This window comes from Ktedonobacter robiniae, from assembly GCF_016587375.1.
GTDB lineage: Bacteria > Chloroflexota > Ktedonobacteria > Ktedonobacterales > Ktedonobacteraceae > Ktedonobacter > Ktedonobacter robiniae.
Genome location: NZ_BNJG01000001.1, coordinates 2,651,376 through 2,709,046 on the forward strand (window position 1 = coordinate 2,651,376; position 57,671 = coordinate 2,709,046).

Here is a 57,671-nt window from a genome sequence, read left to right on the forward strand (position 1 = left end):
ACATGGAATGCGCTCTTCGCTCTATATCAAGGATGACGACTACCGCTATTCCTTCCTCTTTGGAAACTTCATCACGCTCACCAATCTGAAAGAGCTTGACTGGCAGCGCCTGGACGAGCAGAAGCTCACGCCGCTCTACGTCTCGGTGCACTGCACCAATCCCGAACTACGGCGCAAAATGGTCGACGGCCCGCGCGCGGGCGAGATCATTGAGCATATCAAGCGTTTGGGCGATATGGGGCTGACCTGTCATACTCAGCTCGTGCTGTGCCCCCCCATTAACGATGGCGAGGAGCTGGAGCGCAGCATTCAGGAGCTGACCGCGCTGCGCCCAATTGTGGAATCCATTTCAGCGGTGCCAGTGGGCCTGACCAAATATAATAATATGATTCAGCCAACCGGCGATCTACCGGCGTTGCGCCCCTACACACGCGAGGAGGCGGAGGTGGTGATTGACCAGGTGGAGGCGCATCAGCGGCGCTTTGCCGCGGAGAATTCCGATGGCGATCCCTTTGTCTTTCTCTCGGATGAGTGGTACTACATTACGGGCCGCGAGTTCCCGCCCAGCGAGCACTATGGCCTCTTCTCACAGATTGAGAATGGCGTTGGCATGACCCGCTTCCTGATAGAGCAGTGGAACCGTACCAGGCGTCGGTTGCCCGTTGAGATGCCCGAGCCGCGTCCCAGGCGTATTACCCTTGTAACCGGTACAATGGCGCAGCCCGTGATCGAGAGCTTCGCGCAGGATATTCGTGAGCAGGTACAAGGCATCGAGGTAAACGTCGTTCCCGTCATCAACCAATTCTTTGGCGCCCAGGTAACGGTCGCTGGCCTGCTATGCGGCCAGGATGTGCTGGAGACGCTTAAGGCTCAGGATGACCTCGGTGACCTGGTCTTGCTATCGCGCGTCATGCTGGACAACGATGGTACGCGCTTCCTGGACGATATCACGGTCGAGGAATTTAAAGCCCAATTGCCCGCACGCGTAGAATTTGTGCGCAATGCTCAGGAGACGGTTGAGGCCATTCGTACGCTAGCTGGTCTGCCCGCCGCGACGCGCGGCCGCCAACTGGTACGCCTACAATCTCGCTTATAGAGGAATGAATAAAGTCGTAAAGGCACGCAACATCATGCACCGCGCTAGCACGGTGCATGATGTTGCGTGCCTTTACGACTTCAGGCTATCAGATCAGAGCCGTCATACTGTGGGCTATTGACACGCCGGGAGACCTCGCGTGCCTGCATCGCCTCGGGGTCACATGGCTTGAGAAGCGGTAGTAAGATATTTGCATCATGCAAGCCTGGATCGAGCCATATCTCGCGTGCATCTGGCGGGAGAATCACTGGCATGCGCTCATGGATTGGCGCGACTAGATCATTGGCATGAGTGGTGATAATCGTACAGGTGCGCAACACTTCCCCATCAGCAGTCTTCCAGCTATCCCACAGGCCCGCGAAGGCGAATGGCTCATGCCCTTTGAGTGTGATGTACATTGGGACCTTGCCGCCATCGACCTTCTGCCACTCATAGAAGCCATCGGCGGGAATAAGGCAGCGCCGTGAGTTGAGGAGGCGCTTAAAGCTTGGCTTCTCCGCCAGCGTCTCGGCGCGGGCATTGATCATGCGTGAACCAATGCTCGCATCTTTCGCCCATGAAGGGATTAGCCCCCAGCGTAGCAGGTCCAGGTGCGGCTCGCCGTCGTTCAAGACAGCCACGACATCCTGGGTTGGCGCGACATTATAACGCGGACCAGCTTGCAGAGATTTAGGCACTGCCACGTTGAACGCACGCGCCACGGCATTGCTATCAATTGTTAGAGTAAAACGACCACACATAAAGTATCCTCTTTCTTTCTCCCAAAGGGAAAGTTCTCTACTTCCTAGTGTATATATCTTAATTCTTTTTGTCTTATTCTTTTTGCGGGCGTTGCAGATGGTGATGAACGGAGAGGGAAGAGATCAACATCGACGAGTGAGAAGAGGATCAGGCCGCCTGGGTAGCGGGAAGAAGTAAGTTTGAAACCGCTTTTTTTTCTTGCGTAATAAAAATCTTTTTTTCTTTTGCAGAGAGGGGAGAGGCGAAACCGTTTTTTTTGTTGGACCTCTCGGCTGGCTTTATATATGTGTGAATTATAGCGTTTTTTTCTTGTGCCTGCTCTGGGTTCTGGCTATTTGTTGAATTATTAGAAAATGAGACTTTTTTTTGAGCGTTTCGCGCCCTGTCAAGAGACGGAATTGCTTTTTTTTGTTGGAGTGGGAGCCATGAGCCATCATGATGCTGGAGCGAGAGTCGAGACGCAGGTTGCGTATGCCTGCCCCTGGCGCTTTTTTTTGTTTGGCGAGTGGTTCTCGCTGAGGCATGCAGGCTTTCAGCAGAGCCATTATGAGCTTGATTAGTTGCTACCTCGTCGTTCTTCAGCAGGGTATAGCCCCATTCACCCAGGACAAGCGGGAGATGGCGTGCCTCGTAGGGCGCGAGGTGCAGTGAACGCGCATAGAGCGGCATCTCTTCTTCCATCCCCTGACAGTATGCCTGCCAGTAGTCTTCCAGATTGAAGTCCTGGGGATAGGTGAAAGGAAGATCCAGTATCTCAATACCTTGAAGGTTTGCTACGCCTAATACTGTCACTTCTGGCCTGTCCGCGAACTCCCCGATCAGGAACCAGGCGCCTGCCTTGGCGACAAGGCCATAGGGGGCCATGATATGTTCGCGATGTGTTCCGTTGGCGATACCGTAGCAGACAAAAAGTTGCTGCTCGTGATAAAGGGCTTCTCGGATCAGGGGCAAATGTTGTTCACCATGCCGCTCGCTGGCGAACCAGGCTTTATGATCCAGGTGAACGCGTTGGCGTGCCTGTTCGGCCTGTTCGCGCCTGGATTCCGGGAGTGCGGTGAGTAGTTTGAGCATGGCTTCATTGAGGGGTTGCTCCAGGCCCAGGTCAGCGACAGACTTGCCATCGAGAGCGGTAAAGAGAGCCTGGATTTCCGCGGGCGCGAGACCAGTCAGGTTGGTCTGGTAGCCACCAAGCAGCTCGCAGCCACCACCGTGTCCGCGCTCGGTATACACCGGGATGCCCGCGATGCCCAGCGCTTCCAGGTCGCGATAGATGGTGCGTTCCGAGACCTCCAGGCGCTCCGCCAAATCTCGCGCCGTCATACGCCCCCTGGTTTGAAGTAGCATCAGGATCGTGAGTAAGCGATCCGCGCGCATAAAAATAGACCTCCATGTGTTTCTACTATGGTTGGTCAAACAGTATAACAAGTATACCATGCAAAATGGCAAGTTTCCATAGTAAGAAGAGTGGTGTGATGTGTAGGCGGAGCCCACACATCACACCACTCTTCTTACTTGTTCTCCCTGCAAAGCGCTTAGAGCGAGCTATTGAGTGTGCAGGGCGTTTGCGTTGAGATGTAGAGATTGGCCCAGTGGTCGCCAACGGGAAGGCCCTGTGCGGTAGGGGAGAGGCCCTCAACGCAGGGTTTGACGACTGTGGGGTTATAGGCCTGGTAGATTGGGAGCCAGGCTACCTCGTCTACCAGAATCTGTTCGGCTTGCTGATATTGTTTAATGCGTTCCGCATTGTCAATGTTACCATCAGCCTGTTGCATCAGGTCAATTGCCTGCTGCTGGCGTGAGGCACTTTTTACCTGGGTGTTCAGGCCAAAGTTTTCGCTATTGTAGGACGAGTTCTTATCGAAGAGCAGGGTTAACCAGTTCTGTGGATCTGGATAGTCCGAGCCCCAGCGAATAAACCACATCTGCATGCCATTGGGATTGCCGTGAGTCTCATCGTTGCGTTTGAGGAGCGAGGGATAATCCATGCCCTCAAGTTTGATAGAGATGCCCAGAACCTCTTGCCACGTCTGCTGGGCCGCTGTAAGCATATTACGATCATCTACAGGCCAGGCCGCATTGTAGTAGAGCGAGATGGTAGGGAAGTTTTTGACACTCAAGCCCTCTTCTTGCAGCCCCTCATTAAACAACTGCTTCGCCTTGGTGCGATCACCTTTAAGCGAGGTAACTCCTGCTGGCCCCGCCAGGTCTGGGTTATAGCTCGGGATGCCGCTGGGAACGATATGATTGGTCGGAATGACATTGTCTTTATAGATGCTATGCGCAATCTGTTCCTTATTCAAAGCCAGCGCCAGGGCCTGTCTCACCTTGATATTATTAAAGGGCTTGCTGTAGTAGTTCATGGTGAGGTAGTAGATGGATTGGGCTGGGACCGCGTGATACTGCTTGTCGGGAAGTTGACGCGCGCTTTCGACATTGGCCGAGGAGACATTCCCCCAGCTAACCTGCCCAGCCTGGTAGGCCCGGTAAACAGTGTCATTGCTCTGATAGAAGGGCATGACGACCTTCTTTAGTTGAACCTTAGAACCGTAGTAGTTCGGGTTAGGAGTAAACTCAAGGCCTCGGCCCTTGATATATTTAGAGTTGATAAAGGGGCCTGCACCTGCTCCCTCGCTTAGATGATCCGTCCATTGATCCCCATATTTGTCGATTACCTTCTTGTTAACCACAAATGAGCTAATATAGGCAAGCGTATAGAGGAAATAGACCGCTCTCTTCTCAGTAACAATCTTTACCGTCGAGGGGTCGGGAGCAAAGAGCCCAACGTTGATCAGTGTGGGAATTTTTCCTGAATTGAAGTCTGCTCCGCCTTTGATCAGATTGAGGTAGATGGGGGCAGTCGTAGATTTGGTTTTGGGGTCGAGCGCGCGATTAATACTGTAGAGTACATCCTGCGCGGTAAGAGGGGAACCATCGCTGAATTTGAGATTTGGTCTTAGTTTAAATGTCCAGGTCAAACCATCATTAGCGACGCTATAGGATTCGGCCAGCTGCTTGATGAGCTTTTGATTCTCGTCAACCTGTACCAGTCCTGTGAAGACCATGCCACTAGCGACCACAGAGGCGTTATCTTCGGCTGTGGCGGGATCAAACGTGGAAATATCTTTTCCTGAGATGGGGTAGACAAAGACTTGTTTATCGTCGGTAGCTTTCTGTGCAGAGCCACTTTGTGAGGTGCCTCCACACGCAGTCATCAGTATGGCGAGTAGACAGACGATAAGCCCTATGGTGCGCAAACAATCCTGGCGCAGCCACCGCGCTTGTTGGAGTCGCATCTTCAAACCTCCTTGTAGTAAACCAAGCTTGCACTATTGTAATAACTACGTTCAGGTTTTGAGCGATTCTCACATCAAATGGCACACAAACGAAAATAAAAAATCAAAATAAAAATAATGCGACAGAATGTGATACAAAACTGATCAATAATGTCTTATCTTGAACGAAAAAGGAGACTTGGGGAATGATTGACATTCCTCAAGTCTCCTGCTTTGTAGTGGAGCCTGGATCTTTAAGATTCGAAGAACTCGAAGACTGAGCGTGCCAGGACCTCAACGCCGACGGGGAGCGCGTCCTCGTCGAGATTGAAGCGTGGGTGGTGATGAGGAAAGTCCGAGCCTTTCTGGACATTGCCGGAGCCAACGATAAAGTAGCAACCAGGCACGGCATCGAGGAAGTGCGCCATGTCGTCGCTACCAGCGATCAAGATCGCTTCGCTTTCGTCGACGTTCTCGCTTCCCACGGCGCCAATAGCCGCCTGGCGCACAATCTTGGTGATTTCGGGATTATTGGTGCAAGGTGGACAGCCCTGGTTGGGCGTGACCTCGCAGGAGCCGCCCATAGCGCTGGCAATTCCCTGTGAAAGCTCGCTGATGCGCTTGAGCAGGTAGTCACGATGCTCCTTGCTATAGGAGCGCATAGTGCCTTCCATGATGGCATATTCCGGGATGATATTAGAGGCTGTCCCGGCTTTTAGCGTGCCAATGGTAATGACCGCGGGACTGAAGGGCGAGGTCTCGCGGCTAATCAGGGTTTGCAGAGCCGTAATGATATGCGCAGAGATGACGATGGGGTCGATTGTGCTTTCAGGCATTGCTGCGTGCCCACCCTTGCCTTTGACCGTAAAATTCAGCGTGTCCGCGCTGGCAAAAACGGTGCCGCTACGCACGCCAACTTTGCCAATGGACATATTGCTAATGAGGTGCAGGCCGATAACGGCATCGACGCCCTGCATTGTCCCCTCATCGACCATGGGTTTCGCGCCACCTATGCGCTCTTCGGCGGGCTGGAAAATAAACTTGACATTGCCCGTCAATTCGGCGCGACGCTTAGTGAGGATATCGGCGACAGCAAGTGCGATGGCGGTGTGCCCATCATGTCCGCAGGCGTGCATCTTGCCATCGGTCTGTGAGCGGTAGTCGACCTCGTTTAGCTCGTGGATAGGGAGGGCGTCGATATCGGCACGAATGGCGATGGTGCGAGCGTTCGCAGGAGCCGCTTCTCCGCGTAGCAGGCCGACGACGCCAGTCTTTGCTACGCCAGTCTGGACCTCAAGGCCCAAAGCTTGCAGGCGTTGCGCCACAATGCTCGAAGTGCGCACCTCCTCAAAGGCCAGTTCGGGATGCTCATGCAGATCGCGGCGCGTCGCGACCAGGTCTGGGATCAACTCATCAATTTCGGCTTTTAACATATCAATGGGGGATACGGACATGTTTCCTCCTTGTTGAATGCTGGCTATACAGGACGCTAGAACATGCTGGAGTTATGAGTGGAAGAGATATTTGGCTGTCTGCCACATACTACTCTAGCATAGTACCACATCAATGTATTTCTCTGGGGTGGGTGTTTGCCTCTAGAAGGCTGTGCTCTGATGGAAGGCTATATAGGCCAATGTGATGTGATTTAGAGCGGATTGGCTGTGGCAATGCAACACTTTCTCGGGTACAGTAGAAGTTATGTATTTGCATTTTCTGTTTTAAGACTGTGGCATCTGATTATTGTATGAAAAAGACGTTTATGTATCTGTTTGGGAAATCTGATGAGCAAAGTACAATTGACACGTTCTGAACCGGTTATTGCTCCTGCAGCGCAGAGCACTGCGCCTGCCTTGAGTTCGCGTGAGCGGCTGGGAGTGGGCCTGGCGCTGGTCGCGCTCTATATTATCTGGGGTTCGACCTATCTTGGAATGCGTATTGCTATTGAGAGCTTTCCGCCCTTTCTCATGGCGGGTATACGCTTTATCTGTGCTGGTCTCCTGTTGTACGCTTTTCTGCGTCTGCGTGGGCATGCTGCGCCTACCGGGAAACAGTGGGGTGGTGCGACCATTATTGGCGTGCTCATGCTGGTATGTAGCAATGGCATGGTCTCATTCGCGGAACAATGGGTGGCGACGGGAATCGTGGCTATTGCCCTGGCGGCGGTTCCACTCTATTCGGCGTTGATCTTTGGCCTTTTGGGGCGCTGGCCCTCACACTTCGAATGGTTGGGGCTGGGGCTGGGCTTTGTCGGCGTCATTATGCTGAACCTGGAGCATGGACTCTGGACCAATCCGCAGGGCGCCCTGGCGCTCTTGATTGCCCCTTTCTGCTGGTCACTGGGTTCCGCGCTCAGTTCACGATTTTCTATGGCTTCAGGTCTGATGGCTAGTGCGACCCAGATGCTAGGTGGAGGCGTGGCTCTTCTGCTGTTAGGTGTGGGGCTGGGTGAGCACATAAGCGGCTGGCCCTCGACTCGTTCGTGGCTGGCGATGCTCTACCTGGTCCTGATTGGCTCACTGGTGGGATATACCGCGTATGGCTATCTCCTGCGCAAGGTCCGGCCCGCCCTGGCGACGAGCTATGCCTATGTCAATCCAATTGTGGCGGTTGGCCTGGGCGCCCTGATGGCTGGTGAGCAGATTACACCCATTGGTATTATTGCCATGCTCATTATTCTTACAGGCGTGGCCCTGGTCTCACTACGCAAGCGTAGATAAGAGGGCGGTTTAGAGTAAAGGGTTGAGTAGCAGGTGGCCTCTGGTCAGCCTGCTACTCAACCCTTTAGTTTACTTACCCTTGTTGAAGCGGAAGTGAGCGATATCGCCGTCCTGGATCTCGTATTCGCGACCCTCCAGGCGCTGAACGCCCTTTTTGGTGGCCGCCGCGAAGGAGCCACACTCCATAAAGTCATTGAAGTGTGTGACCTCGGCGCGGATAAAGCCCTTCTCGATATCGGTATGGATCTTGCCCGCTGCTTCGGGTGCCTTCGCGCCCCGCGTCACAGTCCAGGCGCGTACCTCGTCCTCGCCAGCGGTCAGGAAGGTAATCAGGTTCAGCAGGCGGTAGCCGACCTGGATAACGCGATCCGCGCCAAGCTGGGGCAGACCCAGGGCCTCCAGGTACTCGTTGGACTCCTCCTCGGAGAGCTCAGAGAGCTCGGCCTCAAGCTTCGCCGAGACGGCAACGACCTGCGCGCCCTCTTCTTTGGCGCGTAAAGCTACCTGCGCAATGCCCTTCAACTCCTTCTGTACTGCCTCGGGATCGACGGCCTCGCCCTGCTCGATCTTTGCCAGGATCTCGTTGGCCGAACCAAGCATATCTTCGCTTGTGTTGAGCACATACATGCGTGGCTTGAGTGTTAGTAAGAAGAGTTCGTCGGTGACAACCTTATCCTGTGCGGAGATCTCAACCTCTCTCGCGAGCTTCAGTTCATTGAGGGCTTCCTGCAAGCGCAGGAGGAGATCTAGCTCTTGCTGATATTTCTTATCACCAGACTTGGCGGCCTTCTTTGTGCGCTCGATACGGCGCTCGACGGTTGAGAGGTCAGTCATGACCAGTTCCGCATTCAGGCTATCCAGGTCACGTATGGGATCGATAGTGCTGTACACATGGGGCACATTATCGTTGGCGAAGGTGCGCAGCACGATTGCCAGCGCATCGGCGTTACGAATATGGCCGAGGAATTCCGCGCTCAGCCCTTCCTTCTTCTCTTTGGCTGCTTGCGTAGCCTGGCCCATGCCTGCCACATCGACAAACTCGACCGTCGTATAGGTCTTCTTGCGAGGTTGAAAGATGTCAGAGAGGGAATCTACGCGTGTATCGGGCACCTGGACCACGGCGAGGTTCGCCTGTACGGTGCTGGTCGCGTAACCACTGACGGGTGCCCCAGCTTTCGTCAGGGTGTTAAATAGGGTGGTTTTGCCGCTTTGGGGTAAACCAATAATACCAATTGTGAGTGCCATAAATTATCCTTCTTTACTGCTACATCTGCCACCTGAAGAAGTCTTTGGGGAGATGGGAAAATCGCGCGTTTGTGTCTCTCTATTGTACTATCTTTGGCATGTGAATGGTATATTCCGGATAAAGGATAATAGTGTGAGGTGCAGGCGACCGCCTGCACCTCACACTATTATCCTTTATCCGGAATGTATAGAACCTAGCGGAGGCACATATTCGCGCCACTCTCATCACCGAAGCAATTTCCACTGCGCGTGAGAATGATCACTTTACTGATCGTGGGAAATTGTTTCAGCGTGGTATTGATCTGTGACTGCACACGCGCATCCATGCCGATTCCCGCTGAACTGAGATCTCGGCAGAATTGAACGGTGGCGGTTCCTGTCTCAGGGGTACTGCCTTTGGTGTTGAGCTTAATAGTGAAATCCGCTCCACACGTGGAGGCGCCCTTGAGCATAGAGGTTAGCTCGGTATAGTACCCCTGTGCCTGCTCGCTGGCATTGGGACCCGCGATCAGGTATTGCAGGGAGGCGGTAGCAACGGCCTGGCTTGTAGTGGTCCGGTTAACGGGATAGACCAGGGTCATGCTATCCTGGCCATGCTTCGAGAAGTAGACCTTGACATGATATTCCTTGCCTGGCTGGCTGGTTCCCGTATTGGTGGGCTGCTGACCACCATTATTGGCAGTACTGTCATTGCCATTGGTGGAGCCTGTAGGGCTACTGGCTGGGGTAGCGGTACTCGTTGTGCTGGTCTGGCTGGCGATGTTGCGACCGGTGCCGCTATCGCTAGCGCAGGCGGTAATGAAGGCTGCGAGTACGAAGAGCAGACTAAGCGTGAGTATTGTGAAGAGATGCGAAGAGCACATAGAGTTAGTGGATACAAGGCGTCGTTGCGATTTACCACTCATGTTGGGCACTCCTTTTTGTTCAGCGTTTAACTGTAATTTAAACACGAGAAAAGTGTTACAAGCTTCAAAGGAAACATAACATAGAGAATATAGTATGCATGTTAACTAACAGTACTTCTTTTAAGAGTGCTTTTCTACGAGAAGCGGATCTCCATGTTTCATTTTACACGCCAGTCAAAGAGGAAATGGTACTTCTGGAGGTATGATAGTGCGAATTGTAGCATTTTGTTATGAGGTGTTTCACAATTTGGCAGAGAACTTCATCACATTCAGAGATGTTTTGAACGCCTGATTTTGCTGCATAATCCCATGCCCGCGCACTTGACGATGGGTAGAGCAGGCACTACAATATTCTTGGATCAAAATGTCTTCCCCATATTTCATGGAGGTGTTTTCTACATGCCGTTGTACGAATATTACTGCCCAGACTGCAAGAACAAATTTGAGTTGCTGGTCAGCTATAAGCACGCGGATGATGTCGTGTGTATGAAGTGTCATAGCGAAAAGGTGCGTCGACTTCTTTCTGTATTTGCTGCCCAGCGTGGGGGGCGGAAGATGGTGGAGACGACTATTCTCCCTCTATGGGTGGCTGCGGGTGTGGTGGTGGTAGCTGTGGATGTCATTAAGATCTTATTCCGAAACCCAACGTCACTTACGTGACTAGCGCTTCCCCCATTCGGGGACAAGCGCGCTCAGGGTTTTCGGAGAAGTAGTAAGTATTTTGGCGCAGTAGACATTTCCTATGTATAGCGAACTTGGCAGTATGTCCTGGTAGCGGCCTGGGGGGCGCCTGGTAGCAGGGTCTCTCATGGACTGGCTCTTCTGGTCGCGCGAGGCATCTATAGACAGGTTTATGGCATATGTTGTTTAACAAAGTAAGTTATCGGCGTGGTCTCATCGAAGGAATTATTCTCTTTACTCTTGGTCGTCTTTGCGCGCTCATTAGCCCCCTTGTCTTTCCAGACTGGACCTATGTCGCGGCCCCTATGTTCTTTATGTTTTTAGAGTACGTAGTTCCGCCTATCTGGGCGGCTCGCCGCATGACCTCTACCAGGCGTGAGCGTTTGAGCAAGCGCTTTGTGTTCCTGGGACCTCTGATGGCTGCCTGGTGCCTGGGGATTGATCTGGTGATCTCGCTTGGGCTTGGCCTGGCGGTTAATCCCTTTGGGGGCATCCAACAGGGACCTGCGTTGCTGCGTATGCTGCAAGGCGGTCCAAATCACCTGACCCCTGGTGCTTTTGCCCTGGCTGAAGTGAAGACTGCCCTCACCTTATTAGCCTTCTATACCATTGCTGTCATCTGCACTCGCCTGGCTGGAGGTGGCTTCCTGCGCTTTACTATGCCCGCGGGCGGCAATCGTGTCACCCTCTAGGAACGTATATCACGCTACCTTGTCTTCCGCCTTTCGTTGATGCTGTATATTGTTCTGCATAAGGTGCGGTAAACGCTTTTTTGTTAATCTTCTTAGTCTTCAAACGACTCCTCTTGCCTGCCTATATCGTGCGTGAGAAAGTACAGAAGGCAGAATTCTTGCTTATGGCAGGCCCATTTGTTACAATGTTTCTGAACTGTTATGCTTAGCTTGTCTCCGTTGGCATGGCGAGATGAAAGGTACGGTAAGTAATCCGTGTCAAAAGTGTACGCAATCACGAACCAAAAAGGGGGCGTGGGCAAGACGACAACTGCGATTAATCTTGCCACGTACCTGGCAGCCGCTGGCCGGAAGGTGCTGCTCTTAGATATGGATCCTCAGGCCAATACCACCAGCGGGATTGGCGTCACGGATCGCAAACGCCAACACACGCTCTATGACCTGCTGGTGCAGGAGGATGAGTCAATCACTATTTTTGATGTTATCGTGCCTTCTGATCGACGCGAGCTGGTGGTTGCCCCTTGCACGGTCGATCTGGCCGCGGCCGAGGTGGAACTGGTAGGTGCGCTAGCGCGCGAGCATCGCTTGCGCGACGCCATTCAGCCCATTCGTGATCGTTGCGATTATATCATTATTGATTGCCCACCCTCCCTTGGTCTACTGACGATTAATGCCCTGGTGGCCTCTGATGGTATTTTGATTCCCATCCAATGTGAGTACCTGGCGCTCGAAGGCCTTACCCAATTGCTCAACACCGTGAATATTGTCAAAAATAAGTTGAACCCATCGCTCTTTATTGCCGGGGTGGTGCTGACCATGTTTGACCCACGCACCCGCCTGGCCGGTGACATCGTGCGCGAGGTACGCAATCACTTTCCCAAAGAGGCGTTTCAAACGATCATTAATCGCAATGTCCGCTTGAGTGAAGCTCCCAGCTTCGGTCAGCCAATTCTGGACTACGATCCGACGTCTCCGGGTGCGCTAGCCTATCGTGCGCTCGCTGAGGAGGTAATGGCTCGTGGCTAAACAACGTTTTGGTCTGGGGCGCGGCCTGGATGCCCTGATCTCGGGCGCATCCGATGTGATGGGGCCCCAACAGCAGGCGCCAGCCGCGAATGCCGATGTTGGCGCTCTGCCCCTGGTCTCTCTGGAAAGCATTATCCCCAATCCACGGCAGCCTCGTAAAGTGTTTCGCGATGATGATCCCAAACTCCTCGAACTGAGTGCCTCCATTAAAGAGCATGGACTCTTACAACCCATTGTCGTGGCACGCCTGGACCAGGCTGAAAAGCGCGCCGATACGGGCGATAGCTGGTTTGGTGAGCCGGGCGAGTCTACTTCAGCGGTTGTCTCGAACGATGAGGCGATCGTGCGCTACCAGATCATCGCGGGTGAGCGTCGCTGGCGCGCTTCCAAGATGGCGGGCCTGAAGCAGGTACCCGTCGTCGTCAAAGAGGTAACGCCGCAGCAAATGCTGGAACTGGCCCTCATTGAAAATATCCAGCGCGCCGATCTCAATCCAATTGAAGAGGCGATGGCGTATCAAGAGCTGGTCCAGACCTTTGGTCTGACACAAGAACAGGTGGCGCGCCAGGTGGGGAAGGATCGCTCCACGATCACAAACTCCTTACGTTTACTGCAACTGGCACCCAAGTTGCGTGAGGCCCTGGTCAATCAGCCAGATATCTTCACAGAAGGCCATGCTCGCGCCTTAGCGGGTATTACACGCGAGGAAGACCAGGTGACCGCGATGAACCAGGTAATCGCGCTCCACCTAAATGTGCGCCAGACCGAAGAGCTGGCTTCGCGCATCAAAGCCTCGCAAGATATCGAGGCCGCAGTGAAGAAGATTACGACGACATCGGGTCGCACACCTGAACTGGAGTCGCTCGAATCGCAATTCCGCGATTCCCTGATGGTCAAAGTAGATCTTAAGTGTAACGCCAAAGGCAAAGGCACACTTGTGCTCCATTTTAACGATCAGGATGAGTTGGAGGGCCTCTATTCACGCCTGGTCAAGAAAGAAGATGCAGAGTAGTGGTTGTATGCGTGCGGGCAGCCGTAGACTGCCCGCACGCATACAACCACTACTCTAAGTTGTTAGAGGGGTGAAGATAGTGGAAGATGAGCAGAATCTATTTGAGGAGTTTCGCGGCCAGTTAGTCGCCGCGCGCATTGCTTTTCTCGGGCAACTGGCAAAGTTTAGTCGCGAGGAACTGGCCCTCTCGCCCGGTAAGGTTGAGTGGTCTCCTATCCAGGTCGCCTATCACCTGTATGTAACGGATGGTGAAACTCTGGAGCAGATGCGGCGTGTGCAGAGCGAGGAGAATCCGCTTCTCTCCTTCGCTGAAATCGAGGGGCCAGCCCAGGTTGGAGCGAATACTGAGCTACCAGCGACCCTCGAAGCGATCATGGCTGGTATGGCCGCGCGTCGCGAAGAACTCTTTCAGTTCCTTGCGGAGCTTTCCCCTTCAGGCTGGGAGCGAGTATATCGCCACCCTCGCGAGGGCCAGCTCAACTTTCCCCAGCTCGTTCAACTCCTGGTTGAGCATGACCAGCGCCATGCTCAGCATCTGGCACGCATAAAACTCGCCCGCGAACAACGCCCCCATGAAATTTAGAGAAGAAAATGTGCTGCTCTCTCAGGCTGCCAGCGGCAGCCTGAGAGAGCAGCACATTTTCTTCGGCATAATTATATTAAAATCTCTACAAAAACGTAATTCTCAAACAGGTTTTGGTAGGTTTCTCCTTGTCAGGACACGCAAAGCACGCTATTATATGAAGAGATTTCGCAGAGGGCATCAGGCCCTGCAATAGAAGATGCAGAATCAGGCCCACCGGGCTGATCGATACAAGGATTAATGGAAGCAATGCAGCACTATACAGCTACTTCTACCGCGAAGACGCCCCCTCCTCACACGGGCGTGGCGCGTTTTCTGGACGCGTGTTATCATCGTCAACCCGACGCGACGCCGGTCTGGTTTATGCGCCAGGCGGGGCGTTGTCTCGCGGAATATCGCGCCCTACGCCAGAAATATGACATGCTCACAATGGTCAAGACTCCTGAGTTGAGCACGGAAGTCACCTTGATGCCGGTCAAAACCTTTGGCGTGGATGCGGCGATTATCTATTCTGATATTTTGACGCCACTTGAGGCGATGGGCGTCTCATTTGAGATCCGCCACGAAGTTGGACCGCTCATTCACCACCCTATTCGCAATCAGCAGGATGTTGAAAATATTCGCATCCCAAATGGACCAGAGATCGCGCCCTATATGATGCAGGCGATCCAGATGGTGCGCCGCGAGGTTGAGGGAAAGCAGGCGGTGATCGGTTTCGCGGGTGCCCCCTTTACCATGGCGTGTTACCTGATCGAGGGACGCCCCTCGCGCGATTATCGTAATGCCAAGGCCATGATGTATAGCCAGCCTGAGTTGTGGCACGCGCTGATGGAGAAATTAACAACGGTCACCCAGAGCTATCTTGGTGAGCAGGTGCAGGCGGGCGTCGATGCCGTACAACTCTTCGATAGCTGGGTTGGCGCGCTTAGCCCCAGCGTCTACGAGCGCTATGTACAGCCGTATGTACGCCGCATCTTTGACAGTGTCAAGCAGACAGGTATCCCCGCGATCCACTTTGGTACTGGCACAAGTGCCTTGCTGGAGTCGATGACTGCGGCGGGCGGAGACATTATTGGCCTGGATTCGCATGTGGAGCTTGATGAAGGTTGGGAGCGCGTTGGCTTTGAGCACGGCGTACAGGGAAATCTGGACTCCATCCTGCTTCTAACCGAGTGGCCGGTGATTGAGAGTGCCATGCGCGATGTCTTGAAACGCGCGGCCAATCGCCCGGGGCACATCTTTAACCTGGGGCATGGCGTATTGCCTCCCACCAATCCAGATCTATTGCGCCAGCTGGTCGAGGCCGTTCACGCCGAGACGCAGAGGTAGTAGGGAGGAGCAGAGCTACTATGTCAGCAGAGAAGAAGAACCTCTCAACCGTGTCAGAGCATACCGGTCTGGCACGCTTTATGGCCGCCTGTGAGCACCGCCAGCCCGATGCGACGCCGGTCTGGTTTATGCGCCAGGCTGGCAGCACCTTTGGCGCGTACCGCAAGATGCTGGAGAAATATGATGTCCTCACCATCGCCAAAACGCCCGAACTAAGCTCACAGGTCGCGCTCTTCCCCATCCAGGAGTTGGGTGTGGATGCCGCCGTACTCTTCGCGGACATCATGCTACCTATCGAAGAGATGGGCGTTGAACTGCACCTGGAGCCGGAGGTTGGCCCCATCATTCACCATCCTATCCGCGATATACAGGCCGTCGAGGCCTTGCGTACACCTGCCCGAGACGAGGTGACGCCCTTCGTCATGAATGGAATTCGCCTGATTCGCCGTGAGCTTGAAGGCAAACAGGCGGTGATTGGTATCGCAGGCGCCCCCTTTACCCTGGCGTGCTACCTGATCGAGGGACGCCCCTCGCGTGATTACCGCCACGCCAAGGCCATGATGTATAGCCGCCCCGATCTATGGCACGCGCTGATGGAGAAGATCTCCACGGTGATTGCCAACTACCTCGTGGCGCAGGTGCAGGCAGGCGCGAATGTGGTGCAGGTCTTTGATAGCTGGGTTGGCTCGCTTAGTCCCAGTGCGTATCGCACCTTTGTCCTGCCCTATACGCAGCGTGTCTTTCAGGCCGTCAAAGCGACTGGCGCGCCCGCCATTCACTTTGGTACAGGCACGGCCTCCCTGCTCAATGTTATGACTGAGGCAGGTGGCGATGTAATGAGCATTGACTGGCGTATGGATCTGGATACTGCCTGGGAGCGGATCGGCTATGAGCGCGGTATTCAAGGAAATCTCGATCCCGCGTTGATGTTAACCTCCTGGCCTGTCATTGAAGAGAATATGCGCGATGTCCTACGCCGCGCGGCGAATCGCCCAGGGCACATCTTCAACTTTGGGCACGCCATGCCCATCGGCTCGCAAGCTGACCTGTTGCGCCGCCTGGTAGAAGCAGTCCACGAACAAACCCAGAGGTAAAGATAGAGAGAAAGATAAAGGATAGAGATCATGGCAGAGAAACATATTGGCGTTCTATTGATGACCTATGGCTCCCCATCGACGCTCGATGAGGTGCCTGAATATATGCTCAATGTGCGTGGTGGACGCGAGCCTGAGCCGGACCTGGTGGTGGAGTTTCGCCGCCGCTATGATTTGATTGGTGGCTCGCCCCTGGTGCGCATCACGCGCGAGCAGGCCGCGGCCCTGCAAGGGGAGCTGAATAAGGATGGCGGCGATACGCACTATCGTGTGGATGCCGGAATGCGCTTCTCCCATCCATTTATCTCCGAGGTTCTGCCCGAGGTTGCCAGCAACGCCGACAAACTTGTTGGCATCGTGATGTCGCCCCAGTTCTCGCCCATTATTATGGGTGGCTATGTGCGTACTCTCAACGAGGCCGCGGCCCAGCTTGGTCGACCAGAGATGCCAGTGCGCGTGGCTGGCGATTGGCACTTGCAGCCCCTATTTATCCAGGCGCTTGCTGAACGTGTACGCCAGGCTCTCGAAGAGAAGTTCGCGCCCGAGGAGCGTGACCAGGTGCCAGTGCTACTGACAGCCCATAGCATGCCGAAGCGCGTCATCGAGAATGAGCCCGACTACATCAACAACCTCAAGGAGACCGCCGCCGCGGTCGCGAAAGAGGTTGGGCTGGCCGATGATCGTTGGATGTTCTGCTATCAGAGTGCGGGCCATACCCCCGAGGAGTGGCTCAAGCCCGATTTTGCCGACATCATGCCCGAACTGGAGGCGGCTGGTCGCAAGCATGTGCTGATCGCGCCGGTGCAGTTCCTGGCCGATCACCTGGAGATCCTATATGATATCGAGGTGGGTGCACGTGAGCAGGCCGAGGAGCATAACATCCACTTCGCGCGCATCGAGTCGCTCAACACCTCGCCACTCTTTATCAAAGCCCTGGCCCAGGTAGTACGCGAAACACTATAAGTCACAAATACAAAGAAGCGGTGGCGTCGGCGACGCCACCGCTTCTTTGTATTTGTGACTATAAACCTGCGCGAAGTTCCTGGAGGGTTGCCAGGCGCTCGCGAGCGATTGAGCTGCCGGGATTGATCTTGGCCAGGTTGCGGTAAACGCGGCTGGCCTGTTCATACTCGCCAACGGCCTGGTAGGTCTGACCAAGCATATCGTAGGCGTCGAAGTTGTTGCGATCAATCGTAATCAACTGCTGTAGTGCGGCCACAGCCTCTTTGACCTGCTGGGTCTCGAAGTAGTGGCGAGCAATAACAGCCTGGTACCTGGCCGCTTCCTGAGGATGCCCGACGCGGAAGCAGAAGCCAACCACCTCACGCAGCAGATCCATCGAGTTGGGGTCCAGCTCCGCGGCGCGGCAGAAGGCAGCCAGGGCCTCCTCGCTATCACCCGTCTCGTCATAGATATTGCCGATGCGCTGAAGTGTCGCGGCGGCCTCGGCGGTGTTATTGCGGCGCAGGTTAGCATCAACTAGCAGGCGCAATTCCGCGATACCCTCGTCGAGCAGGCCACGATTGATGTAGATGTCGGCCAATTCTTCGTGGGCCTGTGGCTCCTGGGGGGCGAGGTGAACTAGTTCGTTGAGCACCTTGAGCGCATTGTCGACCTGACGACTCTGGCGGTAGTGGCGAACGAGATCCATATACTCACGAACGGCGGTCGAAGGATCCGGGCGGCGTGCTGAGATCTCCGCCAGAGTTGAAGCGACCTCGTCGTTGCCGGCGCGCACTTGCTTGACCTGGCGCATGATATTCTCGGCCTGATCCTGGCGCCCACTACGTCTGTAGGCCTGGGCCAGCAAGAGCGAGATTTCGACCTCGGGTGCCTTGTGCTCTTCACCCTCTTCGCGTGGACGTGCGGCCCATGTGGTGGGGTCCAGCAAGGCAGGAGCACGGCGCACAGCTTGTAGCGCCTGCTCGAACTGCTGAATAGCCGCCTCTGGCTTGCCCTGGCGCAGATAGCAGTGAGCGCTACCAACGCGTGCCAGCACCTCTACCGCGCTATCGCGGCTAGCCAGTGCATAGGAGTCGAGCGCCTGGTCAAAGTTTCCGCACTGCTGGTAGACCTGGCCGAGAGAGTAATGCACATCGGCGTTGTTGGGATAGATATCGGCGGTCTGTGTGTACTCGCGGATAACCGTGTCCGCGTGCTTCTGCCCCTCGCCGCGCAACTGCCAGCGGATGCGATTGAGCACCTCAAGCGTGTTGGCGCGGATGGCACCAATATTGGTGACCTGGGCGATATGCCAGCGCACCAGGGCCGTGATATTGCGTGGATCAACCTGGAGGACGCGCTGGTACTCCGCTACCGCCTGCTGACTACGGCCTAGCTTTTGCAGGGCCAGGGCGTAGTTGAGGCGCGTTGGTACGTTGGTTGGGCTCTCCTGAAGGGCCTGCTCAAGCTCGGTCAGCGCACGATCCATATAGCCCAGGCGCAGGTAGGATTCCGCGGCAAGGGTGCGCTCGCGCAAGAGATCCTCTTTATTGCCCTGAGAGGAGAGCAGATTGATCAGGCGCATGCGATAGGTCAGGTTATTTGGCTCAAGTTGGAGGATGCGGCGATAGGTCGCGATAGCATCCTCAATGCGCCCGTTTACGATGTAGGTATCGACCAGGATGGCATACTTGGTAATGGCCTGCTCAATCTTGTTCTGGCGGACGTAGATCTCGCAGAGCACCTGGTGAACGTCCAGGTACTGGGGAGCCATATCGATGACCTTCAGGCACTCCTCAGTCGCGGGCGTTAGTAAGCCGTGGTTGATGTAGTTTTGGATATCGCGCATGGAGCGCACAACCTGCGAGCGTACGCTCTCGGGAAGCGTGGCCGTGCTGGCAAGAACCGCCTCGGCCGCCTGCATATTGCCCTGGTTTCCCGCCATCTGGCTCAGCAACTCTTCGGTTGACTGCTTGCGCTCGGGGGTGACGGCGCGATACTCCTGCGAGGGAGTGCTGCCGGGCAGCATCAGGTTCATCTGCTCGAGAGGAACGGGTGCTCCACTGGTGGTCAGCGGAGGTGTTCCCAGCGCCTGTAACATCTGTTGTGCGGTAGGGATAGCGGGCGCGGCAGGCTGCTGGACAGGCGGAACCGCTTGCATTGGCTGTGAGGCCGATGCCGGAGCAGGAATCGGCGCCACTGGCTGAATGGGTGCCGATAGTTCCTGCTGGAGCGCAGCCAATTGTTCAGCGGCTGAGGGCTGAACATGGCTGGGTGCCAGCGGCTGCGACGCAGGCTGCTGTTGTTGCAGTTGGGCCAGCGGTTGTGACGCGGGCTGCTGCTGAGGCAGGGCCAGGTTGTCAGCCGCAGGAGCCGGCTTAGGATCATCTGTGAGCCAGGATGTCGAGGTTGGCGCTTGTGCGACCGGCTGCTGTGGCAGCGGCTGTGATGCCGGCTGTGGTGGCTGCTCGTTCTCACCAATGATGCCAGTCAGCCAGTCGGGAAGCTCGCCGACCACGCTCTGACCTTGAGGCTGAGGCGCGGGCTGCGGAGCCTGTGGCTGTTGGGGTGCCTGAGGGGCCTGCGGAGTGTTAAGCGCATTATTGATATTCGCGGTATTAAACATCATCGTCGAGGCTTCAGAGATGGTCTGTGCATGTTGCTGCTGTGGTGCCTGCTGCGCGGGTGGCGGTGTGACCGGCCGCGTTGGCAAAGGCGCGTTCTGGGCCTGTTGGAGCATGAACTCCACCTGCGCGACCTTGTCGTTCCAGCCCCGGCTGCGTAAGAAACCCAGCAAGGCGTTATAGACCGTCATGGCCTGTTCTTGCTCGCCCAGCAAACGGTGGGCTTCTGCTGCCTCTTGACAGAGCTGAACCAGCTGGTCAGATTCCTCAACGGTTAGTGCATCGAGGTTGACGCGGTCGACTGCCTCGTCAAAGTGGATGGTGGCTGTACGCAAATCGCCACGCGCACGGTAACACTGACCGAGTGCGTAATAGCAAGAGAGCGCATAATCTGGATCGTTAAGGAGCAACTGGAACTGGTTGATTGCGTCATCCCAGCGCTGTTGCTCTTGATAAAGCCAGCCAAGAAAATAGCGGGCGTCTGGCCTATCGAAGCCGCTCTCCAGAATCTGCTCACAGAGGTCGATAGCATCATTGAAACGACCCTGGTCTTGAAAAATCTGGGCCTGCTTCAAGACCTCTGTGACCTGGTTAGCTGTAATACGATTGCGAGGCGCGCCTACAGGTCTATTGAGTACCTGGGATGAGTCTGGACCCACCCCACCGAAGTTGCCCATGCTACCCATGTTACCCATGATGCCAGTGTTACCTCCGCTGATATTATCCGATGAAACAGTATCGGCTAGAAAATTATCGGAAAAAGGTGTTTGAGCTTTTTGTGCTGCTTGCTGTGCCTGTGCAGAGCCGGGGGAAGCGGCCTGGGTCTCTGGAAAGACCTGGTTCCCCGGGGGACCTGCCGCCGCTGGCGGTCCATTCATGATATTTGTCATGGTATTTGTAATCTGGGCCAGTAGCTGCTTCGCTTGAAGGTTCGACCCATCGGCTCTTAAGACTTCTTCGCATTGTGTACGTGCGGCGGCCAGATCCTGCTGCTCTATATAGCCTTGCGCGGCAGCCAGGCGTTGCTGAAGCATGGCCGCGATATCTTTTTTTTCAAAGTAGTAGCTTGCCAGGCGCTCGTGAGGCTCGGGACTTCTGGGAGAAAGCTGAACCGCTTTTTGCCAGGCCGCTTCGGCGCGCGCGCCCTGGCCAGCTTGAGAATAGAGATCTGCCAGGTGTAAATAAGCTTGATACGCATCCTGGCGTCTGTTGAGTATGCCATAGAGTTCCGCGGTCTTGCTTAAAGCAATGACATTGCTTGGATCGCGCTGGAGCGCGAAGGCGTATTCTTCGAGTGCCTTTTGCCACTGCTTCATCTGCATATAGCAGAAACCCGCCCCACTACGCGCGGTCACATCTTCTGGGAACTCTTTGAGTGCCTGCTGATATTCATATAATGCTGTCTCCCACTGGCTATCCCAGCGATAGCGGTCGGCAGCATTGACGGCTGTACTAAAGACTTGTCGGTTCCCAGGCATAAAATCAACTTTCTCAATCGAGAGAACTACATATCAATGGCTATCGCGCATGCATCTCTGAGGCTAGGAAGGCGATTCAATGAGTCTAGCTTAGCCTAGTCAGAAGTTAGCGTACTACAAATATCCCACCTGGACACTTGTTTTGGTACTAAAGTACTTGAGACAGAACCAGGGAAGAAAACGTGCGTTCGCTTGAATGCTTCACAAGGCCAAAAAAGCTCTGTAGGCGGTTCTACACCATCTTATAGGGGGATCAGAGCGCGTTTAGATATCGGCGCTCTACCATGTGGTAGGAGACTATGCCTCCGACAACTCTCTCGTGTTTGCCTATCCCCTGGCTAGAGACGCGAAGCCTTCTTACTTACCTCGTGCCTGGGAGGAGGAAGCCTCTGTTGTAGACGCCACTTTTCCCAGGCTCATTGAAGTAAACGTTGCTTGTGTCTCTCTTTTGCATGGTTGCCTCGACGGTTGGCATGCTTCTGGGACTTCCTGCCTATACGGAAGCTTAAGAGATTAGCTGCGGTAATTTATGAACTGGAGGGGAACGGGAAGATCTTTCTCTTTCAGGAGCGCAATGACAGCCTGGAGCTCATCGCGGCTCTTGGCTGAAACGCGAATAGCCTCGCCCTGAATCTGTGGCTTGACCTTGGGATATTTATCGCGAATGGTTTTGGTAATACTTTTCGCGAGATCTTGCGCAATTCCCTGTTGCAGTTCAATAACCTGGCGTACTCGCCCTGAGGCCGCGTCTTCCTCTTTACCTGGCTTGAAGATCTTCAATGATAGGCCGCGACGGACCGCCTTCGACTCGAGGATATCGCGCACACCCTTGAGCGTGAGTGTGCTTTCGGTGTTGATGACAATGGTATCTTTCGTCTGTGTAATCTCAGTTTTCGTGTCTTTGAGATCGAAACGCGTCTGCACTTCACGACGTGCCTGGTCGATCGCGTTTACGAGCTCCTGCTCATCATACTCTGAGACTATATCAAATGAACATTCTGCCGCCATAAAATCCTCTCCCTCGGTTGATGCTAGCTATCCCCATGTGCAAGTTATTTCGGGTAAGTGGTGTGGTGCGCAGGCTATCACCGCGCACCACACCACTTATTCTACATCGATGTATGACACATGTTTCAGGGGCATTGTAAACCATTTTGCCGATCATTGCCACTTTATCCCCCAAGTGGGACACTATGAAGCTCAGTGAATTATGGCAGCGCACTATAAAGCGCGAAAAGGCGAGGAGACGTCCTGGCCTCTCTCACTTCTCGAATTCATTCAATATACTAAAGAATGCTATCTCACTTTTTCAAAAGTTGCTACTAGTACTTTCTGCCTCTGCATTTTCTGGGTTGCCTCTACTTATTGTAAACCTCTATCCTGACCAATGAGATAAGAGCAAAGCGGGATTTCATGGGGTGAAACCTCTTAAATGTTTGCTTTGTATTGTAGCGATTCCTTAACCGATGTGTGAGGCATCTTTACTTCTTCACACTCTTGTGTTTAACGGAGAGTAATGCTAGAGTCCATTCAGGGAGGAGTGGCGGATTATTGATGATGAATGCGACACGCAAGCCTAGTGTGAAAGGTAATCGGGCCATATCATGGCGAAGTATATACGACCTAAGTTACTTCCCCATCACGAGGGTGATTCCGCGCTCTCTTCAATTACTATTTCGCAGTTCTGGCATGGGGGCGAGATGGCCACTGAGGAGCAGGCGCGCAACTTTGAGCTGTTACGGCTCGCGTTTTTTGTGTTAAAGCTTCGCAAACTAGAGGCTACAGTCGCTGAGAGTGAGCGCGACGCCGACTTCGCGTTTCGCTGCAACCTGCTCCGGCATGCGATCTTTCACCAGGTCGTGACGCTGACCCGCCTACAAGCCCGTGAGCAGGCGCTACAAATCATTACCGCTTGCCAGCACAATTAGCCCGCCCGCTTGATTGACAGTGCTCAATGCTACCAGATCACCCTTGGGGAATGAATTAGATCAGTAATTGAGCTATTGTTGTCGCTTGATCCTGGGTGAGGTGCCCGGTGACACGGATGCCGATACCTTTTTCTGTCCAGGCCAGGCTGGCCAGGTTATTTATCTGCGCGAAGGTCGCGTTGGTGGATCGAAGCTTGAGGCTCTGCCCCGCTGTCCCCTCCAGGTTCGCCAGGGGCGCTCCTTCTGCTATGGTGAAGATCTGGCTGCCCTGCATATAGTTCAGCAGGTAAATGGCATTCTTCGGCGTGCCAAGCGTCGTAACACCATTTAAAATGTACTCGCTATGGTCCCCCGAGATGGCCAGCAGGCGATAGCCAGCCTTCTTCTGGGCCTGAGCCAGGGAGAGCAGGTCGCTATTGCTACTGCTTGCCGTGGGCAGCGCCTCCTCTTTGACTCCCGCGGGGACAACAAAGGTAAATTTTCCTGAATCGACAGGGGTGTTCAGCTCGAAGGCATCAAAATGCATGCTCACCGGCCCCAGGCTGGCGAGCGTTAGATCCATGCGTAACGGCTGCTCGCTGCTTTTATCGAGATAGACCTCGCCCTGGTAACTTAAGCTCCCCGTATTCGATCCACCCTGATCACCACTCTCCTGGGGCACCACATGCACCTGGTAGGCCGCCTTGCCATCGACGCTGGTTTTATCGCTGACAAGTGTACCAGCACTGCTGCCAAATACAGAAAGCAGCGTATTGAGCAGCAACTGAACCTGGCCGCGACCAGGAACAGCCAGGATAGAGCTACTCTGCTGGGCGGGACCTACATAGACAACCTTCTGTGAGGGATCATACTGCCACATCTTTTTACCATCACTCACCGTGAGGCTCCCCGCGACCGCCTGTGGAAGCGTTGAGGTGAGCGTCTCATTCCGGTTCTTGCCTCCCTGTGCGCTCCACTGCTCCAGCCTGATTGTACCCGTGGCTGCGCGTCCCTGAAGTGTAAGGGTGAATCTGCCATGCAGGGTTTTCGCGCTATTGAGACGCTGCGCAATGCGGTCAAGCAGTTGCTGTCCCGGCGAACCAGTCAGGGCCAGGTTGCTTATACCAGGATAGGTTCCTGTATGGATCATAGCGTCTGTAGGGGTTGGCTGACAGGCGCTCAGTGACAGGGCTAGCATGACCAGCAGGACAGCAGGTAGGCTGAGTATAGAGCGATGGCGGTTCATAATTGGTGTGCTCCCAATAGATATCTAATATATATCTACGGCCTTCTACGGATGCGTGCATTATGGCAGCAAAGATATGCTCTCTCATTATATATAGCACGGTTTAGCGGAGTATGCCAGGGTGAGAGGGCGCTGTGCTACTGAACAGTGACTTCGAAGCTGGTGTCTTGCGCGGGAGAGCCGGGTACTTCAAGATGCACACGTAGCAACCAGGACCCACTCATGGAGAATTGCAGGCGCATGCTATAGACGCCATTGCCCTGGCGCTGTGCCTCGGCCTGTGTCGTCTGCATATTCATCTCCTCCATGTCTCCGCTAATGAAGAGATGCGCGTTTGTCACGAGTTGCTGCTTGCCTGTACGTACGATCTGAAACGCGAGGGTGGCTGGATGGGTCGTTACAGGGGGATTGGGATCGACCTGGAGCGTGATCGTGTAGGCCCCCACTTGTTTGCTCTGAACATGGGCGGTGGGCGCCTTTTGAGACTCAACATTACTGACAAACGCGCCAAACCAGGCCACGAGAAGGAGAAAGCCGATTCCCACGGCGAGAATCAGCATATTTCTGCGTAAGTATGGCTTCATGCTTTTTTACCTGCGCCGGGTACTTTGACGTACACCTGGTTATCTTGAATGCGAGTTTCCAGGCGAGGGAGCGCCGCCAGGTAGAGCACGGGGCCTCGCATAGGGTCCCCATACTTGCTAAAGAGGCCGCCATGACAGGGGCAGGCGAAGCAACGTCCATCGCTATCCCATTGTAGCAGGCATCCCATATGGGGACAAGTCGCCATTAGGGCTACAATCTTGCCTGCTTCTTGCCCATCGTCCTGGTCATAGCGCACAATATAGCCCGCGAAAGCCTCAGTTTGGAAGCGTTGTGCTTCTTCTTTTAGTTGGTCGAGGTGCGCGATGGGTTCCCAGTGTGAGAGGATGTTATCGGGGACGATCTTGGTGGCATATCCCTGACCTTTTTGATGCGGCGGCTGATTATTGCTGGCTTGCCTGGTAAGTATGGAGCCGAATGTGGCTCCTGCGGCAAGGGAGGCTGCAGCCACCGCGCTATTCGTCAGAAGCGAGCGACGTGAGAGTTCCCGCTTAGGGTGAGACGTAGATAAATGAGGCGTTTCGCCGGTTGCGGTTGGCGTGGGCCGTGGTGAGGTGGCCTTGTCTAGATCTAAAGTTTTTTGATCATGCTTCGTTTGGGTTGTGAGGGATGAGAGGAGTTCTTGCTGCAAGCGCTCTACAAAGAAGGGACAGGGCGCTATATCTTTGGCTGCGGCGGCGCGTAAGCATGAATACATGCGTAGCACGGGAAGTTGCCCAGGAGGGAGCCGGGGTGGCTGTGTTGGGCATTCCATGCGTAAAGCCTCGATATAGCGTTCTAGCTCGGCGTATTCTACAAGAAGGTCCTGGTCCTCGTCCGACATAATCCTTGTTCCTGGTGTCGTTCTACTGTTCTACTGTTCTACAAGTATTTTTTCAAGTTCGGCTGCGCGCCTGAGTGCGCGGAACTGAAGCACTTTCACGTTGGCTTCAGTTAGATCCATCTTCCTGGCTGTCTCTTTAATCGAGAGATTTAAGAGGAAACGGTAAATGAGTACATCGCGGTAGTGGTCGGGAAGGGCCTGTAAGATGCGTTGTACGTACTCTGTGGCCTGAAGGGAGGAGGCTGATGATGTTTGCGTCTCCTCATCCTCATCCTCATCTATAGGTCCCTCCCAGCCCGCCTCTAACAATGCTTCTAGTGAACTGGTAGGAACGCGATAATGGATACGCCAGTAGTCTGCCAGGGTGGTCTGCGCGATGCGAAACAGCCAATTCTGCATGCTTTGAGGCGAGCGTTCTTGATCCAGCCCATGTACGGCTTTCATGAATGTTTGTGAGGTTAGGTCCTCCGCCTCTTCTCGATTGCCTACCTTACTGTACATATATCGGTAAATCAAGCCGATATTGTCCTCATAAAAATGTTGCAGCACTACATTGGCAATCCGTACGCCAGGCTGCGATGCACCCTCTTCTCGCTGGTCCATAGCGAATGCCCTGTTCTGCTGGAAAAGGCCATGAGCGTTGCTGGCGAGCTTGCATGTCCGAGCTATAGTGCCTGGTTGCTTGCTCCTGGTATCCGCGCTTTGCTTTGTGCTTGAGATCTGCCTGGGAAGTATTCTATCGGGCTGGTTGGCTTCAGGCCAGTAGTATGAATCAGGGTGCGCGGTATCTACCTTACCTGGCGAGCATCTACCATACTGTAGATCTGTAGGTTTTATATGGTACCTATCCAGATGGAGTATGCTTGGCCGCATGGGCTTACCAGGCGTGTTTGAGCTTCTTGCCAGTTTAGTACACATGGCTGGTTGTCGTGTATAACTACGTTTAAGGTTACAGGTCTATAATTGCTTGTGCTTCTGGCTAACATCCTGTGTTGCTTCTACTGTAAGTATATATGCTCTTCCCAAGCCTGCCAGGCAAGTAAGGGGTTTGCGCCTGCGGCACTCAGAGGGAAGAAAGCACGATAGTGGTTTTGTTCCTAAACTTAGGTAGAAAATGTACAGCAAATAGGGTGGGTACCTGATGGCCGTTGGACCAGGTTTGCTATAGTATAAACGTACGTATTTTTCTAAAGGACCTCCATCTATAGAGCCTTAATTGGCCAATAATTGCATCTTCTAGATGGGGATCTGGTTGTGTAACCAGGGTAGAGGAGCACCATTTTTATGTTTAATATCGCACCACAGGTGGTGTCTATTGCTGAGGCTTGCCTGGGGGGGTTACAAGGTCGATCCGCGTTGTTGATTGGTCCCGAAGAGCGACGAAACCCCTATTCATATCTCTTGCGCGATGCTCAGATGAGACAGGTATATCAGGAAGATACGTCACTGCATATTGTGTCTCTCCTCCCCGCCGTTGATCTCTTGATCAGTGTGCCTACCCTGGATAATGGAGGATCTGCTATTCAGCTGAGTGCCGCGAAACTGGCGACAGCCTGCACCGGGCGCCGCAGCCCTCTCTTTATCTTTGATCTCTCGCCCACGCCTTCAGTAGAAGAGATGGCTGGACTATTGCCAGCGGTCTGCCTCTACACTCCCGAAGATTTGCGCCGAATAATAATTAAAAACGAAATGAAGGCGTCTTGATCCATATGATACACTCAAGTCGTCTTATATATGGAAGGTTTTGATCGGCTTGAACTCTTGGTAAAGGGACAATAATGGAAGTTATAAAAATATCGCCTCGTGGTTACTGCTATGGTGTTGTAGACGCCTTAAATATCGCGCGTAAAGCGGCCAAGGATGCCTCTCTTCCCCGGCCTATTCATATAATTGGACAGATTATTCATAATCGCCATGCCATTGAAGAGCTTTCAAGCATGGGCGTGATCACGGTTGATGGCCCTGATCGCCTCTCGATTCTGGAGAATATCCAGCAGGGGACCGCGATCTTTACCGCGCATGGCGTTTCGCCTGAGGTGAAGCGGCGCGCCCAGGAGCGTGGCCTCTACTGCATCGACGCGACCTGCCCTGATGTCACGGTGACACATGACCTGGTTAAGGACCTGGTCACCAAGGGCTATTATGTGATCTATATCGGCAAGAAGGGCCATCCCGAGCCTGAAGGGGTCATAGGTGAGGTTCCCGGCCATATTAGCTTGGTGGAAACCGAGGCTGATGTCGATGTCCTGGCATTGAGCGAGGACCAGCTACAGAAGCTGGCCGTCTCGACTCAGACTACGCTCTCGCTCTGGGATACCCATCGCGTCATCCAGCATATTAGGACCAAATATCCTCAGACCGAGGTCTATGTCGATATCTGTCGCGCGACCCAGACGCGCCAGGAAGCGGTCGCTGATCAGGCCAGGGGCGCGGATCTGACCGTGGTTGTGGGTGATCCACGCAGCAATAATACCAATCGCCTGGTCCAGGTCTCTGAGGAGAAAGCCGGCGTACCCGCAGTGCGTATCGAGGATCTCTCCCAGCTCGACCTCAGCTTACTTAAGGGCAAGCATAAGATTGCGGTAACAGCGGGTGCCTCGACACCTAGCCAGATTACGCGTGCCGTGATTCGTTTCCTGGAAGAGTATCAGCCTGATCAGATCGAAGAACCAAGCAACGTTTAGAGTAATAGGGGATGAACTGGGTCCCGGCAAACCGCAGGCTTGCCGGGACCCAGTTCATCCCCTATTACTCTTTATGCTTCAAAGACCTCAAAGAAGTGCTCGAAGAAGTATTGCGTATTCACATTTGTAGCAAGCTGATGGCGTGCCTCCTGCCCGTCAGGCTGCCAGTAGGTCTTGCCTAATAGCTCTTCGTCTTTGAGTTCTATATTAATCGTGCCAGGCGTGAAGGTTGCGACCTGTTCATCAAAAATTGTAGCTGCAGCCAGAGGACTGTAAAACGTAATCGTTTCCTTATGCTGGAACCAGACCTCCGCGAAATCGAGAACCGGGTGCAGGTGAGGTAGGTGACAACGCGCGCGGAATTCCCCGGCAGGTGTACTGATTTGTTCGGAGATGTCAAAGCCAACACTACGATGAATGGGCACATTGGCCCGGTAAACAATGGCGGCGGCATAGGGATCATTGAGCACATTCCATTCACGTCCAGGAAGCGTGTATTGGCCACATGCCAGAATAAGGCCCTTGAGGAGTTGGGGGATATCTGGTTGAGTAGCGAAGAGGAGCGCGATATTTGTCAATGGTCCGGTTCCAAGCAGCATCACCTCGCCCGGGTAGGCGCGAATGGCATGATTGAGAAAGGCGATGGCCTGTCCATGAGGAAAGTCGACATCGTGTTTCCAGTTGGCGAGCGCCATGGCCTGAGGAGCATGGGCCTGTCGTAGTGGTGTCATCAAAGGTTGCTCAACCCCGGGATAGATGGGGATATCCTTATCCACGGCATTGCAGAGACTACTGGCGAGCATGGCGCGTAGATACGGTTCTCCTGTGACTGTGGTAATACCCAGGAGATCACACGCTGGCTGCGCGAGGAGGTAAGCGAGGCACACCGCATCATCAATATTGCTGCCAATATCTGTATCGAGGATGACATGGGTCCTGGATGTTGTAGGTGAAGACATAGTACCTGGCTGCCTCCTTCGCTCGCTAGTTGATATTCTACTTTATTATAGCCATGTAGAAATAAGCTGTTTCTGCCCCTTCGCGCCTGCGGCGCTCAGGGGTAAGGGGTATATGGTGGATGGCTGGCGTAGCCAGCCATCCACCATATACCCCTTACCCCTGAAGGCTAGCGTAGCGAGTGGAGAATGTGTGTTGGCTCGCTCAAAATCTGTGAACTTCCTCTCCTATGTCTCACCTCAAGGCAAATTGTGATGTGTATCATACTCAACCATTCATTCTCCGGGTATGCTTCTTGACAAGAGAGACAAGAGAAACCTGTCAACAAGATCTCTCGCAACATCTGCTGTTTAATGAATAAGTTTAAATGTGCCGATATAAAAAATAAAAAGTATATGTGAGAAAACGGCTATGAAAAAGATGATCATGACGACCCTCCTGCTGATCGTAGGGCTTGGCGCCTGGGCCTCCTATATAATCACCTATCCCAACTCTGCGCATAGGGCCTCGGCGCAGGCTGCGGCAACCACTCCGACACCAACGCCTATCAAAGATGAGACGAAGCCTATTCCGCCCGCGGTGAAAGCGAGCGTCTTCTCTCAGGGAAGCGATGCGGTCAACGAAATCGCATTGACCTTTGACGATGGTCCGAGCGCGGCCTATACCGCGCAGGTGCTCGATATTCTGCAAAAATATGGGGTCAAAGCCACCTTTTTCTGTATTGGCCAGCAGGTGCAGGCGACTCCAGACCTGGTAAATCAGGAGTTGCAGAACGGTAACGTGGTGGGAAATCACACCTGGAGCCATCCCGACCTCACAACCCTATCCGCGCAGGATATATATACGCAATTGCATATGACCTCTGACGCGATAAAGAGCGCTACTGGTACCTCGCCAGTACTGTTCCGCCCTCCCTATGGGGCCATTAATGACACAGTAAAGCAGCAGGCCAATGCGTTGCATATGACACCAGTGTTGTGGTCCATTGATACCGAGGACTGGCAAATGCCGGGCGTGGATGCGATTGTGAACACTGCATTGAATAATGCTGGCAATGGGAGCATCATCCTTATGCATGATGGCGGTGGAGACCGCTCGCAGACCATCGCGGCTCTCCCTCGCATTATCACCGGCCTGCAACAGCGCGGCTTTAAGCTCGTCACGGTCCCAGAACTCATGGCGGACGCCAACTAGAAAAGAGTAGCCATTTTCTCTAAGAGTAAGGGGTGTGTGCGTGGAAAATTGGGCTTTGCCCAATTTTCCACGCACACACCCCTTACTCTTACAAGCTCGCGTAGCGAGCCGAAGCAGATGCCACCTGACAATCACTCGATTGGCATGGCGATAGGAGTTTTTGGTATAATTCTTAGCTGAACAACTAGCAGGCTGCCTGGCGCCTTGTCGCTATTCTCCCTGTACCGACACTGGCACATTGCCGATAGAATGTGTGTATACTCTTATACTTGGGGGCAGATATCTATTGGTGGAAGATTAGTAGGGAAGGTGTTTGTAGGCTATATCCGGTGGAATATATCGTGTCAAGACGTTTTATGAGGTGAAGGCAGCTGCCCTATATATTCAAAACTGACAGTGCTTCTTTGATGTGAAGATAAAGAAGTATCTATAAAAGCAGAGGGACAAAGAGGACATATAAATGCGTGAAATCACCATTTTCAGTGGAAGTGCTCATGTCGAGCTGGCTCGTGAAATTTGTCATCATCTAGAGGTGCCGCTATCGCCAACGACGATTCGGCGTTTTGGTAATGACTGTTTGCATGTCCAGCTGAACGCGAACTGCCGTGAAAGCGATGTATTTTTGATCCAGCCTCTTGTGCCACCGGTGCAGGATCATCTGATGGAACTACTGCTGATGCTTGACGCGGCGCGTGGTGCGTCCGCGGCTCGCACAACGGCTGTTATCCCGTATTATGCCTATGCGCGCTCCGACAAGAAGGATGCCTCGCGTATCTCTATTGCTGGCCGCCTGGTTGCGGACCTGCTGGCGACTGCTGGCGCCAACCGGGTGCTGGTCATGACGCTGCATGCGTCCCAGGTACATGGCTTCTTTAGCGTACCAACAGATCACCTCAATGCTTTGAATGTCCTGGCCCAGCACTTCCGCAATCGCGACCTGAGCAATACGGTAGTCGTTTCGCCCGACCTGGGCAACGCCAAGGCGGCCTCGCATTTCGCGCGCCTGTTGAAGGTGCCTGTCGCAGCCGGTAGTAAACGCCGCGTCGATGACAACAAGGTGATTATTGATACCATCGTGGGCGATGTCGAGGGACGAGACGTGATTGTTATCGACGACGAGATCGCCAATGGTGGTACGATTATCGAGATTCTGGATCGCCTGCGCGAGCGCAATGTACGCCGTATCTCGGTCGCCTGTACGCATGGTGTCTTTAGCGGCAAGGCTATCGAGCGCCTGGGGAGCCAGGAGGATATCGATGAGATCGTCGCGACCAACACCGTGCCCATTCCCGAGGAGAAGTATCTCCCCAACATGACCGTCATCTCCATGGCACCCCTGCTATCGGAGACCATCCGCCGCATCCACAATGGCGAATCGGTCAGCAGCCTCTTCGCCGACGCATAGTTATATGTAGGGGGCGTGGTAGAGATAGACCTGCGGTCTATCTCTACCACGCCCCCTCTCTTACATCGGATAGTGCTTTTGTGATATACTCAGCTTATGCGCAAGCGTCGATATGGTTTTTGTGTGTTTGCGCCCCACTCTAGACAGAAAGGAGGCACGCCAGTGTATCAGGCGAAACAAATGTTTGCTCTGCCTATCGAGACCGGGCTGTGTGACTCCTACCTCTTCCTTCTCGCGCTATAGCGCCATTATGATGGTTGCACGGGAGCGGTATGTGTAAGTTCCTGGCCTGTCCCCCGATCAGGTTGATTACCTCTTTTTAACCGTATAAGTAATGTTGTGCTTGTGACACGGCATATACAGCAGCATGCTGTAAAAATTGAGAAGAATAGAACAGGAACACTGCAACATGAAAAATTTTGCGATTCAGAAAACAGACTATCTCCACGCGCAGGGGGCGCCGCTTTACTATGAGATCGCCGGGCCAGAGCAGCCCGTTAGCGATATTCCCATATTATTCATTCATGCTGGGGTCGCCGACTGCCGGATGTGGGATGAGCAGTTCGCGGCCTTCGCGCCTGACTACCAGCTTATTCGCTATGATATCCGTGGTTTTGGCAAGTCCGCTTACCCTGCCAAACGTTTTGCGAACCACGAGGATCCCTCGCTGCTGTTGGGCTATCTAAATATTACTAAAGCCCATGTGGTGGCGTGCTCCTATGGTGGAAAAGTTGCCATCGACTTCGCCCTGACCAATCCAGACTCAGTGGCCTCGCTGACCCTGGTCGCGCCAAGCGTGGGCGGCCTTAAGTCAGATGAGGAGGTTGAGCGTTTCTCTGAGCAAGAGGAGGCTCTGCTGGAGCAAGGCGATGTCGCAGGAGCGACCGAGCTGAATATGCGCATATGGGTGGATGGTCCCAGGCGCTTTCCTCAAGAGGTTGACTCCACTGTACGTCAGCGAGTGTACGAAATGCAGTACCAGGCCTTTGGCATCGAGATACCCGAGGGCGCGGATTTGATTAATCTTGACCCTCCCGCCTGCGAGCGCCTGAGCGAGATTATCACTCCAACACTGGCCATTGTGGGAGACCTGGATCTGCCTTCGCGCTTTGACATTGTCTCTCAGTTGACTGAGGCTATGCCAAACGTCCAGACGTTGACCCTGGAGGGTGGTGCGCACATGGTCACAATGGAACAGCCTCAAGCCTTTAACCAGGCTCTACGCGCTTTTCTTCAGACCGTGAAATAGTAGCTTATCTCCAGAAAATGCTGAAGGCGAGGTCCACGGACCTCGCCTTCAGCATTTTTTTCTCTTTTATGCCTGTACGGGTGTTTTCTCTTCTGGCTTCTGGGGTTCGCGCTCTTTAGCGGACTCAGCGGCGGCCTTCTTGAACTGCCGCTCGTCGCGCCAGTGCTTGAAGTCGAGCAGGGCGCGGTAGGCCTGGTAGACGATGGGATTGTAGATAAGGTCCTGCGTGGGGAAGAAGCGGATGGGATAGCCGCCGAAGCCACGCTTAAACTGGTAGACGCCCCACAGCTCCTGGCCCTCCTCAAGCACATCTGGAATGCCACGGAAATTGTAGTACTTCGCCCCTTTAGATTTGGCCCACTGCATGCTGGTCCATTGCAGCAGGTGATTGGGCATCAGGTTGCGTTGCTCGTTGGAGGAGGCACCATACATGTACCAGCTCCACTCGCCCAGGACGCTGATGATGGTGCCCGCGATGGGCTTGCCCTCGTACTCGGCCAGGAAGAGGGCCACGCGGTCTCCCTCTTTGTAGAGGTCAAGGTACTGGCGATAAAATTCCTTGCTGTTGATGAAGAAGCTATCGCGCTCGCTGGTGACCTCGTAGATGCTGTAGAACTTCTCCAGGTCCGCCTCGGTCTCGCCACGGCGGACGGTAATGCCTTTGCGACCAGCCAGGCGAATGTTGTAGCGCCACTTCTCCTTCATACCGGAGAGAATGCCCTTTTCATCGGGGCTGATGTCGAGCACCCACTCATGGCGGATATGCATATGATGGGGATTGGTGCGAAAACCGAAACGTTGCATGGCGGTCTGCCATTCGCGGTTATCTGTATCCACACTTGGCTCGACCTTGAGCATGAAGGCACCACGCTTGCGTGCCTCGGCTCGCACAAAGTTGAGCAGGACGGTCATCGCGGGTGACTGGGGATCAGTGATGACGGGACCGCGTGGGGAGTAGAGATAGACCTGTCTGATCACGGGCGCGCGTGATACGAGTACCATCATCCCTGCGCATAACTTGCCCGAGTCATCAAGCACGCCAACACGCAAGACTTCCTGTACCCCGAGCAAGGGGAGTTCTCCCCACTCATAGGATTGAGTGATGTTGCAGCAGGGGGACGAGGCAATAAAGTCGTTCCACTGCTGGCGATCTGTAATGATGCGGGCTTCCATGGGTCATTATATCCTTTTATATTCTAACGGATCCAACATGCCTTCTCGCGCCTGCGGCGCTCATATGTTATGTATGTTGTGTGGTAGGGTGGGGCTTTGCCTCGCCCTACCACACAACATACATAACAGAAAGATGAGCTTGCGAGTCTTTACTTATGATACAGGAGAACTGGTTTCCTCTGGGGTGTCGGCGATGGGAGAGCTGCCTGCTTCTTGCGGCTTCTTTCCATTCTTGCCTGCCTGCTGTTTCTGCTTTGCCTTCGCGGGTTGAGGCTGCTCTTTGGGCGTTGCTGGAATCTGTTCCGCTGGTTTGGCCTCTTCGTCCTTGCGCTGAGCCTGGCCCCGGGCGGAGCGCTCTAGCTCGACCTTCTGGCGTTCCTGGTGACGTTTGGCGCGACGGTACTCGACTAACCTGCTCCAGAGCGTATAGATCAGTGGGCGGTAGACGTAGTCCTGCGTTGGCATGTTCAGGCGCGAGAAGCCGCCAAAGCCTTTCTTATATTCATAGACGCCCCACATCTCTTCGCCCGGCTCAAGTATCTCGGGAATGGTGCGGAAGTCAAAATAGCTGCACCCACGCGCCTGCGCCCACTGGAAGCAGGTATATTGCAGGAGATAGGCTGGCTTCAGGTTGCGCTTCTCGTTGGAGGTCGCACCAAACATATCCCAGCACCAATCGCCAAAGCGGATAAGCATCTTGGCCGCGATAGCCGTACCCTCGTGTTCAGCGATATAGAGCACCGCGTCGCCCTTGCTAGCGAAGTGGCGATAGATCTCCTTGTGGTAGTCCAGGCTATGGATAAAGAAGGCATCGCGCTCGCTAGTAACCTTGAGAAGCTCATAGTAGGCCTCAAAGTCGGCGTCGCTACTGGCTTCACGGATAATCACACCTTTACGGCCCGCGGCGCGCACATTCTGACGCCAGGTCATTTTAAAGTTGGCCAGCAACTCCTCGGCGCTCGGACGAATATCCAGCACCCAGCTCCGGCGACCATGGACTGCGATGGGGTTGGTGCGGAAGCCAATCTTGCTATAGGCGGCCAGCCAGGTGTGTTCATTGGGATCGTCGTCGGCGATATTGGGTTCGATGCGCAGGATGACCGCGCGCTCTTTACGGGCGACTTTGTGGGCATGCTCGATGAGCGCGGATAGTGCGGGTGAATCGGGACTCTCTACCGTGGGGCCGCGCGCACTGTAGAGCCAGCTAAGTTTAAGACCGGGAATACGCGCGGGCAGGGGAACGGGATTGACCGTGAGCAGCATGACTCCGGTCAAACGCCCATCCTCCAGGGCACCCAGGCGATAGATGCGGCCACCAAGGTATTTATTTAGCTCACCCCACTCATAGGACTGCAAGAGGTGTCCACGAGGCTGGCTGGTGAGAAAATTATTCCATTGTTCCCGGTCATTGATTTCCTGGATGGTAAGAGTCATAGTTTTTCCTATGAAGAATAGTGGGACCAACAGTTTTACAGCAGATGCGAGCAGGTTGAGTTCGTGTTGCTATATGTAGACACGGGCAGTTGAGTTTGTGCTCTGAGACGGCGCTGCTAACCCCCATTCGGGGGCAAGCGCACGCGTCTACATATAATGGTACGGTATCGTGCTCACTATTGAGCGTCTTCCTGTTCGTACTTCTCCAGAAACTCGCTTCTCAGCAGGCTATATACACGCACATCGTGGTACTTGCCGAAGCGGAAGATGACCTGGCGCATCGTGCCCTCGTGCTTGAAGCCAGCCTTCTCGTCCGCGCGCCAGCCACCAATGTTCTCCTCCATATCCTGTGTCTGGATACGGTTCAGGTTGAGTTCGAGGAAGCCATAGCGCAGCATCATTTTGGTGCCCTCGGTGCCATAACCCTTGCCCCAGGCCGAGCGATCCAGAATGATGTAGAACTCCGCGGACTGGTTCAGAGTATTGATATCTTTTAGTCCGACCAGGCCGATCAAGCTGTTATCACTTTTGAGGGCCACGCCAAAGATAATATGCCCAAAGGTTTTGTAGAGGTTCTCGATGCGCTCTTTGGCCCGTGCATCACTGGTGGGATAGATAGAGAACCAGCGGCGCACATCGGCGTCGTTGAGCCAGGTAGAGTAGAGGTGATTATCCTGAGCAGGCTCCAGTGGCCTGAGATAGAGTCGTTCGCCAATGACGAATGGATTCTGCATTCGTGAGAGTTCGTCTGCCATTTTTTTATCTACTAGGCCTGCGGAGACCCCTGTGCGTGAGCCAGGAGAGGAAGCAGGCCCTCCTTTCTTGGGAGAGAGGGGAGGACCCTCCCCTGCTGATATTGATAGCCATCACATCGATGCACCGTACGACAAAAGCGGGCTGCGATGCCCTGGATCGTGCCCTTGGGGGTAGAGAGATCAAAATAGCCGTTGTTGCGCACGGCCACTTTGCCCACATATGTTCCTCTTTTTGTCCCAGAGGTGACAATCGCTTTGACCATATCGCCTGTCTGAAACCCTCGCACGCGCTTGGCTTGTTTGGGACCCGTTCGCGGAAACCCATGACGACTCATCCGGCACATTTGCCGTGATCCATGCCCTGTCGCGGTTATCAGCAGTGGCACGGTTTCTTTGTAGGCAAGGATCTCAGGCGTACTCTGGCCCACACAGGCTGCATCGAGCCAGTGCGTTTTGGGGAGACCTCTCTTCGTCCGATTATACTTGGTCAAGCCTCCACTTCCACACTCAACAGGCATACCCGTGGCTTTGAGCCGTTCATACAATGCCCAGCGCGTCGCATTCACTGCGCTGGCATCCTTGAGAGGACGCTTGACCTGGGCTAGAATCCGCTTGAGCACCTCAGGCTTCTTGGCGAGAAACACCCGAATATCTTGTGTCCCTTTAGCTCGATTACAGGGTTCACAGGCCAACGTCAAGTTGCTCTCGCGGTTGGTCCCATCCTTGGCTTGTGCTTGAATATGCTCGATTTGCAAGGGAACACCCCGTGTGCCACAATAGGCACAGGTGCGCTCCCATTTTTCCAGCAAATACTCCCTAATCTCGTAGTCTTGCAGTATCCCTTGCTGGTATTCAATCCCGCTTATCCCTGGGTTCTCTATCCATTGTACATCAAACTTCACGAGCTCCATACTCAGAGCTGCAATGGGAGCGTAACGACACAAACGAACCACCCAGGTCAGGATAGTGGCTAGACGACTTTCCAAGGATGGGGGCAACCATCCCGGCTTTCGTCTGCGGTTGAGAAAGCGTGGCTTGCGATAGCGCGTCTTGTGTTGGCGACGACTTCGACGCACTACACGACGACGATCCAAGCTGGCTTTAATAGCCTGCCCACGATGTGCAAGTTCAGCGGCAAAGACCACCTTGCCAGTGGCATCATTGACCAGAGCGATGCCCGTAGTTTTGCTCCCAGGATCGAGCTTGAGGCGCAAGGGCTGCACTTCTGGCTGCTCAATCACCCGCTTGAGAATAATGGTGAACGGATAGATTCTATACACAGAGGCTTTCCCCTGTCTGAGCAGGAGCCTGGCCCGTGCTGGATGGACGGGATTTAAGGGCTTATAATCACTATCGATGACACATGCGTTGCTCAAGTTGAGCCTCCTGTTTCCAGGGTAATGGTTGCCTCGTCAAGGTTATGGAACGGTTTCTTGCACAGCACACGGGCTTCACCCTCTACACCTATTTAATGCTGTACCGGAGCGGTTGGAGCTGGCATGCACCCCAACGTCCCTATGTATTCGTTCCTAACGGAGTCCCTCTTCCGAAGAGTCAGGATAAAGACTGGTCAGGTTCAGGCTTGCTTGCACAAGCCTCTGCCGAAAGACAGGGGTCCCTGATCCTCCAAAACATACTGCTTCGAGGGCAGTATAGCATAGGGGCGGAAATCGGTGCAATTAAACAGGCAGATATATAGCTCTTTTGAGTTAGGAATAGAGGGGAATGAGGATGAGGTAGGTTGGTAGCCGAAGGCTACCAACCTACCTCATCCTCATTCCCCTCTATTCCTTGAAATTACCCGCGATTGGAGTAGCGTAGGGCGCGGCCCCCGATTAAGGGAATTCTAAAGCGGGTGCCAAAGAGGGCACTGATAATCGCGATGACGCCCAGAATGATAAATGCCAGAAAGACCCAACCAGTAACTGTATGTAAAAATTCCAGGATCTTGATAACTAAATCACGAGCCTCATGATATCTCTCATAATAGAGACCCTGTTGAATCCAGTTATCGAGCAGCGAGAGCACGATTAGGATGACGTAGAGCTGGAAGCCTTGTACGACGTGGAAACGTGGCAAGGCCTTGCTGCGCTCGGTAAAGAAATAATATATCCAGGCGGCAATGCAAACAAAAGGCACATAGGCCAGTGCGGCCAGGCCCCGGCCCTCTGAGGGAACGGGCCGCATGTTGGCCCCTGGCGCGGGCTGCTGGTAGGCTTGCTGCTGCTGAGGTGTGGTAGCGTAAGGCTCGTGGGCCTTCGGAGGTGCGGGCTGGCGGCGCTCGGTTGGCCCTGGCGCGGAATAGGTCTCCTGCGGAGCGGGCCTGTAGCCTCTATCAGGTGTCTGGGGATAGGCGTTGTCGTTTCTGCGTATGTTACCAGGTTGATTATTTGGGCTGCTTGCGTAGCCAGGTCTATAGCTCCCAGCCTGATTGTTGTGGTCACCTGTCTGCAAGGGGCGGCGTGCCTCAAGTTCGTTCTCTCGCTGAGGCGCGGCCGGTGGCATATAGGCATTACGTGCCTGGGGCTGTTGGTGTTGATTATTCTGGTCGAAGGCGTTATAGGCAGATACAGGCCCCGAATGTGGATTGAATGCATCGTTATATGGTGGCGTGAGCTGCGGACGAGGTGGCGTAGCCAGCGGCGTGTTTTGACCAGCCTGAAGCGCGGTCCCCTGCTCATAGCGCAGGCCAGCGAGGCCTGGCTCACTGCTATTTATGGCTGGGGCGGCTTGCAGACGCGCATTAGGATTCTTGAGCGCCTCCATGAAGGTACGGACATCCGCGAAGCGCTGCGTGCGCTCCTTGCCCAGTGCGCGAAATATGACGTTTTCAACATATTCAGGAACGGCGGGATTTAGTTCACGTAGGCGCTGCGGATATTGCTGCATCTGCATCTGCATGACGACGTAGTTAGTCGTGCCCGCGAAGGCTTTGCGGCCCGAGAGCAGTTCGTAGGCGATACAGGCCAGGGCATACTGGTCGGTCTCAACGCTTACCATGCCTGTGAATTGCTCGGGCGCCATGTAGGTGGGCGTGCCGATCTCGCGTGTCTGCTTGACCGTCGCCGAGGTAAGAACTGTTGAGATGCCAAAGTCGGCCAGCAGGGCCTCATCTCTAGCGTTAAAGAGAATATTCTCTGGCTTCAAGTCACGGTGAATGACATGCTGGTCGTGTGCATGCTGAAGACCAGCCGCGATCTGTGCAAGGATTGCCAGTGTTGTCTCCAGGCTCAGGGGGTTGCCGTTCTGACGCGCAATGCGCTCGCGTAACGTGCCATTGGGGGCATATTCAGCGATGATATAAGGCTGCTCATTCTCAATGCCGACATCATAGATGGGGAGAATGTGAGGATGTTTGAGCCGCTCCAGGATTTGGGCCTCGCGAATAAAGCCTTCGCGTTCCTGTGGCTCTGAGAGATACACGCCCTGCAATAGCTTAATAACAGCGCGCCGCTCGGTGAGGTATTCATGTTGCGCGAGATAGACGCTACCGAAGCCTCCACGTGCTATCTCTTTCTCGATACGATAGTTGCCAAACTTTCGACCTGAAAGGGCGTAGGGTTCTTGCGCCATCGAAGATACCACCTGCTTTTCGGCTAGAGAGACTATAAAGACCATGCTATACCAGCTAAGGCATACAGAAGTGACTATAGCATGCACATACAGACGTGTCAATTAGCGAGATCACAATTTCTATCCCCTCTTGCCAAATAAGCGTACGTGGTGTAAGGTGAGAAGTATAAAATGCATCTCTGCTAAGAAGTGGTGATTGTGTGCAGAGTGTGTCATGGCGTTATGTTGGGTGGTTAGTGATGGGAGCGTTTGTATGACGATTAGTACTCCTCCGCCTGCGCGAGAAACCTCTCGCGCAACTCCTCAGAAGCAAGATGTTGCTGGCTTGCCTCCGCGAGCAGGAGCCAGCCGACCCGGGCGCCTGGTGAAGGCGATCCTACGTGTGCCCTTGAAGTGGTGCTACTACGCTTTGCGTTTCTGCCAGCGCTACCGGTTGTTTGTGGGCCTGGCGCTGCTCCTGCTTATCGCCAGTGTGGTAGCCACAGTAAGGCTTACGACCCAGGAGTGGCCCTTGGGAATTGGTAACGATCCCTTTCATATACAGACGCAGCCCAGAGATGGGCGCGATGCCAGCGCCCAGATTAAAGGCTGGCTCTACGCATTGCGTAAGGGCGATGCGACGGCCTTGCAACTCAGCAGCGCCACGCTCTCCTCGCCTACGGATGCCAGCACGCTCTCGCAGTATATCGAGAGTCTGAGCGCGACCGATACGCGGCAGTGGGGCGAGATCATGGTCTTAAGCGTGCAGCCCCGAGAGGATACCTCGCTTGATTATTTTATCTCGGTCGAGATCATCACGAGTGGACCCGAGGGGAAGCATAAGGCGCTGGCCTATTTCTATTTTGTGATGGCCCCGGGGCAGGGCGGCGAGCGTCTCCTGCGCGCCGATTACCTGTTTATGCGCGCGATGAGCTAAATAGCGCATTGGTACATTGTAGGGTCCATGCTGGCATGGACTCTTTCCGCTGAGGGTGCAGATCTTGTGGGGACAAGTCCATGCCAGCATGGACCCTACACGCAGGTGGTATGGGAAGTTGGAAAGGGAGAGCGATAACGTGTTAGCAAAGGATAGACGGAAAGTGGCTGAGCGTAAACTGGAGAGTGACCTGGACAGGTCGATTGATGTGGGGCTAGACCAATTTGGACGCTTTGTAAAGTATCGCTGGCTCTGGCTGGCACTGGCGACCCTGGTCGGTTGGTATTTTCTGACCACCGTTCTGCCGCAATTGACGCCGCCCAGCCCTGGCTCGATCTTGCTCTATGCCCTCCAGATTATGTTTGCCATCTTTTATGTCCTCATACAATTTGTGGCTATTTTCTGGTTTATGGGGCGGCCACGTCTCTACTGGGTGATGCCGGGCGAGACCGGACTAGGCTTTAAGGACTATAAAGGCAATCCCGATGTCCTGGAGGAGGCACGGCGCATCGTGCGTATTCTGACTGGTATTAAGGCCTACCAGGAGATGGGCGGGCAGCCTGTGCGTGGTCTCCTGCTTTCGGGACCACCCGGAACGGGCAAAAGCTACCTGGCCCAGTGTATCAGTACCGAAGCTGGCGTCCCATTTGCCTATGCCAGTGCGGCCAGTTTTCGTGGCATGTTCTGGGGCATGGATGTGCTGATGGTCAAGAACCTCTACCGCAAGGCGCGGCGCTATGCGCGCGAGTATGGCGCCTGCGTTATCTTTATTGACGAGTTCGATGCTATTGGTATGTCGCGTACGGGCGGCGGTGAGCAGAATGGCCAGTCGCGGAATATGGGCATGGGTGGTATGGGTGGCATGTTTGGTGGTGGCAATGGTGGTCTGAATGAACTCTTGATGCAGATGGACCCGCCTCCCATTGATAATGGCTGGATCAAGAAGGTCTTGCGTGTGTTGGGGCTCTTCCAGGGGCGTGCCCAGGTCGAACCTGTGCTTACCATTGGCGCGACCAACGTGCCGCAGGCGCTGGACGCCGCCCTTCTGCGCCCGGGACGCTTCGATCGTCAGATTCGCGTGCTACCGCCCACGGATAGATATCGCGGCGAGGTCATCGAATATTATCTCAACAAGGTGAGCCATGATCCCGCCATCTCTCTGCCTGCGCTGGTACAGCGTATGTTTGAGTATACGCCAGTCGCGATCAAGCATATCATCAATGAGGCTGTGATTCTGGCCCACTTCGATGGTCGCGATCTGGTCACATATAAAGATATCGCCGCCGCTCAGGATAAGCATGAGTTTGGCATCCGCCAGTTGAGCGACCTGACGCCCATTGAACGGCGTCGCCTGGCGTATCACGAGGCCGGGCATACCGTTGCCTGCTACTACTTGATGGAGCGTGAGTTTCCCTCGTATGTGACCCTGCATCGTCATGATGGTGAACAGGGGGCCGAGGCCTTCGCCGCCTGGCGCAATAAAGAGACGGTCAAGACGCGTAACAAGCAGGAGGTGCTGGCGCTGTTGCAGGTCTACCTGGCCTCGCGTGCAGCCGAGGAGCTTTTTCTGGATATGAACCTGGACGGGGTAAGCGGAGACTTGTCTCAGGCCACAACGCTGGCGGGCCTCTATGTTGGCGCCTATGGCATGGATGGGACCTTTCTCTCGCGCCTGAACAGTTTGGAAATCGCTGTTCCTCGCCTGGCGGAGCGTGTTGAGGAGGTGTTGCAGCAGCAATATCGCGAGGTTTTGCAGCTGTTCCGTGAGCACAGCGAGGCTGTGATTGCGCTCGCCGAGGCCCTCAGCGAGCGCGATGAACTCCTTGCCGATGAAATCAAGACCATTATCGATGAGGCCGACGCAAGCCAGGTCCTGGCCGAGGTCACTGGCGCCCTGCAGACTATATAAATCAGATGGTGAGGCCTAGACTGGCAGCCCAGGGGCTACCAGTCTAGGCCTCACCATCTTTAGTACTTCTTGATTATTCAGTTCATTTTTGATAGTGTTACAGTGGCATCATTCGATATTATTGTTCAACGTATAGCAAGATCGTGCTGGTCTTTTTCTGATGAATACTAACCTGCTTTCTGCGCGCCATTCCTCCTCACGCCTTCAGCGCTATACGGGGGTTCTGGTTTCTTCGCGCCTTATTTTTGCTCTGGCCACTCTGGCTATTTTTGTTCTGGCTCTGCTGCTCCGCTTATACCGCATCGATATTCCTATCGATCTGGATAGTTATGATGAAGGCGTCTACTGGCAGACGCTGCGCGCGTTAAGCTCAGGTCACGCCCTCTATCAGCAGACCTTTTACTCTCAACCACCCTTCTTTGTTCTCTCTATTTTTCCGACGTATCTCGCTCTGGGTCAGAGCCTGTGGGCAGCGCGTTTCGGTGTCGTTCTTATCTCGCTGCTCGGTGTGCTGGGCTGCTATTGTATTGGGTATGCGCTCGCGGGACGCCTGGGAGCGCTGGTGGCCGCGCTCCTGATGACCCTTGATCCGCTCTATCTCTCACAATCACAGAAACTCCAGGCAGAGGCCCCTTCGGTCGCCTTTATGACTCTTGCAGTCGGATTGGCCTGGCTCTGGTGGCGGCATCCTGGCGGAAAACGCGGAAATGCCCTGGCCGTCCTCTGTGGTATCGTACTTGTGCTTGGTGTTCTGTGCAAGCTGCTGGCTGTGGCGGCTCTCGTGCCAATTGGTATTCTTCTACTTATGTATCTCTATCGGGAGCTGCGTCAGCCGCGCGAGAAGCGCTGGCCTCTGTTTATGCCCCTCTTGCTAGCCCTGGGCGCCTCCATCCTGGCCTTCCTGGTAATTATACTGCCCTATCTTGGAGCCTTTGCGCAGCTGTGGGATGGTGTCGTGACCTTTCACCTGGTCGCGGGGAAGGTGCTTGCGTATTCAGCGAAGGGGAATATCCATATGTTGCTTACCATCCGCAGCTATCCCCTGCTCTATGCCGCGCTTGGCGCCGCGTTATTCGCCTGCGTGCGCCGCGATTGGCGTATTATCGCGCCCCTGGCCTGGTTCCTTGTCTCTGCTGTGTTGCTCTGGCGCCAGGTGCCGCTCTTTGCCCATCACCTGGTGTACCTGGTACCCCCGATGATTGCCATGGTAGCAGTAGGCCTGGCTCCCCTGTTGGATCGTTTGCAACGGACCGAGGTCAGATTAGCACGCCTGGCTCGCTGGACGGTCGCGCTTACTCTGCTTATTGTGCTCTTCACGACCGCTAGTAACATCCTCCAGGTGCGACATAATTTCAAAGCCCTGCCAGTCGGCATGCATGCTCAGGACCAGCGTGTTGTCGCAGATATGCAAACGCTCACGAAGCCTGGCAGCCTCGTTGTAACGGATGCGCAATTCCTGGCGGGCCTGGCGGATCGTAGCACCCCTGCCTCCTTGGTTGATACCTCGGGGGTGCGTATTATGACAGGCTATGTTACAGAAGAGCAGTTGATTCAAGTGGCCAGCCGTCCCGAGGTCCAGGCTGTGCTGTTCTATACTGGACGTCTCCATTTTTCGCAGGTCGCCGGTTTCCATACCTGGGTGCGACAACATTACACCCTCGCGCGTACATATAGTAATGGGCAAGAACTCTGGCTCAAGAGCTGAAGATAGAGGAGAAGAAACTATGCCACAAAAGAAGAAAACCTTCAGCACCATGGAGATTGTGCTGGTCTGCACGCTGGTTGGTTCACTTATCCTCTCGCTGCTCCAGGCGCGCAAAGATGAGAAGCAGCGAGAGGGGGCTAATTTTTAGTACATTCTCACACAAAATGTGCGGCAGTTCCTAGGAACTGCTGCGGATTGAAACTAGCTGGCTTGCGTAAGCAGCAGGGGGCGCGAGGTCTCGATGACCTCTTCATAGCCGCGTATCACGCATTCCATGGACTCGTACCAGCTATAGCGATTGGCTTGCTGATGCGCGGCCTCGCCCATCTCCAGGCGCGTCGCCTCCTGCTGGACCAGGCGCTGTAAGTGGTCGCGATAGGTTGTGATGTGCTTATCTGCTGAGAGCGCTTCTGCCTCCAGGAGTAGTCCTGTGCTTTCATGCTGCACCAGGTCGCGCACTCCCTCCGCGCGTAGGCCTACCACGGGCAGTCCTGAGGCCATGGCTTCCAATACGACCTGCCCAAAGGTCTCCGTATACGAAGGAAAGGCGAAGAGGTCCGCCGTCGCATAGGCCCGCGCCAGTTCCTCGCCACGCAGGTAGCCCGTGAACGTCACGGGCAGGCCCTGCAACTCCTGGCGAATTTCGTCATGAGCTGGCCCATGACCAACGATGACCAGGTGGCAGCGTGTATGATCCATCTGGCGATAGGCCTGGATCAGCAGTTGGAGATTTTTTTCCCAGGAGACGCGTCCCACGTAGAGCAAGACTACTTTCTGTTCAGGCTGCTCACGGCTTTGCAGCCAGCTCGCTCGTAATTCCGCGTCACGTTGCTCGGGACGGAAGAGGGTTGTATCGACGCCGCGAGGCCAGAGGCGCAGGTGCTCAAAGCCTTGCTGGCGTAGCATCTGTGCCGTGGAGGGTGAGGGACAGAAGGTTAATTCGCACTGATTATGGATAAAGCGATTGTAGTGCCACATGGGCTGTGTAAAGAACGAGAAGCCAAAGTGGGTACAGTAGGCGGCCAGATTGGTATGGTAGGAAGAGACGAGTGGTTTATTGAGGAGGCGGGCCGCTGCCAGACCGGTTGCTCCCAGGACAACGGGATCGACGATATGCATGATATCTGGTTGAAACTCATAGAGACGGCGTATGAAGAGGGGGCGAAAGAAATTAAACTTGAGCTCCGGGTAAAAGGGGAGCGGGAGTCCCGCCGTGCCGATAACCTCGGCCCCAGCGTATTGTTCCATGCCGCTTTCAGGGCCTAGCAAGAGGGCTTGATGTCCCGTCGCCTGCACATGTTCCAGAAGGCGGGCAAGCGTGCGGGTAACACCATCGAGTTTGGGCAGGAAATTCTCTGTAATAATCGCTATGCGCATAGGACACCATTCACCTATCGTGGAGAGTGCGGCGGACAATGATCCAGGGTGCTGACTGCCTTCGCGAAAATCCCGAGGGCAACCTTCCACTGCAAGCGTAATCTATACTGGTTAGTGGAGGGTTAAGCGATGTTTACAGTTGTGTAATGTGTTGACTAACAGGGAGTTAAGACCGATGTACCAAAATGTCCTATCCTAAGCAAAAAGGTAGGCATAATCGTGATGTTTTTTCCCAACAATACGTTATACTTGGTAGATATCAATGAGCGTGTCTTTATGTATCAAAGAAGTGTATGAACCAGAAACAAGGTTGAAAGTGGTGTGGGGCCTCTTAAGGAGCATCTGCGGTATGACGTTGTTAGGGTGAGAGAAAGCGAGAGAGGGCATGCGAGTAAGGTTCTAATTAGATAAAGCAATTGTTAAGGAAGCAGGTAAGCGCAGTGAAACGGCAATTTGTTAATATGAAACCTTCGAGCGGGCAACACCCCCTACCTGAACAAAAAATTGCCCCGCGCCCAGGTTCAGAGGGACCGAGGACTGAACCCGTTGTTCCTCGTAATACAGGGTCTCCTCCTGGTCAGATTATATCTAATGGACCTGGTACACCACAGCCACAGGCTGGCCCTAAAAGTGGGCAGTTTATGCCTCGTGGACTCTCCCTTCCTGGTGTCTCGCCTCGTGCTACCAGACCCCTGGCCGGCAATAATCAGGGTTCGAGCTTTGACACTGTACCTGTTTCACCTCAGCAGTCGGGCATTGGCGCCCCCCTGTTCCAGGAAAAAGAACCAAACTCAACGCCTTTTCGCAATCCGGGCGCGAATAATGACCCAATATCTGATCGATTCGCCAATCCTCAGTATCCTGCTATCCCTGCTTCTGAACCAACTCTGCGCTATCCTGGCAATGGTGCTCCTGTGCAACAGCCACCTATGGGTCAGCCATCGCCATTCTCCCAGGCGCCTCTGCCTGGACAGGGTAATAATGCCTTTGGCCCCAATAGTTCGTCATTTGCAAATCCAATGATGAGCGCGCCTCCGCAGACGCCACGTCCGCAGACCGGGAGCCTTGGTCCGGTCTCTATGGGCGCACCAGGGAGTATGCCCAGTATGTCTGGTATCCAGGCGCCACCCCTTATCCCACAGGGAACGCCACCCAGAGGTCCAGGCAATCTTCCCCGGACGCCGATGCCACCTCAACCACCAGGAGGTTTCAGGCGCACGCAAAAGCGGCGTTTCCCCATATGGGCGCGGGTGCTAGTCGCGGTTATGACGGTACTTATCATCTCGACAGGCGGCCTTTACTGGTGGTACCAGGCCAACTTCGGGAGTGCTGTGAGCCAGATTACCGGGCATAAGGCAACGAGCTTCAATAGCAAGGGCAAAGAGGATAGCTCGCAAAGCGCCACGTCCAATGGAGATATCCTTAGTGGTAAGCGCATTAATATTCTGTTGCTGGGTAGCGACAATGATGGTAAGGGCAACAACGGTGTCAATGGTTCACCCCTCGCCCAGACCGATATTGTCGTGACTATCGACCCATCGACACACTATGTAGGTATGCTTTCCATCCCACGTGATATGCGTGTCTTTATCCCCGGTAACAGCCCGGGCAAGATGGACTACGCCTTCTCCTATGGTTATCAGAGTAATGTCTCGAAGGACCATTATGCCGATGCCGCGGGCCTGGCCATTGCCACAGTCCAAGAAAATTTCAATATTCCTATTGATTACTATGCCTGGGTCGGCCTGGATGGTTTTATTAAGGTCATTGAGACTGCGGGCGGTGTGGATGTAGATGCCTTGCACCCGATGGTCGACGATGTCTATCCCAATGATATCAGTACCAAGGATATCTATGGCTTTAAGCGCCTCTATATCGCGCCCGGTCCTCAGCATATGAGTGGCGTCCAGGCGCTTGAGTATGTACGCACGCGCCATTCGGACCTGGGCGGTGACTTTGGCCGCTCTGTGCGTCAGCAGCAGGTGCTTACTGCGCTCAAAGGAAAGCTCCAGAGCACTGATACAGTGAATAAGTTGCCTGAATATGCCAAAGACCTGGTTGGCTACCTAAAGACAGATATGCAGGTCACCGATGTGATCAAAATGGCCAACTTCGCGCGTAATATCAATACAGCGAATATCAACAAACTTATTCTTAGTCCACCCTATTCTGGTCCGCTGTCACTTCCCGATCCTAAAACCGGCAAAAACACGAATACCGGCGACTTTGTCCCCTATTGTTCTAAGATCTTGCCGGATCTGCAAAAGATGTTTGGTGATACTGCGAGCTGTAAGTCTGTCCTATCCCTGTATGGCAACGCGGCGACGCCTAGCCAGCAGGATACGCAGTTGGCGCAGAACAATCCATCGCATGTGAACGCGGATGTGCCCAATGCCACGGCCTCCACACAACAGATGGTTTCATCGGGCGCGATGAGCGTTCCCCAGCTAAATGATCCCTTTGGTGTGCGCAGCCTGCTGGACCTGATGATGATGGTAACCTTTGAGACCGTCAAAGTAGAGTGAGATGGAATGTGGCAATGAAGAGAAATATACAGGTTAGATGTAGACAGTATAGCGTGCTGGCGCTTCTGGTATTGCTTGCATTTAGTTTGCAAGGTTGTTTAGGCATTGGTAATGACAAGAGCAATACCTTTGATACCAAGCAGACGACGAAAGATGGGACCTCGATTGGCATCAATAAGACCGACCAGGCAGTGTTTAGTGGGAAGTTTTACTTTACGATTGATCGCAACCTGTACGAGCTTGATAGCCAGCGCAATCTCAAGCAGCTGACCCAGGGTCTGGATGTACGCGATCCCGCGATATCGCCTGATGGTAAGCAGCTTATCTTTGTGATTCGGCGTGGCGACTACTCTGATATTGCAACTATGCCCGCTGAAGGTGGTAAGATCAAGGTCATTCGTAGCGGCCAGGGAAGCTACTACAATATAGATGGCTTTGTGAAATCGCGGGCCAACTGGATCGGGCAGCCTTCCTTCTCGGCAGATGGAAAGTCTATTCTTTTTGCCAGTGACTTTGGTAAAGAGAACTGGTACCAGGCTACGGGTCAGAATGCCCCCCTATTGGACCCTCAGGTGTTTACCGTGCCAGTCTCTGATCCTGGAACCGATACGCCCCAATATGTAGCTTATAGCGATTACGGGGCTGGTGGTGACCGGGACGTGGCTTTCCGCCCGAACACACCAAAAGAAATCATCTATACACACTACACCTATGACCCTAAAAACTCTTCTAATTTGCTGACTCAGATTTACCTGGCTGACTCGACTCTGATTGCTAACAATCCATATAAGTATCGTCCAGGAGTAGCCAAAAGCCAGCCCGATACCGGTGTCGCGCTCACGCCTGAGGATTCGAACGTACGCAACTATCAACCCATCTTCTCGCCCACGGGTGATTCTATCGCCTACACTCGTAGCGAGAACACAAGTGATCAGTTAAGCATCTATGTCCAGAAGGTTCCTAAAGGGATCACTGCCACGCCCGGCGATGCCGCGGATCAACAGGGGACCACACCATACAAGTCGGCTCAGTTGATCGTGAAGGGCCAGTATGTGTGTCAGCCTGTCTGGTCGCCTGATGGCAAGTCCCTGGCGTATATAACCTACACCAATGGTGCCTTTGATCTCTGGCTGGCGCACTTGAACGTGGATACGAAAGGCAACTACAAGCTTACTGGTAATCCCATTCAGTTGACTGACACCAACAACAGAATCAACGCCGACTCTCGCCCCATCTGGGTGAAGTAGATTTGGCGGTATATGTGTGCATGGGAAGTGGGCATTTGCCCGCTCTCCATGCACATATACACCTCCTACTCCTAAAAACTCGACGACATAACGCATTGATGATATACTACCCTCTGAACGTGCAGATTTAAACTTTATTTTTGTCTTACTTTCACCTGACCCAGGTCGCTTGAGGTAGGTACGTTGAACCAATTCGAAGGCACTTTAATTGCTGGACGGTACGAAATTCGCGAGCATATCGCTACTGGCGGTATGGCCAGCGTCTTCAAAACCTGGGATCATCGCGTAGAACGTATCGTGGCGGCCAAAGTTTTGCGCTCACTTGATAAGAGTGATGCGCGAGCTGTGGAACGTTTCCGCCGAGAGGCACGCGCCGCCGCTGCGCTCGCGCACCCCAACGCCGTAACTATTTATGACTTTGTAGAAGAAGCGGGCCAGTATTTCCTGGTCATGGAATATATTCATGGCCCGACATTAAAGCAATTAATTGGGCAGCGTCGGCAGCTACAGGCGCGCGAGGCGATAGAGATTGCCTCCCAGGTATGCGCCGTGCTCCAGGTTGCGCATGCGCGAGGCTTTATTCATCGCGATATTAAGCCGCAGAATATTATGCTTGCCCGTAGCGGTAACGCAGGCGGTGGTCTGAGCGATGGCGGAGCATGGGTAAAGCTTACAGACTTTGGTATCGTGCGTGTGGCTGAGGATGCCGGACTGACGAATAGTGGTATTGTGTTGGGAACCGCCGATTATCTTTCTCCAGAGCAGGCTCGCGGCGAGACATTGACCGCTTCGTCTGACCTCTATTCTCTCGGCGTTGTAATGTTTGAGATGCTTGCTGGGAGACCACCTTTTGTGGGTCCAACCGCCGTCTCCATTGCCATGCAACATGCCTCGGCGCAGCCTCCGCCTTTGCGTCCCTTCAATCCAAATGTTCCTCCCGCTGTTGAGCAGGTGGTGATGCGAACGTTACAGAAGGAGCCGGAGGACCGCTTTACATCCGCAGCCGAGATGCAGCAAACCTTGCGCCAGTGCGCGCGTGAGATCAGCAAAGCGAGGCCCGCAACCACGCCTGCTGCGCAGATGTATCCCCCCCAATATAATCCGGGCATCGATGGGCAGGGGCGAGTACCACCCTCAGGGCGTGGACCTTACTAGGAGTTAGCGCCTGTTTGCATAAGGAGAGGCAGGAGACTTTTCTCATCTTTTAGGATAGAGGATGTCTCCTGCACATTTTCGTCTGTGTGACTTACCTAAATAGCATACACACCTTTCCCAAGTGAGCGCCGCAGGTGCGAGAATTTAAGCAAAGGGTCGCACATACAATTAATAAAAATATCAGGAGTGGAGAACAACATTTATGGAACGTGAGAAGATTCAGACTGCTAATGCTCCGGCCGCTATTGGCCCTTATAGCCAGGCCATTCGTTATGGACAGTTTATCTACACCTCCGGGCAGATTCCCCTGGACCCAACCAGTGGTGAGATTGTCGGTGCAGATGTAACCGCTCAGACGCACCAGGTGTTACAGAATCTGCGCGCAGTGCTAGAGGCTGCGGGTTCCTCCCTCCAGAAGGTCGTCAAGACAACCGTTTTCCTGACAACCATGGATCACTTTCAAGCCATGAATGCCGTTTACGCGACTTACTTCACCGGTGACATCCTCCCTGCTCGTTCGGCGATTGCAGTCGCTGACTTACCACGCAAATCCTTGGTCGAGATTGAATGCGTTGCTTTGGCCGAGGACTAGTTTAAGCAACTAGTACGAGAGCTGCTATGCCCTACTGGAGTACATGGTGAACACTGCTACGATTTGGCGCTCGACGCTTGAGCGGTTGCTGCAACACGAGTCGCTGGACCCTGTCACGCGTCAGTGGTTGCAAGAGGCTCATCTACTTGCCTCTCAGACTACTGAAGGTGGCGCGCATGAGGAGACGGAATCGCTTTATCTCTCGCTGCAAGTGCATAATGACCTTGCTCGTGATGTCCTGACCTCGCACTGGCTAGAAGTAATGGAAGAGGCCTTACAAGAGGTAACGGGGCGGACCATTGTGCTTGAAGTGACTCATGAGCCAGGCGAGGAGTCCTTGCCAGCTCAGGAAGAGGTCGCGACACCGCACCTGGCCGCATCGACATCGGGGGCGCAGAATGGATATAACTTCTACGATCGCAGTATTAACCGCAGTATTCCCCATAAAGCAGCGCGCACACCTGAAGCGCCGTCGTATGAGCAAAACGCAGCATCTTATCAGTCATTCCAGGCTGGTGTGGCTTCTCAACAGGAGCAATGGGAGAATGAGCAGCGGTCAGGCATATTGACAAATAATCGCCTTAATCCTCGGTATAGCTTCGATACCTTTATTGTAGGTAGCAGTAATCGACTGGCTCATGCCGCCTCACTGGCGGTTGCCGAGGCTCCCGGTGAGTCGTATAACCCGCTCTTCCTCTATGGAGGTGTCGGACTGGGAAAGACTCACCTGCTACATGCTATTGGTCAGCAGGGGGTGCAGACAGGGCTGGCGGTCCTCTATGTCTCCTCCGAGCAGTTTACCAATGAGATCATTAACGCCATTCGTTACCGTACGACCGAGGAGTTTCGTGCCAAGTATCGCTCGGTTGATATTCTGCTCGTTGACGATATCCAGTTTATCGCTGGCAAGGAGTCGACCGAGGAGGAGTTCTTTCACACCTTTAACAGCCTGCATGAGATGAGCAAGCAGATTGTGATCTGTAGTGATCGCCCGCCCAAGGCCATTGCCAGCCTGGAAGAGCGTCTGCGTTCGCGCTTTGAGTGGGGCTTGGTGGCAGATATCCAGCCGCCAGATCTAGAGACACGTATGGCGATTCTGCGCGTCAAGGCGGATGCCTTGCACTACCGAGTCCCTGACGAGATCATCTCGTATATTGCGGGTCGTGTGCAGACGAACATTCGTGAGCTAGAGGGCTGCCTCAATCGCTTGATGGCTTATCAGCAGTTGCATCGCGTAGATTTAACGCTAGACGTGGCACGTGCCGCCATGTCCTCGTTGGGGGCGGATCACCGTGAAACGCACCTGGATGGGCGTCAAATCGCGCAGGCCGTCGCTGATTACTACCGTGTCTCCTTTGAAGCGATGTGTAGCAAACAGCGCGATAAGCATATCGTGGTTCCGCGCCAGGTCGCGATGTATTTAATTCGCCAGGAGACTCAGATCTCACTGTTTGAAATTGGCCAGCTCTTCGGTAAGCGTGACCATAGCACAGTGCTCCACGCCTGCGAAAAGATTGAGCGCAACCTCAAACAGAATCCCACCCTGCGCCAGGATGTCTCCACCATCCGCGAGCAGCTCTTACGCGATTAGAGGAGGTGGATATGCAGGCGTTGGCGGCCAAGTGTCGCCAACGCCTGCATATCCACATATTACTCTATACTCCCCCATTCTTCCTACCAACTCTCGTTTTTTCTGCGTTGGCCGATTTTTTATTTTTGTCTAGTCCCGTTTTTAGACGATATAATAGAAGCATATAATAACATGCATGTATTTGGAGAAGTATGTTACCATCATATACAACCTATCTGATTGACCTGGATGGCGTCGTTTACCGTGGGGATACCCTGGTGCCGGGCGCGAAGGAGTTTGTGGACTGGCTTGAACTGACAGGGAAGAAATACCTCTTTCTGACCAATAACTCGTTTGCCAGTGAGCAGCAGGTCCTGGATAAGCTTATTGGTCTGGGCATTGATACAAGCCTTGAGCATGTGCTTGGGGCTGGCCAGGCCGCGGTTAAACAGATCGCACGCCGTTTCCCTAATGGGACCATTCACCTGATTGGTGAGCGTCCTCTGTATGATATCGCGCATGAGCATAATTTAAAGCTTGCCGACACCCAGGAAGAGCATGTCGATGCTGTTCTGGTCGGGCTAGATCGCCAGTTTACCTATGAGAAGCTGACTGCGGCAGTGCATGCTGTCCGTAACGGTGCGGCCTTTGTCGCCATTAATCGCGATCCCTTGCTGCCAGTTGCCGATGGCTTTATCGCCGGTACTGGTACGATGGTGGCCGCCATCGAGGCGGGCAGTTCCGTGACGCCCGAGGTCATAGGCAAACCTCAGCCGGGTCTACTGGTGGAGGCCATGCAGACGCTTGGTAGCCAGCCAGAGGAGACGGTCATGGTTGGTGATGGCCTGGAGGTCGATATCCTGGCGGGTAAGTCGGCGGGAACACACACACTGCTCGTCCTCTCTGGTCGTGCCAGCCGTGAGACGCTTGAGCGCTCGACGATTCAGCCCGATCATGTCTATGAAAATCTAGCCTCCGTCCTTCAGGACGTCCAGGAGTAATTTGTAGTGAAGTAACGAATAAGCGGATTGGGCCGGCTCTACCGGCCCAATCCGCTTATTCGTTACTTCACTACAAAGCAAAAAGATTACTGCTGGGAGGAAGCAGCTTTGAGGGCTTGAATGCGGGCCGCCTCGCGCTCTTCCTCTTCCTGGCGCTGAGCCTCAATGACCTGGTGTGAGGGAGCAAGCTTTTTGAAGAGCAGATAGCCTGCATAGAAAGCGATGGGCCAGAGCAGGACAGTGAGTACGATGCCACCCATGCTGTCCCAGTGCAGGTACGCGGTATGTGTGGCTGCCCCATACACATCGCGCAGGATGCAGAACAGGGGGATGCCAAAGAGGAGCAGTTTGGCGAACCAGGCTTTAGGTCCCTTCTCAAAGCGCCAGATGAGCAGATAGACGATTGAGCCATAGACCAGGCCAGTGCTGATATAGTATGTCACAGGGAAGTGCGTCACCAGGTGATAGAACGCCTGGGGATCGATATTCCAGGGGAAGCGCTGGCTTGGTTTGGGAGCGGTAAACACGTAGTGCCAGAAATTGGCATAGGCGGCAATTACGTCAAAGAGTACATTGACCAGTGCCAGGACCAGGCCGCCAAGAAGCGAGGCTATGAGGACAGCTCTCGACGGGCGAATAAAGAGAATTGCTGCCAAAAAGACAACAATAACAAACGAGAGCACGAGAATCGTGAAGTCTAAGAGTTCCATGCGAGAGCTTACCTCTACTATATGATCTACTGAATTAGCAATGCTTTACCTAGTACCATAGTGCGTTTTGTGTGTCTCGTCAAGAGCAACAAGGCGAATCCTCGGCAAAAGTCATCTATGACTATTCCTCGCTTTCGCCCAGGGCTTTTTTGCGGCGTGCCTTCTGGAGAACCGCCAGCCATTTGGGGTCCTGGGGAGGCAGTTCTGGCTCCTGTAAGAGTTGAGTGCTGGCCTTCTCAATCCAGGCCAGCTCGCCCTCAATCTTTGATTCCATGTATGAGAAGACCAGCATGCCATATTCATCAATAAAGGTGACGCCGTCGCTTTGTAGGCTGCGCAAGTAGGTGAGCAGCTCCTCTGATTCCTCGCGGCGCGCCTGTAGATGCTCTCGCAGGGTGTGGCGCTCCGCGCCAGCGATGCCCCAGAAGAGGATCTTCACCAGGAGTTCGTCGCGCATGGGGAGAGGATAGGCCGCCTCTTCGTCCATAAGCCAGCGCTGGAGTTCTTGCCAACCCTTGGCCGTCAATTCATAGAGCTTGCGTTTACGCCCATCTTTATCCTCTTGCTCCATACGTACAAAGCCTTCGTCCTGAAGTGCGCGTACACGGGGATAGATACTGCCAAAGCTCAGCGCCGAAAGGAGACCAATGCTGCCCTTCTCAATCTCGGCGCGCATATCATAGCCCGTACTGGGCGCCAGGCCGATGATACCCAGCACAATATGATCAACTGACATAAAGCCACTTATCCTCTTCCGGTAGGGACCAGCTTTAGCGCGTCCAAATACCATTCATGGCAGTGTGGCGTAAGCCTGTTTTTGCCAGGAATGTGCGACCCATTATGCGAAATGTTGCCTGCGAATATTTGGAGCTGCGCCCACAGGCGATCAATCGCCTTCGGACGCGCTAAAGCTGGTCCCTACCAGGTTTTGTGCGTTTCCCAATTTCCCAGCAGAAGCAATTTAAGAAGGCCAGTGCCAGGGAAATATATCTTGTAGATACATTACTCCTCCTCTCTGGTTTTTTCAAGTTCTGCCTAATGTCTACTATTTCTATCCCAAAAACGTCCTATAGATAGGGCATAAGTATCAGCGGTTACTTGCCCTATGTTATACTCAACATAGAGACACGTAAGCTCCGTTAAAGGTGCGTAAGCTTCCAAATATCCAATATCGCTTACGCAAGCAGGTACATGTGCGACTTTTGATTCTCTTCTTCGTTTATGTAGGTAGATAAGTCGTGCATAGGCTTACGGAAAAATATGACTATTGGACTGGATTGAGTAGCGCATGGACCAGGCTGAGGAGGAGGCCTGGTTGACGAGGAGGAGGCTGTTCGGAGCATCAGCGGGGAGCCTCCAGGGCCGATCACAGCCCTGAGAAGTGGGTCGACAAAACCGGGTGGTAACGCCGGGGACAATATACTCACAGTGAGCAAGCAAGAGTACATTGCCAGGAGTCTTTTTTCAGAATTTGTTGCTCCTGGCCCGGGGTTTTGTGCGCTTTTTCCAGCTTAGTGCCTTTCGAAGACCTGAGCGCGCTAGCGCTAGCCGCGAGAGCGGGCGCTGCGCCCCCGAAAGGGGATTGGTTTTCGCATAAGGACTCAAGCAGGAGAAGTGAAGGGAGATTATGCCCTTCTTCCCGCCTGGTCGCGCATGCCTATTAACCCCACGTGCTCTGCGACATGAAGAAAGGATACCTTCCTCCATGTGTGGTATCATTGGCTACGTCGGGCCTGAGAGCACCGATGTTACGACTATATTGCTTGAAGGACTCAGTAAACTCGAATATCGCGGTTACGATTCCGCCGGTATCGCTGTTCTTACCACGGCAGGCAAGCTTGAATTGCATCGCCGTGTTGGCAAGATCGCCAACCTTGTAGCATCCGTCTCCAACGGTTCGCGTCCAGGTGAGGGCACGCTTGGCATTGGCCATACGCGCTGGGCCACTCATGGACGCCCTAATGATAGTAATGCTCATCCCCATACAGATTGCTCTGGCACACTCTCGCTCGTCCACAACGGCATCATCGAAAACTATGCCGACCTGCGCCAGGAGCTCAGCGCCAGTGGTCACACTTTCCAATCCGAGACCGATACCGAGGTACTGGTCCACCTGGTAGAGCAGGCCTACCTCGGCGAGGCCAACCATGACCTGGTCCAGGCCGTGCGCCTCGCGCTCAAGCGCGTCGAAGGGACCTATGCCATCGCTGTGGTCAGCCGTGAGCAGCCCGACCTGCTGGTAGGTGCGCGCCACAATGGTGGTCCTCTGATCGTTGGCTTGGGCGAGAACGAGAACTTCCTCGCCTCTGACATTCCCGCCCTGCTCAAGCATACACGCAACATCATTGTGCTAGAAGAGGGCGAGGTCGCCGAGCTGCGCCCCCATGGCGTCACTATCACCGATCAGGCGGGCAGTGTTGTACTGCGCAAGCCCCTCACCGTCGAATGGGATATCGAGGCGGCTGAGAAGGGTGGCTACCCTCACTTCGCCATCAAGGAGATCAACGAGCAGCCTGAGTCCCTG

At 54.1% G+C, this 57,671-nt stretch carries 48 protein-coding genes (2 of these 48 cut by a window edge); 27 read left to right on the plus strand and 21 right to left on the minus strand.

Features of this window, described 5'->3' with window-relative positions; genetic code table 11:
- On the plus strand, nt 1-1,096 hold the 3' portion of the coding sequence (locus tag JMJ04_RS11170) for a DUF512 domain-containing protein (protein ID WP_201370564.1). 335 nt of this gene lie to the left of the window's left edge; the window shows 1,096 of its 1,431 coding nt (coding positions 336-1,431); its start codon lies beyond the left edge, outside the window; the stop codon is at nt 1,094-1,096.
- Nucleotides 1,097-1,176: 80 nt separating this feature from the next.
- Here JMJ04_RS11170 and JMJ04_RS11175 read toward each other — a convergent pair whose 3' ends face one another.
- The 4 genes from JMJ04_RS11175 to JMJ04_RS11190 form a co-directional block, all read right to left on the minus strand.
- Nucleotides 1,177-1,836 (minus strand): SOS response-associated peptidase, encoded by a 660-nt coding sequence (locus tag JMJ04_RS11175; protein WP_201370565.1) that lies wholly within the window; start codon nt 1,834-1,836, stop codon nt 1,177-1,179.
- 148 nt (nt 1,837-1,984) lie between these two features.
- Nucleotides 1,985-3,211 carry a helix-turn-helix transcriptional regulator gene (locus JMJ04_RS11180; RefSeq protein WP_201370566.1) on the minus strand — a complete coding sequence of 409 codons (1,227 nt, stop codon included), beginning with the start codon at nt 3,209-3,211 and terminating at the stop codon, nt 1,985-1,987.
- Nucleotides 3,212-3,369: 158 nt separating this feature from the next.
- Nucleotides 3,370-5,130 (minus strand): peptide ABC transporter substrate-binding protein, encoded by a 1,761-nt coding sequence (locus JMJ04_RS11185; protein ID WP_201370567.1) that lies wholly within the window; start codon nt 5,128-5,130, stop codon nt 3,370-3,372.
- A 233-nt stretch (nt 5,131-5,363) separates the two neighbouring features.
- Nucleotides 5,364-6,563 (minus strand): M20 metallopeptidase family protein, encoded by a 1,200-nt coding sequence (locus JMJ04_RS11190; protein ID WP_201370568.1) that lies wholly within the window; start codon nt 6,561-6,563, stop codon nt 5,364-5,366.
- A gap of 327 nt (nt 6,564-6,890) precedes the next feature.
- Here JMJ04_RS11190 and yedA point away from each other — a divergent pair, with 327 nt between their 5' ends.
- Nucleotides 6,891-7,826 carry a drug/metabolite exporter YedA gene (gene yedA / locus JMJ04_RS11195; protein WP_201370569.1) on the plus strand — a complete coding sequence of 312 codons (936 nt, stop codon included), beginning with the start codon at nt 6,891-6,893 and terminating at the stop codon, nt 7,824-7,826.
- Between the two features lie 69 nt (nt 7,827-7,895).
- Here yedA and ychF read toward each other — a convergent pair whose 3' ends face one another.
- Both ychF and JMJ04_RS11205 read right to left on the minus strand, forming a co-directional pair.
- Nucleotides 7,896-9,071, minus strand: coding sequence for a redox-regulated ATPase YchF (ychF, locus tag JMJ04_RS11200; RefSeq protein WP_201370570.1), 1,176 nt, complete (start codon nt 9,069-9,071; stop codon nt 7,896-7,898).
- Nucleotides 9,072-9,265: 194 nt separating this feature from the next.
- Nucleotides 9,266-9,976: a GerMN domain-containing protein gene (locus JMJ04_RS11205; RefSeq protein WP_201370571.1), complete on the minus strand. Its 711-nt coding sequence runs from the start codon at nt 9,974-9,976 to the stop codon at nt 9,266-9,268.
- A gap of 399 nt (nt 9,977-10,375) precedes the next feature.
- Here JMJ04_RS11205 and JMJ04_RS48660 point away from each other — a divergent pair, with 399 nt between their 5' ends.
- The 8 genes from JMJ04_RS48660 (at nt 10,376) to hemH (ending at nt 17,356) form a co-directional block, all read left to right on the plus strand.
- Entirely contained in the window at nt 10,376-10,636 is a 261-nt protein-coding gene (locus JMJ04_RS48660; RefSeq protein ID WP_201370572.1) for an FmdB family zinc ribbon protein, read from the plus strand.
- Nucleotides 10,637-10,836: 200 nt separating this feature from the next.
- The gene (locus JMJ04_RS11215) at nt 10,837-11,349 is read left to right on the plus strand and encodes a hypothetical protein (RefSeq protein ID WP_201370573.1); all 513 of its coding nucleotides are present in this window, start codon (nt 10,837-10,839) and stop codon (nt 11,347-11,349) included.
- Nucleotides 11,350-11,604: 255 nt separating this feature from the next.
- Nucleotides 11,605-12,375, plus strand: coding sequence for a ParA family protein (locus tag JMJ04_RS11220; protein ID WP_201370574.1), 771 nt, complete (start codon nt 11,605-11,607; stop codon nt 12,373-12,375).
- Nucleotides 12,368-13,387, plus strand: a complete 1,020-nt coding sequence (locus JMJ04_RS11225; protein WP_201370575.1) for a ParB/RepB/Spo0J family partition protein — start codon at nt 12,368-12,370, stop codon at nt 13,385-13,387. The genes JMJ04_RS11220 and JMJ04_RS11225 overlap by 8 nt, the downstream gene beginning before the upstream one ends.
- A gap of 79 nt (nt 13,388-13,466) precedes the next feature.
- Nucleotides 13,467-13,970: a DinB family protein gene (locus JMJ04_RS11230; RefSeq protein ID WP_201370576.1), complete on the plus strand. Its 504-nt coding sequence runs from the start codon at nt 13,467-13,469 to the stop codon at nt 13,968-13,970.
- Nucleotides 13,971-14,219: 249 nt separating this feature from the next.
- Complete coding sequence (gene hemE / locus JMJ04_RS11235) at nt 14,220-15,299, plus strand: uroporphyrinogen decarboxylase (protein ID WP_201370577.1); 1,080 nt, start codon at nt 14,220-14,222, stop codon at nt 15,297-15,299.
- Nucleotides 15,300-15,319: 20 nt separating this feature from the next.
- The gene (gene hemE / locus JMJ04_RS11240; RefSeq protein WP_201370578.1) at nt 15,320-16,393 is read left to right on the plus strand and encodes a uroporphyrinogen decarboxylase; all 1,074 of its coding nucleotides are present in this window, start codon (nt 15,320-15,322) and stop codon (nt 16,391-16,393) included.
- A 30-nt stretch (nt 16,394-16,423) separates the two neighbouring features.
- Entirely contained in the window at nt 16,424-17,356 is a 933-nt protein-coding gene (gene hemH / locus JMJ04_RS11245) for a ferrochelatase (protein ID WP_201370579.1), read from the plus strand.
- A 58-nt stretch (nt 17,357-17,414) separates the two neighbouring features.
- Here hemH and JMJ04_RS11250 read toward each other — a convergent pair whose 3' ends face one another.
- On the minus strand, nt 17,415-21,437 hold the full coding sequence (locus JMJ04_RS11250) for a tetratricopeptide repeat protein (RefSeq protein ID WP_201370580.1): 4,023 nt from the start codon (nt 21,435-21,437) through the stop codon (nt 17,415-17,417).
- Nucleotides 21,438-21,950: 513 nt separating this feature from the next.
- Nucleotides 21,951-22,445 (minus strand): YajQ family cyclic di-GMP-binding protein, encoded by a 495-nt coding sequence (locus JMJ04_RS11255; protein WP_201370581.1) that lies wholly within the window; start codon nt 22,443-22,445, stop codon nt 21,951-21,953.
- Nucleotides 22,446-23,041: 596 nt separating this feature from the next.
- Here JMJ04_RS11255 and JMJ04_RS11260 point away from each other — a divergent pair.
- On the plus strand, nt 23,042-23,365 hold the full coding sequence (locus tag JMJ04_RS11260) for a hypothetical protein (RefSeq protein ID WP_201370582.1): 324 nt from the start codon (nt 23,042-23,044) through the stop codon (nt 23,363-23,365).
- 55 nt (nt 23,366-23,420) lie between these two features.
- On the opposite strand, the gene JMJ04_RS11265 is transcribed toward JMJ04_RS11260, so the two are convergent.
- From JMJ04_RS11265 to JMJ04_RS11280, 4 genes are all read right to left on the minus strand, one after another.
- Nucleotides 23,421-24,590 carry a LolA family protein gene (locus JMJ04_RS11265; protein WP_201370583.1) on the minus strand — a complete coding sequence of 390 codons (1,170 nt, stop codon included), beginning with the start codon at nt 24,588-24,590 and terminating at the stop codon, nt 23,421-23,423.
- 137 nt (nt 24,591-24,727) lie between these two features.
- Nucleotides 24,728-25,174 carry a FixH family protein gene (locus JMJ04_RS11270; protein ID WP_201370584.1) on the minus strand — a complete coding sequence of 149 codons (447 nt, stop codon included), beginning with the start codon at nt 25,172-25,174 and terminating at the stop codon, nt 24,728-24,730.
- Complete coding sequence (locus JMJ04_RS11275; protein WP_201370585.1) at nt 25,171-26,016, minus strand: QcrA and Rieske domain-containing protein; 846 nt, start codon at nt 26,014-26,016, stop codon at nt 25,171-25,173. Before JMJ04_RS11275 ends, JMJ04_RS11270 begins: the two co-directional genes overlap by 4 nt.
- Before the next feature lie 30 nt (nt 26,017-26,046).
- On the minus strand, nt 26,047-26,619 hold the full coding sequence (locus tag JMJ04_RS11280) for an RNA polymerase sigma factor (protein WP_201370586.1): 573 nt from the start codon (nt 26,617-26,619) through the stop codon (nt 26,047-26,049).
- 681 nt (nt 26,620-27,300) lie between these two features.
- On the opposite strand from JMJ04_RS11280, the gene JMJ04_RS11285 reads away from it, so the two are divergent.
- Together JMJ04_RS11285 and JMJ04_RS11290 are read left to right on the plus strand one after the other, a co-directional pair.
- On the plus strand, nt 27,301-27,720 hold the full coding sequence (locus JMJ04_RS11285) for a glutamyl-tRNA reductase (RefSeq protein ID WP_201370587.1): 420 nt from the start codon (nt 27,301-27,303) through the stop codon (nt 27,718-27,720).
- Nucleotides 27,721-27,794: 74 nt separating this feature from the next.
- On the plus strand, nt 27,795-28,700 hold the full coding sequence (locus tag JMJ04_RS11290) for a 4-hydroxy-3-methylbut-2-enyl diphosphate reductase (protein WP_201370588.1): 906 nt from the start codon (nt 27,795-27,797) through the stop codon (nt 28,698-28,700).
- A gap of 71 nt (nt 28,701-28,771) precedes the next feature.
- Here the strand turns inward: JMJ04_RS11290 and JMJ04_RS11295 are convergent, their stop codons facing one another.
- Nucleotides 28,772-29,659 (minus strand): nucleoside hydrolase, encoded by an 888-nt coding sequence (locus JMJ04_RS11295; RefSeq protein WP_201370589.1) that lies wholly within the window; start codon nt 29,657-29,659, stop codon nt 28,772-28,774.
- A gap of 409 nt (nt 29,660-30,068) precedes the next feature.
- Here JMJ04_RS11295 and JMJ04_RS11300 point away from each other — a divergent pair, with 409 nt between their 5' ends.
- The 3 genes from JMJ04_RS11300 (at nt 30,069) to JMJ04_RS11310 (ending at nt 33,505) form a co-directional block, all read left to right on the plus strand.
- Complete coding sequence (locus JMJ04_RS11300) at nt 30,069-30,851, plus strand: polysaccharide deacetylase family protein (protein WP_236037989.1); 783 nt, start codon at nt 30,069-30,071, stop codon at nt 30,849-30,851.
- 460 nt (nt 30,852-31,311) lie between these two features.
- Nucleotides 31,312-32,256: a ribose-phosphate diphosphokinase gene (locus JMJ04_RS11305; protein ID WP_201370590.1), complete on the plus strand. Its 945-nt coding sequence runs from the start codon at nt 31,312-31,314 to the stop codon at nt 32,254-32,256.
- A 409-nt stretch (nt 32,257-32,665) separates the two neighbouring features.
- Nucleotides 32,666-33,505 (plus strand): alpha/beta fold hydrolase, encoded by an 840-nt coding sequence (locus JMJ04_RS11310; protein WP_201370591.1) that lies wholly within the window; start codon nt 32,666-32,668, stop codon nt 33,503-33,505.
- Between the two features lie 66 nt (nt 33,506-33,571).
- Here the strand turns inward: JMJ04_RS11310 and JMJ04_RS11315 are convergent, their stop codons facing one another.
- The 5 genes from JMJ04_RS11315 to JMJ04_RS11335 all read right to left on the minus strand — a co-directional run bounded on the left by JMJ04_RS11315 (nt 33,572) and on the right by JMJ04_RS11335 (nt 40,440).
- Nucleotides 33,572-34,678, minus strand: coding sequence for a lipid II:glycine glycyltransferase FemX (locus tag JMJ04_RS11315; protein ID WP_201370592.1), 1,107 nt, complete (start codon nt 34,676-34,678; stop codon nt 33,572-33,574).
- 153 nt (nt 34,679-34,831) lie between these two features.
- A complete protein-coding gene (locus JMJ04_RS11320; RefSeq protein WP_201370593.1) occupies nt 34,832-36,112 on the minus strand; it encodes a peptidoglycan bridge formation glycyltransferase FemA/FemB family protein in 1,281 nt (426 codons plus the stop codon).
- 176 nt (nt 36,113-36,288) lie between these two features.
- Entirely contained in the window at nt 36,289-36,846 is a 558-nt protein-coding gene (locus JMJ04_RS11325; RefSeq protein WP_040443642.1) for a GNAT family N-acetyltransferase, read from the minus strand.
- 32 nt (nt 36,847-36,878) lie between these two features.
- Nucleotides 36,879-38,243, minus strand: coding sequence for an RNA-guided endonuclease IscB (gene iscB, locus JMJ04_RS11330; RefSeq protein ID WP_201370594.1), 1,365 nt, complete (start codon nt 38,241-38,243; stop codon nt 36,879-36,881).
- A 421-nt stretch (nt 38,244-38,664) separates the two neighbouring features.
- Complete coding sequence (locus JMJ04_RS11335) at nt 38,665-40,440, minus strand: serine/threonine protein kinase (RefSeq protein WP_201370595.1); 1,776 nt, start codon at nt 40,438-40,440, stop codon at nt 38,665-38,667.
- Between the two features lie 253 nt (nt 40,441-40,693).
- Between JMJ04_RS11335 and JMJ04_RS11340 the strand changes: the two genes are divergently transcribed.
- The 4 genes from JMJ04_RS11340 to JMJ04_RS47995 all read left to right on the plus strand — a co-directional run bounded on the left by JMJ04_RS11340 (nt 40,694) and on the right by JMJ04_RS47995 (nt 45,118).
- Entirely contained in the window at nt 40,694-41,356 is a 663-nt protein-coding gene (locus tag JMJ04_RS11340) for a hypothetical protein (protein ID WP_201370596.1), read from the plus strand.
- Between the two features lie 163 nt (nt 41,357-41,519).
- Complete coding sequence (locus JMJ04_RS11345; protein WP_201370597.1) at nt 41,520-43,265, plus strand: AAA family ATPase; 1,746 nt, start codon at nt 41,520-41,522, stop codon at nt 43,263-43,265.
- A gap of 160 nt (nt 43,266-43,425) precedes the next feature.
- Complete coding sequence (locus tag JMJ04_RS11350) at nt 43,426-44,970, plus strand: ArnT family glycosyltransferase (RefSeq protein WP_201370598.1); 1,545 nt, start codon at nt 43,426-43,428, stop codon at nt 44,968-44,970.
- Nucleotides 44,971-44,989: 19 nt separating this feature from the next.
- The gene (locus JMJ04_RS47995) at nt 44,990-45,118 is read left to right on the plus strand and encodes a hypothetical protein (protein WP_268887331.1); all 129 of its coding nucleotides are present in this window, start codon (nt 44,990-44,992) and stop codon (nt 45,116-45,118) included.
- Between the two features lie 53 nt (nt 45,119-45,171).
- Here JMJ04_RS47995 and JMJ04_RS11355 read toward each other — a convergent pair whose 3' ends face one another.
- Nucleotides 45,172-46,347 carry a glycosyltransferase family 4 protein gene (locus JMJ04_RS11355; RefSeq protein WP_201370599.1) on the minus strand — a complete coding sequence of 392 codons (1,176 nt, stop codon included), beginning with the start codon at nt 46,345-46,347 and terminating at the stop codon, nt 45,172-45,174.
- Between the two features lie 641 nt (nt 46,348-46,988).
- Between JMJ04_RS11355 and JMJ04_RS11360 the strand changes: the two genes are divergently transcribed.
- The 6 genes from JMJ04_RS11360 to JMJ04_RS11385 all read left to right on the plus strand — a co-directional run bounded on the left by JMJ04_RS11360 (nt 46,989) and on the right by JMJ04_RS11385 (nt 54,437).
- Entirely contained in the window at nt 46,989-48,872 is a 1,884-nt protein-coding gene (locus JMJ04_RS11360; RefSeq protein ID WP_201370600.1) for an LCP family protein, read from the plus strand.
- 14 nt (nt 48,873-48,886) lie between these two features.
- Complete coding sequence (locus JMJ04_RS11365; protein WP_201370601.1) at nt 48,887-50,119, plus strand: TolB-like translocation protein; 1,233 nt, start codon at nt 48,887-48,889, stop codon at nt 50,117-50,119.
- A 183-nt stretch (nt 50,120-50,302) separates the two neighbouring features.
- A complete protein-coding gene (locus JMJ04_RS11370; RefSeq protein ID WP_201370602.1) occupies nt 50,303-51,274 on the plus strand; it encodes a protein kinase domain-containing protein in 972 nt (323 codons plus the stop codon).
- A 202-nt stretch (nt 51,275-51,476) separates the two neighbouring features.
- Nucleotides 51,477-51,866: a RidA family protein gene (locus tag JMJ04_RS11375; RefSeq protein ID WP_007908269.1), complete on the plus strand. Its 390-nt coding sequence runs from the start codon at nt 51,477-51,479 to the stop codon at nt 51,864-51,866.
- 43 nt (nt 51,867-51,909) lie between these two features.
- Nucleotides 51,910-53,457: a chromosomal replication initiator protein DnaA gene (dnaA, locus tag JMJ04_RS11380; RefSeq protein ID WP_201370603.1), complete on the plus strand. Its 1,548-nt coding sequence runs from the start codon at nt 51,910-51,912 to the stop codon at nt 53,455-53,457.
- Between the two features lie 191 nt (nt 53,458-53,648).
- Nucleotides 53,649-54,437 (plus strand): HAD-IIA family hydrolase, encoded by a 789-nt coding sequence (locus tag JMJ04_RS11385; RefSeq protein ID WP_201370604.1) that lies wholly within the window; start codon nt 53,649-53,651, stop codon nt 54,435-54,437.
- An 86-nt stretch (nt 54,438-54,523) separates the two neighbouring features.
- On the opposite strand, the gene JMJ04_RS11390 is transcribed toward JMJ04_RS11385, so the two are convergent.
- Nucleotides 54,524-55,147, minus strand: coding sequence for a hypothetical protein (locus JMJ04_RS11390; RefSeq protein WP_201370605.1), 624 nt, complete (start codon nt 55,145-55,147; stop codon nt 54,524-54,526).
- Nucleotides 55,148-55,268: 121 nt separating this feature from the next.
- Nucleotides 55,269-55,883, minus strand: coding sequence for a PadR family transcriptional regulator (locus tag JMJ04_RS11395; RefSeq protein ID WP_201370606.1), 615 nt, complete (start codon nt 55,881-55,883; stop codon nt 55,269-55,271).
- 969 nt (nt 55,884-56,852) lie between these two features.
- Here JMJ04_RS11395 and glmS point away from each other — a divergent pair.
- Nucleotides 56,853-57,671 carry the 5' portion of a glutamine--fructose-6-phosphate transaminase (isomerizing) gene (gene glmS / locus JMJ04_RS11400; protein ID WP_201370607.1) on the plus strand. 1,053 nt of this gene lie beyond the right edge of the window, so only the first 819 of its 1,872 coding nucleotides appear in the window; the start codon lies at nt 56,853-56,855; the stop codon falls past the right edge of the window.

Bases quoted from the DNA above. Each gene is read 5' to 3' on its own strand.
- JMJ04_RS11175 (WP_201370565.1), bottom strand. From the start codon at position 1,836: ATGTGTGGTCGTTTTACTCTAACAATTGATAGCAATGCCGTGGCGCGT.
- JMJ04_RS11180 (WP_201370566.1), bottom strand. From the start codon at position 3,211: ATGCGCGCGGATCGCTTACTCACGATCCTGATGCTACTTCAAACCAGG.
- JMJ04_RS11185 (WP_201370567.1), bottom strand. From the start codon at position 5,130: ATGCGACTCCAACAAGCGCGGTGGCTGCGCCAGGATTGTTTGCGCACC.
- JMJ04_RS11190 (WP_201370568.1), bottom strand. From the start codon at position 6,563: ATGTCCGTATCCCCCATTGATATGTTAAAAGCCGAAATTGATGAGTTG.
- yedA (WP_201370569.1), top strand. From the start codon at position 6,891: ATGAGCAAAGTACAATTGACACGTTCTGAACCGGTTATTGCTCCTGCA.
- ychF (WP_201370570.1), bottom strand. From the start codon at position 9,071: ATGGCACTCACAATTGGTATTATTGGTTTACCCCAAAGCGGCAAAACC.
- JMJ04_RS11205 (WP_201370571.1), bottom strand. From the start codon at position 9,976: ATGAGTGGTAAATCGCAACGACGCCTTGTATCCACTAACTCTATGTGC.
- JMJ04_RS48660 (WP_201370572.1), top strand. From the start codon at position 10,376: ATGCCGTTGTACGAATATTACTGCCCAGACTGCAAGAACAAATTTGAG.
- JMJ04_RS11215 (WP_201370573.1), top strand. From the start codon at position 10,837: ATGTTGTTTAACAAAGTAAGTTATCGGCGTGGTCTCATCGAAGGAATT.
- hemE (WP_201370577.1), top strand. From the start codon at position 14,220: ATGCAGCACTATACAGCTACTTCTACCGCGAAGACGCCCCCTCCTCAC.
- hemE (WP_201370578.1), top strand. From the start codon at position 15,320: ATGTCAGCAGAGAAGAAGAACCTCTCAACCGTGTCAGAGCATACCGGT.
- hemH (WP_201370579.1), top strand. From the start codon at position 16,424: ATGGCAGAGAAACATATTGGCGTTCTATTGATGACCTATGGCTCCCCA.
- JMJ04_RS11250 (WP_201370580.1), bottom strand. From the start codon at position 21,437: ATGCCTGGGAACCGACAAGTCTTTAGTACAGCCGTCAATGCTGCCGAC.
- JMJ04_RS11255 (WP_201370581.1), bottom strand. From the start codon at position 22,445: ATGGCGGCAGAATGTTCATTTGATATAGTCTCAGAGTATGATGAGCAG.
- JMJ04_RS11260 (WP_201370582.1), top strand. From the start codon at position 23,042: ATGGCGAAGTATATACGACCTAAGTTACTTCCCCATCACGAGGGTGAT.
- JMJ04_RS11265 (WP_201370583.1), bottom strand. From the start codon at position 24,590: ATGAACCGCCATCGCTCTATACTCAGCCTACCTGCTGTCCTGCTGGTC.
- JMJ04_RS11270 (WP_201370584.1), bottom strand. From the start codon at position 25,174: ATGAAGCCATACTTACGCAGAAATATGCTGATTCTCGCCGTGGGAATC.
- JMJ04_RS11275 (WP_201370585.1), bottom strand. From the start codon at position 26,016: ATGTCGGACGAGGACCAGGACCTTCTTGTAGAATACGCCGAGCTAGAA.
- JMJ04_RS11280 (WP_201370586.1), bottom strand. From the start codon at position 26,619: ATGGACCAGCGAGAAGAGGGTGCATCGCAGCCTGGCGTACGGATTGCC.
- JMJ04_RS11285 (WP_201370587.1), top strand. From the start codon at position 27,301: ATGTTTAATATCGCACCACAGGTGGTGTCTATTGCTGAGGCTTGCCTG.
- JMJ04_RS11290 (WP_201370588.1), top strand. From the start codon at position 27,795: ATGGAAGTTATAAAAATATCGCCTCGTGGTTACTGCTATGGTGTTGTA.
- JMJ04_RS11295 (WP_201370589.1), bottom strand. From the start codon at position 29,659: ATGTCTTCACCTACAACATCCAGGACCCATGTCATCCTCGATACAGAT.
- JMJ04_RS11300 (WP_236037989.1), top strand. From the start codon at position 30,069: ATGAAAAAGATGATCATGACGACCCTCCTGCTGATCGTAGGGCTTGGC.
- JMJ04_RS11305 (WP_201370590.1), top strand. From the start codon at position 31,312: ATGCGTGAAATCACCATTTTCAGTGGAAGTGCTCATGTCGAGCTGGCT.
- JMJ04_RS11310 (WP_201370591.1), top strand. From the start codon at position 32,666: ATGAAAAATTTTGCGATTCAGAAAACAGACTATCTCCACGCGCAGGGG.
- JMJ04_RS11315 (WP_201370592.1), bottom strand. From the start codon at position 34,678: ATGGAAGCCCGCATCATTACAGATCGCCAGCAGTGGAACGACTTTATT.
- JMJ04_RS11320 (WP_201370593.1), bottom strand. From the start codon at position 36,112: ATGACTCTTACCATCCAGGAAATCAATGACCGGGAACAATGGAATAAT.
- JMJ04_RS11325 (WP_040443642.1), bottom strand. From the start codon at position 36,846: ATGCAGAATCCATTCGTCATTGGCGAACGACTCTATCTCAGGCCACTG.
- JMJ04_RS11335 (WP_201370595.1), bottom strand. From the start codon at position 40,440: ATGGCGCAAGAACCCTACGCCCTTTCAGGTCGAAAGTTTGGCAACTAT.
- JMJ04_RS11340 (WP_201370596.1), top strand. From the start codon at position 40,694: ATGACGATTAGTACTCCTCCGCCTGCGCGAGAAACCTCTCGCGCAACT.
- JMJ04_RS11350 (WP_201370598.1), top strand. From the start codon at position 43,426: ATGAATACTAACCTGCTTTCTGCGCGCCATTCCTCCTCACGCCTTCAG.
- JMJ04_RS47995 (WP_268887331.1), top strand. From the start codon at position 44,990: ATGCCACAAAAGAAGAAAACCTTCAGCACCATGGAGATTGTGCTGGTC.
- JMJ04_RS11355 (WP_201370599.1), bottom strand. From the start codon at position 46,347: ATGCGCATAGCGATTATTACAGAGAATTTCCTGCCCAAACTCGATGGT.
- JMJ04_RS11360 (WP_201370600.1), top strand. From the start codon at position 46,989: ATGCCTCGTGGACTCTCCCTTCCTGGTGTCTCGCCTCGTGCTACCAGA.
- JMJ04_RS11365 (WP_201370601.1), top strand. From the start codon at position 48,887: ATGAAGAGAAATATACAGGTTAGATGTAGACAGTATAGCGTGCTGGCG.
- JMJ04_RS11375 (WP_007908269.1), top strand. From the start codon at position 51,477: ATGGAACGTGAGAAGATTCAGACTGCTAATGCTCCGGCCGCTATTGGC.
- dnaA (WP_201370603.1), top strand. From the start codon at position 51,910: ATGGTGAACACTGCTACGATTTGGCGCTCGACGCTTGAGCGGTTGCTG.
- JMJ04_RS11385 (WP_201370604.1), top strand. From the start codon at position 53,649: ATGTTACCATCATATACAACCTATCTGATTGACCTGGATGGCGTCGTT.
- JMJ04_RS11390 (WP_201370605.1), bottom strand. From the start codon at position 55,147: ATGGAACTCTTAGACTTCACGATTCTCGTGCTCTCGTTTGTTATTGTT.
- JMJ04_RS11395 (WP_201370606.1), bottom strand. From the start codon at position 55,883: ATGTCAGTTGATCATATTGTGCTGGGTATCATCGGCCTGGCGCCCAGT.